The 54,876-nt window shown below is 64.7% G+C and carries 58 protein-coding genes and 1 other RNA gene (2 of these 59 running past the window's edge); 28 read left to right on the top strand and 31 right to left on the bottom strand.

Annotation, left to right across the window (positions count from 1 at the left end; genetic code table 11):
• The 6 genes from G3N59_RS03820 to G3N59_RS03795 all read left to right on the top strand — a co-directional run.
• On the top strand, window positions 1–325 hold the final stretch of the coding sequence (locus G3N59_RS03820; RefSeq protein WP_205981218.1) for a glycosyltransferase. Its footprint begins 1,151 nt before the window's first position; the window shows 325 of its 1,476 coding nt (coding positions 1,152–1,476); its start codon lies beyond the left edge, outside the window; its stop codon occupies window positions 323–325.
• A 79-nt stretch (window positions 326–404) separates the two neighbouring features.
• On the top strand, window positions 405–1,103 hold the full coding sequence (locus G3N59_RS03815) for a GNAT family N-acetyltransferase (protein ID WP_205981485.1): 699 nt from the start codon (window positions 405–407) through the stop codon (window positions 1,101–1,103).
• 106 nt (window positions 1,104–1,209) lie between these two features.
• On the top strand, window positions 1,210–1,578 hold the full coding sequence (locus G3N59_RS03810) for a CidA/LrgA family protein (protein WP_205981217.1): 369 nt from the start codon (window positions 1,210–1,212) through the stop codon (window positions 1,576–1,578).
• Entirely contained in the window at window positions 1,575–2,318 is a 744-nt protein-coding gene (locus G3N59_RS03805; protein WP_346777845.1) for an LrgB family protein, read from the top strand. The genes G3N59_RS03810 and G3N59_RS03805 overlap by 4 nt, the downstream gene beginning before the upstream one ends.
• Window positions 2,319–2,337: 19 nt before the next feature.
• Entirely contained in the window at window positions 2,338–2,655 is a 318-nt protein-coding gene (locus tag G3N59_RS03800; protein WP_205981216.1) for a hypothetical protein, read from the top strand.
• Window positions 2,645–3,382, top strand: coding sequence for a putative type VI secretion system effector (locus tag G3N59_RS03795; protein ID WP_205981215.1), 738 nt, complete (start codon window positions 2,645–2,647; stop codon window positions 3,380–3,382). The genes G3N59_RS03800 and G3N59_RS03795 overlap by 11 nt, the downstream gene beginning before the upstream one ends.
• 83 nt (window positions 3,383–3,465) lie before the next feature.
• On the opposite strand, the gene G3N59_RS03790 is transcribed toward G3N59_RS03795, so the two are convergent.
• Complete coding sequence (locus tag G3N59_RS03790; protein WP_205981483.1) at window positions 3,466–4,302, bottom strand: glycosyltransferase; 837 nt, start codon at window positions 4,300–4,302, stop codon at window positions 3,466–3,468.
• Window positions 4,302–5,564, bottom strand: coding sequence for an oligosaccharide flippase family protein (locus tag G3N59_RS03785; RefSeq protein WP_205981214.1), 1,263 nt, complete (start codon window positions 5,562–5,564; stop codon window positions 4,302–4,304). The genes G3N59_RS03790 and G3N59_RS03785 overlap by 1 nt, the downstream gene beginning before the upstream one ends.
• A 296-nt stretch (window positions 5,565–5,860) precedes the next feature.
• Here G3N59_RS03785 and G3N59_RS03780 point away from each other — a divergent pair, with 296 nt between their 5' ends.
• From G3N59_RS03780 to waaA, 4 genes are all read left to right on the top strand, one after another.
• Window positions 5,861–7,255 carry a phosphomannomutase/phosphoglucomutase gene (locus tag G3N59_RS03780; protein ID WP_205981213.1) on the top strand — a complete coding sequence of 465 codons (1,395 nt, stop codon included), beginning with the start codon at window positions 5,861–5,863 and terminating at the stop codon, window positions 7,253–7,255.
• 279 nt (window positions 7,256–7,534) lie between these two features.
• Window positions 7,535–8,530, top strand: a complete 996-nt coding sequence (gene waaC / locus G3N59_RS03775) for a lipopolysaccharide heptosyltransferase I (protein ID WP_205981212.1) — start codon at window positions 7,535–7,537, stop codon at window positions 8,528–8,530.
• Between the two features lie 292 nt (window positions 8,531–8,822).
• Window positions 8,823–9,707, top strand: a complete 885-nt coding sequence (locus G3N59_RS03770) for a Kdo hydroxylase family protein (protein ID WP_205981211.1) — start codon at window positions 8,823–8,825, stop codon at window positions 9,705–9,707.
• A gap of 46 nt (window positions 9,708–9,753) precedes the next feature.
• The gene (gene waaA / locus G3N59_RS03765) at window positions 9,754–11,076 is read left to right on the top strand and encodes a lipid IV(A) 3-deoxy-D-manno-octulosonic acid transferase (protein WP_205981210.1); all 1,323 of its coding nucleotides are present in this window, start codon (window positions 9,754–9,756) and stop codon (window positions 11,074–11,076) included.
• A gap of 43 nt (window positions 11,077–11,119) precedes the next feature.
• On the opposite strand, the gene ureG is transcribed toward waaA, so the two are convergent.
• The 12 genes from ureG to urtA form a co-directional block, all read right to left on the bottom strand.
• On the bottom strand, window positions 11,120–11,749 hold the full coding sequence (gene ureG / locus G3N59_RS03760) for an urease accessory protein UreG (RefSeq protein WP_205981209.1): 630 nt from the start codon (window positions 11,747–11,749) through the stop codon (window positions 11,120–11,122).
• A gap of 58 nt (window positions 11,750–11,807) precedes the next feature.
• Window positions 11,808–12,497: an urease accessory protein UreF gene (locus G3N59_RS03755; protein ID WP_205981482.1), complete on the bottom strand. Its 690-nt coding sequence runs from the start codon at window positions 12,495–12,497 to the stop codon at window positions 11,808–11,810.
• Window positions 12,484–13,119: an urease accessory protein UreE gene (gene ureE / locus G3N59_RS03750; RefSeq protein WP_205981208.1), complete on the bottom strand. Its 636-nt coding sequence runs from the start codon at window positions 13,117–13,119 to the stop codon at window positions 12,484–12,486. Before ureE ends, G3N59_RS03755 begins: the two co-directional genes overlap by 14 nt.
• 18 nt (window positions 13,120–13,137) lie before the next feature.
• On the bottom strand, window positions 13,138–14,844 hold the full coding sequence (ureC, locus tag G3N59_RS03745) for an urease subunit alpha (RefSeq protein ID WP_205981207.1): 1,707 nt from the start codon (window positions 14,842–14,844) through the stop codon (window positions 13,138–13,140).
• Between the two features lie 43 nt (window positions 14,845–14,887).
• On the bottom strand, window positions 14,888–15,193 hold the full coding sequence (locus G3N59_RS03740; RefSeq protein ID WP_205981206.1) for an urease subunit beta: 306 nt from the start codon (window positions 15,191–15,193) through the stop codon (window positions 14,888–14,890).
• A gap of 17 nt (window positions 15,194–15,210) precedes the next feature.
• Window positions 15,211–15,513, bottom strand: a complete 303-nt coding sequence (ureA, locus tag G3N59_RS03735) for an urease subunit gamma (protein WP_205981205.1) — start codon at window positions 15,511–15,513, stop codon at window positions 15,211–15,213.
• Between the two features lie 320 nt (window positions 15,514–15,833).
• A complete protein-coding gene (locus G3N59_RS03730; RefSeq protein WP_205981204.1) occupies window positions 15,834–16,751 on the bottom strand; it encodes an urease accessory protein UreD in 918 nt (305 codons plus the stop codon).
• A 126-nt stretch (window positions 16,752–16,877) separates the two neighbouring features.
• Window positions 16,878–17,573, bottom strand: coding sequence for an urea ABC transporter ATP-binding subunit UrtE (urtE, locus tag G3N59_RS03725; RefSeq protein WP_205981203.1), 696 nt, complete (start codon window positions 17,571–17,573; stop codon window positions 16,878–16,880).
• A 37-nt stretch (window positions 17,574–17,610) separates the two neighbouring features.
• The gene (urtD, locus tag G3N59_RS03720; protein WP_241023189.1) at window positions 17,611–18,396 is read right to left on the bottom strand and encodes an urea ABC transporter ATP-binding protein UrtD; all 786 of its coding nucleotides are present in this window, start codon (window positions 18,394–18,396) and stop codon (window positions 17,611–17,613) included.
• An 83-nt stretch (window positions 18,397–18,479) separates the two neighbouring features.
• Window positions 18,480–19,658: an urea ABC transporter permease subunit UrtC gene (gene urtC / locus G3N59_RS03715; RefSeq protein WP_205981201.1), complete on the bottom strand. Its 1,179-nt coding sequence runs from the start codon at window positions 19,656–19,658 to the stop codon at window positions 18,480–18,482.
• A 2-nt stretch (window positions 19,659–19,660) separates the two neighbouring features.
• A complete protein-coding gene (gene urtB / locus G3N59_RS03710; protein WP_205981200.1) occupies window positions 19,661–21,310 on the bottom strand; it encodes an urea ABC transporter permease subunit UrtB in 1,650 nt (549 codons plus the stop codon).
• Between the two features lie 161 nt (window positions 21,311–21,471).
• Entirely contained in the window at window positions 21,472–22,776 is a 1,305-nt protein-coding gene (gene urtA / locus G3N59_RS03705) for an urea ABC transporter substrate-binding protein (protein ID WP_205981199.1), read from the bottom strand.
• Between the two features lie 450 nt (window positions 22,777–23,226).
• Between urtA and G3N59_RS03700 the strand changes: the two genes are divergently transcribed.
• Window positions 23,227–24,546, top strand: coding sequence for an aspartate aminotransferase family protein (locus tag G3N59_RS03700; RefSeq protein ID WP_241023168.1), 1,320 nt, complete (start codon window positions 23,227–23,229; stop codon window positions 24,544–24,546).
• An 81-nt stretch (window positions 24,547–24,627) separates the two neighbouring features.
• On the opposite strand, the gene G3N59_RS03695 is transcribed toward G3N59_RS03700, so the two are convergent.
• Together G3N59_RS03695 and G3N59_RS03690 are read right to left on the bottom strand one after the other, a co-directional pair.
• The gene (locus G3N59_RS03695; protein ID WP_205981197.1) at window positions 24,628–24,951 is read right to left on the bottom strand and encodes a rhodanese-like domain-containing protein; all 324 of its coding nucleotides are present in this window, start codon (window positions 24,949–24,951) and stop codon (window positions 24,628–24,630) included.
• A gap of 50 nt (window positions 24,952–25,001) precedes the next feature.
• Entirely contained in the window at window positions 25,002–25,655 is a 654-nt protein-coding gene (locus G3N59_RS03690) for a protein-L-isoaspartate O-methyltransferase (protein WP_205981196.1), read from the bottom strand.
• Between the two features lie 257 nt (window positions 25,656–25,912).
• On the opposite strand from G3N59_RS03690, the gene G3N59_RS03685 reads away from it, so the two are divergent.
• Window positions 25,913–26,131: a hypothetical protein gene (locus G3N59_RS03685; RefSeq protein ID WP_205981195.1), complete on the top strand. Its 219-nt coding sequence runs from the start codon at window positions 25,913–25,915 to the stop codon at window positions 26,129–26,131.
• A 7-nt stretch (window positions 26,132–26,138) separates the two neighbouring features.
• On the opposite strand, the gene G3N59_RS03680 is transcribed toward G3N59_RS03685, so the two are convergent.
• Together G3N59_RS03680 and G3N59_RS03675 are read right to left on the bottom strand one after the other, a co-directional pair.
• A complete protein-coding gene (locus G3N59_RS03680; RefSeq protein WP_205981194.1) occupies window positions 26,139–27,317 on the bottom strand; it encodes an ABC transporter substrate-binding protein in 1,179 nt (392 codons plus the stop codon).
• 119 nt (window positions 27,318–27,436) lie between these two features.
• The gene (locus tag G3N59_RS03675; RefSeq protein WP_205981193.1) at window positions 27,437–28,378 is read right to left on the bottom strand and encodes a CysB family HTH-type transcriptional regulator; all 942 of its coding nucleotides are present in this window, start codon (window positions 28,376–28,378) and stop codon (window positions 27,437–27,439) included.
• 234 nt (window positions 28,379–28,612) lie between these two features.
• Between G3N59_RS03675 and G3N59_RS03670 the strand changes: the two genes are divergently transcribed.
• The 6 genes from G3N59_RS03670 (at window position 28,613) to cobA (ending at window position 34,860) form a co-directional block, all read left to right on the top strand.
• Window positions 28,613–30,292 carry a nitrite/sulfite reductase gene (locus tag G3N59_RS03670; protein ID WP_205981192.1) on the top strand — a complete coding sequence of 560 codons (1,680 nt, stop codon included), beginning with the start codon at window positions 28,613–28,615 and terminating at the stop codon, window positions 30,290–30,292.
• Window positions 30,293–30,323: 31 nt separating this feature from the next.
• Window positions 30,324–30,857, top strand: a complete 534-nt coding sequence (locus tag G3N59_RS03665) for a DUF934 domain-containing protein (RefSeq protein WP_205981191.1) — start codon at window positions 30,324–30,326, stop codon at window positions 30,855–30,857.
• Complete coding sequence (locus G3N59_RS03660; RefSeq protein ID WP_205981190.1) at window positions 30,854–31,621, top strand: phosphoadenylyl-sulfate reductase; 768 nt, start codon at window positions 30,854–30,856, stop codon at window positions 31,619–31,621. The genes G3N59_RS03665 and G3N59_RS03660 overlap by 4 nt, the downstream gene beginning before the upstream one ends.
• Window positions 31,622–31,743: 122 nt before the next feature.
• Window positions 31,744–32,706: a sulfate adenylyltransferase subunit CysD gene (gene cysD / locus G3N59_RS03655; RefSeq protein WP_205981189.1), complete on the top strand. Its 963-nt coding sequence runs from the start codon at window positions 31,744–31,746 to the stop codon at window positions 32,704–32,706.
• A 24-nt stretch (window positions 32,707–32,730) separates the two neighbouring features.
• The gene (locus G3N59_RS03650) at window positions 32,731–34,047 is read left to right on the top strand and encodes a GTP-binding protein (RefSeq protein ID WP_205981188.1); all 1,317 of its coding nucleotides are present in this window, start codon (window positions 32,731–32,733) and stop codon (window positions 34,045–34,047) included.
• Window positions 34,048–34,095: 48 nt separating this feature from the next.
• On the top strand, window positions 34,096–34,860 hold the full coding sequence (cobA, locus tag G3N59_RS03645; protein ID WP_205981187.1) for a uroporphyrinogen-III C-methyltransferase: 765 nt from the start codon (window positions 34,096–34,098) through the stop codon (window positions 34,858–34,860).
• A 104-nt stretch (window positions 34,861–34,964) separates the two neighbouring features.
• Here the strand turns inward: cobA and G3N59_RS03640 are convergent, their stop codons facing one another.
• Genes G3N59_RS03640 through lptF form a run of 3 tightly spaced genes read right to left on the bottom strand, consistent with a single transcriptional unit; the run spans window position 34,965 to window position 37,629 of the window.
• Complete coding sequence (locus G3N59_RS03640) at window positions 34,965–35,339, bottom strand: CbiX/SirB N-terminal domain-containing protein (RefSeq protein WP_205981186.1); 375 nt, start codon at window positions 35,337–35,339, stop codon at window positions 34,965–34,967.
• A gap of 37 nt (window positions 35,340–35,376) precedes the next feature.
• Entirely contained in the window at window positions 35,377–36,525 is a 1,149-nt protein-coding gene (gene lptG / locus G3N59_RS03635) for an LPS export ABC transporter permease LptG (RefSeq protein ID WP_205981185.1), read from the bottom strand.
• 3 nt (window positions 36,526–36,528) lie between these two features.
• Window positions 36,529–37,629, bottom strand: a complete 1,101-nt coding sequence (gene lptF, locus G3N59_RS03630) for an LPS export ABC transporter permease LptF (protein WP_205981184.1) — start codon at window positions 37,627–37,629, stop codon at window positions 36,529–36,531.
• A 134-nt stretch (window positions 37,630–37,763) separates the two neighbouring features.
• On the opposite strand from lptF, the gene G3N59_RS03625 reads away from it, so the two are divergent.
• From G3N59_RS03625 to G3N59_RS03615, 3 genes are all read left to right on the top strand, one after another.
• A complete protein-coding gene (locus G3N59_RS03625) occupies window positions 37,764–39,275 on the top strand; it encodes a leucyl aminopeptidase (RefSeq protein ID WP_205981183.1) in 1,512 nt (503 codons plus the stop codon).
• 31 nt (window positions 39,276–39,306) lie between these two features.
• The gene (locus G3N59_RS03620) at window positions 39,307–39,723 is read left to right on the top strand and encodes a DNA polymerase III subunit chi (RefSeq protein ID WP_205981182.1); all 417 of its coding nucleotides are present in this window, start codon (window positions 39,307–39,309) and stop codon (window positions 39,721–39,723) included.
• Window positions 39,724–39,793: 70 nt separating this feature from the next.
• Window positions 39,794–40,315, top strand: coding sequence for a DUF2486 family protein (locus tag G3N59_RS03615; RefSeq protein ID WP_205981181.1), 522 nt, complete (start codon window positions 39,794–39,796; stop codon window positions 40,313–40,315).
• 9 nt (window positions 40,316–40,324) lie between these two features.
• On the opposite strand, the gene G3N59_RS03610 is transcribed toward G3N59_RS03615, so the two are convergent.
• The gene (locus G3N59_RS03610; protein WP_205981481.1) at window positions 40,325–40,612 is read right to left on the bottom strand and encodes a c-type cytochrome; all 288 of its coding nucleotides are present in this window, start codon (window positions 40,610–40,612) and stop codon (window positions 40,325–40,327) included.
• Window positions 40,613–40,916: 304 nt separating this feature from the next.
• Window positions 40,917–42,590: a dihydroxy-acid dehydratase gene (gene ilvD, locus G3N59_RS03605; protein ID WP_205981180.1), complete on the bottom strand. Its 1,674-nt coding sequence runs from the start codon at window positions 42,588–42,590 to the stop codon at window positions 40,917–40,919.
• A gap of 168 nt (window positions 42,591–42,758) precedes the next feature.
• Between ilvD and G3N59_RS03600 the strand changes: the two genes are divergently transcribed.
• Window positions 42,759–43,706, top strand: a complete 948-nt coding sequence (locus tag G3N59_RS03600; RefSeq protein WP_205981179.1) for a LysR family transcriptional regulator — start codon at window positions 42,759–42,761, stop codon at window positions 43,704–43,706.
• A 139-nt stretch (window positions 43,707–43,845) separates the two neighbouring features.
• Complete coding sequence (gene lgt, locus G3N59_RS03595; RefSeq protein WP_205981178.1) at window positions 43,846–44,757, top strand: prolipoprotein diacylglyceryl transferase; 912 nt, start codon at window positions 43,846–43,848, stop codon at window positions 44,755–44,757.
• Window positions 44,758–44,843: 86 nt separating this feature from the next.
• Here the strand turns inward: lgt and G3N59_RS03590 are convergent, their stop codons facing one another.
• The 5 genes from G3N59_RS03590 to G3N59_RS03570 form a co-directional block, all read right to left on the bottom strand.
• On the bottom strand, window positions 44,844–45,572 hold the full coding sequence (locus tag G3N59_RS03590) for an SIMPL domain-containing protein (RefSeq protein ID WP_205981177.1): 729 nt from the start codon (window positions 45,570–45,572) through the stop codon (window positions 44,844–44,846).
• Between the two features lie 231 nt (window positions 45,573–45,803).
• Complete coding sequence (locus G3N59_RS03585) at window positions 45,804–46,262, bottom strand: EVE domain-containing protein (protein WP_205981176.1); 459 nt, start codon at window positions 46,260–46,262, stop codon at window positions 45,804–45,806.
• A gap of 83 nt (window positions 46,263–46,345) precedes the next feature.
• Window positions 46,346–46,526, bottom strand: a non-coding RNA gene (gene ssrS / locus G3N59_RS03580) — 6S RNA.
• A gap of 123 nt (window positions 46,527–46,649) precedes the next feature.
• The gene (locus G3N59_RS03575) at window positions 46,650–46,964 is read right to left on the bottom strand and encodes a cell division protein ZapA (RefSeq protein WP_205981175.1); all 315 of its coding nucleotides are present in this window, start codon (window positions 46,962–46,964) and stop codon (window positions 46,650–46,652) included.
• Complete coding sequence (locus G3N59_RS03570; RefSeq protein ID WP_205981174.1) at window positions 46,961–47,311, bottom strand: ATPase; 351 nt, start codon at window positions 47,309–47,311, stop codon at window positions 46,961–46,963. Before G3N59_RS03570 ends, G3N59_RS03575 begins: the two co-directional genes overlap by 4 nt.
• Before the next feature lie 566 nt (window positions 47,312–47,877).
• Between G3N59_RS03570 and G3N59_RS03565 the strand changes: the two genes are divergently transcribed.
• The 5 genes from G3N59_RS03565 to cobC all read left to right on the top strand — a co-directional run bounded on the left by G3N59_RS03565 (window position 47,878) and on the right by cobC (window position 52,234).
• Entirely contained in the window at window positions 47,878–48,879 is a 1,002-nt protein-coding gene (locus G3N59_RS03565; RefSeq protein WP_241023187.1) for an iron ABC transporter permease, read from the top strand.
• Window positions 48,876–49,688, top strand: coding sequence for an ABC transporter ATP-binding protein (locus G3N59_RS03560; protein ID WP_205981172.1), 813 nt, complete (start codon window positions 48,876–48,878; stop codon window positions 49,686–49,688). The genes G3N59_RS03565 and G3N59_RS03560 overlap by 4 nt, the downstream gene beginning before the upstream one ends.
• Before the next feature lie 85 nt (window positions 49,689–49,773).
• The gene (cobT, locus tag G3N59_RS03555) at window positions 49,774–50,844 is read left to right on the top strand and encodes a nicotinate-nucleotide--dimethylbenzimidazole phosphoribosyltransferase (RefSeq protein ID WP_205981171.1); all 1,071 of its coding nucleotides are present in this window, start codon (window positions 49,774–49,776) and stop codon (window positions 50,842–50,844) included.
• 26 nt (window positions 50,845–50,870) lie between these two features.
• A complete protein-coding gene (locus tag G3N59_RS03550; protein WP_205981480.1) occupies window positions 50,871–51,638 on the top strand; it encodes an adenosylcobinamide-GDP ribazoletransferase in 768 nt (255 codons plus the stop codon).
• The gene (gene cobC / locus G3N59_RS03545; protein WP_205981170.1) at window positions 51,623–52,234 is read left to right on the top strand and encodes an alpha-ribazole phosphatase family protein; all 612 of its coding nucleotides are present in this window, start codon (window positions 51,623–51,625) and stop codon (window positions 52,232–52,234) included. The genes G3N59_RS03550 and cobC overlap by 16 nt, the downstream gene beginning before the upstream one ends.
• 30 nt (window positions 52,235–52,264) lie before the next feature.
• Here cobC and G3N59_RS03540 read toward each other — a convergent pair whose 3' ends face one another.
• The 3 genes in view from G3N59_RS03540 to cbiB are tightly spaced (each overlapping or abutting the next) and all read right to left on the bottom strand, a layout consistent with a single transcriptional unit that may run on beyond the window.
• On the bottom strand, window positions 52,265–53,155 hold the full coding sequence (locus G3N59_RS03540; RefSeq protein WP_205981169.1) for a cobalamin-binding protein: 891 nt from the start codon (window positions 53,153–53,155) through the stop codon (window positions 52,265–52,267).
• On the bottom strand, window positions 53,152–54,177 hold the full coding sequence (cobD, locus tag G3N59_RS03535) for a threonine-phosphate decarboxylase CobD (RefSeq protein ID WP_205981168.1): 1,026 nt from the start codon (window positions 54,175–54,177) through the stop codon (window positions 53,152–53,154). The genes G3N59_RS03540 and cobD overlap by 4 nt, the downstream gene beginning before the upstream one ends.
• Window positions 54,170–54,876, bottom strand: partial view of an adenosylcobinamide-phosphate synthase CbiB gene (gene cbiB / locus G3N59_RS03530; RefSeq protein ID WP_205981167.1) — the 3' portion only. Its footprint extends 229 nt past the window's final position; the window shows 707 of its 936 coding nt (coding positions 230–936); the start codon falls outside the window, past its right edge; its stop codon occupies window positions 54,170–54,172. Before cbiB ends, cobD begins: the two co-directional genes overlap by 8 nt.

Here is a 54,876-nt window from a genome sequence, read left to right as displayed (position 1 = left end):
GTGGGACACCTATCGCTATATCGCCATGTTTTTGCCGATGGCCTGGTATTACTTTGTCGGTGGAGTGCGTGCGCTGTTCGGCGTATATGGCGATTTCAACCGGACGCCGAAAGGAAAAAGCGACGATCGGTCAATGATGCCGAGGATCAATGCCGTGTTGCTGGCAGGCGAGGTCTTCACCTTTCTCTATTCGGCGATTGCAGTTGTGATAGGCGTCCAACGCGGGAATTACTTTTTGATTCCGCTGAATGCGACCGTTTGTGTTGGATTTGGCATGGCACTGTATTGGTCGTGGCGGGAAAGGCGCATGTCCAGGCACGTATGAACGGGCAGAAATGCAAATTGCGCGTGACACGCCATGGCGACGAATCATGGCGGCAGATTGAAGGAGATCTGGCATGACGATGAGTATCAGTCCAATACACCCGGCAACTGAGCTGCTGGGTGAGTGCGAGGTAGCGCCGCGCGCACTCAGATTCCGTCCGGCCCGTCCAGGCGACGCACGGCTCTGCGCGCCGCTCATATTCGCGTCAGGCTCGCATGAGTTTGAGTTCTTTCTCGGTGTGTCGCCCGAGCGCTGCATTACCTTTCTCGCCTTTGCATTCGGGCTCGATGGCGGTCGTTTTTCATGGCGTCGCCATGAAGTCGCGGTCGATGCAAGCGGCGAGATCGTTGCGGTGCTGGCTGCGCATGACGGCCGTCGTATTCTCGCTGACGATCCGCACGTGGTCCTCACGCTGGTGCGTCACTTCGGCGTGTTGCGCACGGTGCCCATGCTGCTGCGCGGCCTTGTCCTCGAAACGGAATTGCCCAAGCCAAAGCGTGCCCAGACGCTCGTTGCACATTGCGCGACGCGTGAGGCATCGCGCGGCACTGGCGCCTTCAGCGCCTTGTTCACGCACGCGCTGGGGGAGGTCGCGCGTGGCCTGAATACGCCGGCGCGTGAAATCGTGCTCGATGTGCTGGTCAGCAACACACGCGCCGCTGCGCTCTACCGCCGCCTGGGTTTTGTCGACATACCACGCCGCAAGCCGCGCTCGAAGCGTTTGCCTGCCGAACTCGAATCGATCCGCATGCGTTTCGAGCCGCGTGCACACCGGTAGTTAGAAGGGAAGCATGGCTGCCGTGTATGCAACGTTCCTGTAAACTTGGCGGCGCATCGCACGCTTTCCTGCGTGCCCGCGCCCCAAGTCCAGCAACGTCCCGACCATGCTCCGATCCCTTGCCGCCCTGCTGATTTTCCAGTGTCTTGGCGAGAGCGTTTCATACGTTTTCTCGCTGCCCGTTCCCGGTCCCGTTATCGGCATGTTGCTGCTGTTCGCTTTCGCGATGATGCGGCCCGCCGCCGCCACCGCGATCGAACCCACTGCGCTCGAACTCCTGCGTCATCTCTCGCTGCTGTTCATTCCTGCGGGCGTGGGCATCATGGTGTCGGCGCAGGCAGTACGAGGCGAAGCGCTCGCGGTGATCGCGAGCCTGGTTTTGAGCACGACGCTCGGGATCGCCGTCACGGCGCTCGTCACGCGCGCATTGTTGCGCAGACAACGAAATCGCCATGCTGGGGAGGGCGCAGTGTGAACTCACATCTGCCGCTCGACAAACTCGACGCCATCTGGGTCTATCTCGCCGCGTCGCCGCTGCTTGGCCTCACGCTCACGCTGGTCGCGTATCTGATTGCGCTGAATGTGTACGCGCGCGCGAAGCATAATCCGCTGGCCAATCCCGTGTTGATTGCCGTGGCGATTGTGGTGATCGCGCTCAAGCTCACCGATACGCCGTATCGAACCTACTTTGAAGGCGCGCAGTTCGTGCACTTCCTGCTCGGCCCGGCGACGGTCGCGCTCGCGCTGCCACTTTATCGGCAGTGGGACAAACTGCGGCGCACCGCGCTGCCTTTGCTGGGCGGTCTGGTTGCGGGTTCGCTGACGGCGATTGTTTCGGCGGTGGGTATTGCGAAAGTACTGGGCGCGACGCCCCAAACGCTCGCGTCGATTGCGCCGAAGTCGGTGACGACGCCTATCGCCATGGCGGTCGCCGAAAAAGTCGGCGGTATTCCTTCGCTTACGGCGGTGCTCGTGATCTCGACGGGCGTGTTCGGTGCGGTAACGGCGCGCTTGATTTTGAACGTCGTCGGCGTGCGTGAAACCGAGGTGCGTGGTTTCGCGATCGGCGTGGCGTCGCACGGCATCGGCACCGCGCGCGCGTTTCAGGTGAGCGAGGAAATGGGCGCGTTTGCCGGGCTCGGCATGGGGTTGAATGGCGTGTTCACGGCGTTTGTCGTGCCGGTGTTACTGCCGATATTGCTGCGCTGGATATAGAGAGGATCGAGGCATCCGCGTGCCAGGGAATCGATGCCAGAGTCATGCGAATGAAGCACGTGGTTTTGCGAGTCTGCTCAGCTACACGTCAGCAAAGCTATCGGGTGCCTTGTTCATCATAGAAATGATGAACTACTACTTTCTGTGGACAAAGGCGAATAAGACCGCTGATGACAAGCTCGCGATGCTGTACAACTTTTTTACGCCAGATGACCTTGAGAATTGGCTGTCGAGTTGCCCTTTTGGAACTTCGCCGGACCCTGAACGTGAGTTAGAGAAACAGCGATCGGATTTTGAAGCTGCGCTAGTGGCTAAAGGATTTAAGGATGGCAACTGAGGCGAATGCGTCCCCCGTGCTCCTGAGAGGAATCATCACAGGTTTAACTAAACGGCAGGTTTCGTATGGGGCGGTATTTACGGAATCGGATAAGCGCAATATGGAGCGAACCGCGCTCGTCGCTGCGCTGGCCGGTCTCAACGATATCGCGCTCAATCTCAGCAACTCGTCCCAGTTCACGGATACCGTTGGGGATCTCGTTACGTTTAAGTTGGGAGATGAGGAAGTCCGGGCGTGGATCTGGCTGTCAGTATTCGAAAATGGCGACGAAGTTGAGGTTGTGGCGGAGCGGGTAGAGTCTGGGTGGATAGGTTACGCGATCAGGCGATGCAAGGATGGAATCTTGTCTGTTCACCCGCATTGTGAGCGTGGTAGTCGTGCGCTGCTCAAGTTCTTTCTGAAGTGGTCAGTCCTATTCTGGTCTGGATGCGCGTCCGTGTTCACGCTGATTCTGTTTCTTAGAACGATTGGTGATACCGAAGGCCTCGGCACGTTATACGAAGGTGTATTGCTTGCCTGGCTGGCCGTTGAAATTATGGCTGTATGTATCGGATATGGAATCTCACGAAGGTTCAAAAGACAGCTCCCCATGGCCAACAAGATATTCGCGACGTTTGGCTGGAAGAATCCTGCGAATATTGACCTCCCAAAGGCTTCAAGAAAACTCAAGGAAGCGGGTGACACGTGGAGAATGGGTAAGCTGATTTTTCGCTACCGTGAATCGTGAAGATTGGACAGGCGGGAGTAAGCCCGCTCTCCGAGATGGCAAAATTCATGGAGCGCGGGTTGAAGCTTCATAAAATTAAAGCCTCAGCTTTTCCCACCCGCAAACAACGCCCGCTTAACCTTCTGCAACGCCCCATAAGGCGTCACAAAATGCAGCAGGTTTTTCGCGATTCCGGCCCAGTCACGCCAGTTCAGCACATTCAGATAACGCGCCTGCAAACGCAGCGTCGAAGCGATCTGCTTGCGCCGCTTCGTCGCGCTGATACCGCCTTCGTTCAACTCGTAATACAGCCCAAGCTCCGGCAGATTCGCGCAGTCATAGCGCTCCATCAAACGCAGAAACAGATCGAGATCTTCAGCCGCCGGATACTGCAGCCGATAGTTGCCCACATCCAGCACCGCATCGATACGCAGCATCACAGAAGGATGCACGAGCGGCGAGCGCAACATGCGCGTCTTGCGCAGCGTGCGGGCATCGGCGGGCGGGCGCAGCATGAAGAGCGGGGCGCCCGCGCGCGTGACCACCTGCGTCCACGTCCCTAGCGCAGCAAGCTTCGGCTCCGCCTCCATCCGCACACGCTGCTTCTCAAGCCGCAGCGGCGCAGCAAGATCGCCCGCATCGATACGCGCTGCGTAGCGAAACCCACGCGCGGCCAGCGCATTCACACCCGCTTCGAGCGCCCGCTCGATACCGCCGTTCTTCGCCATGCGCAGCACTTCGATCTGCATGCCCGGCAGTTCAGGCGCGACGATAGGCGGCGTGCTGCCGTCATCGACCACGAGCGCATAGACAAGCGCGTCTTCGGCAAACGAAGCAAGCGTGCGATCGACATCGGCCTGACCGTTATAGGCGGGCATCAGCACGGCCACATCAGCAAGTGCGCCCGTGCGGGTCAGGTTCGAAGCAGCGGGAGAATTCATCATGAAGCCAGCTTGAAGCGGATGTAATAGAAGTTCACGCACGCCGCCGCGAGATAACCGATCGCGAGCCCAACCAGCGCGCCATACGCGCCCATGCGCGGAATCGCCACGAGGTTCACCGCGAACGCCACCGCGAGCGCGAGCAGCCATTTGGCGAGCAGGACGTATTTCGCCTGATATTTGAGCACCACCAGATTGCCGATCGCCTCGATGCCGGCGGGCAGCGAGAGCCACACGGCCCAGCGGAAGATGCCGATCGCTTGCGCGTAATCCGGCCCGAACACGCGATGGATGATGAAACCCGCGAGCGCGTCGAGCACCAGCGCACCCGCCACCATCAACGCAGCCGTCATCGCGAACAGACGCACCAGATTACGCTTGAGTTGCGCGGCTTCCTGCACGCGATAGACAAACGCGGGCGCGATGGTCTGCGAAAGCATCAGCGCAAGCGTGATCCAGTTTTCGTTGAGCTGTTGCGCGGCGGAATAACGCCCGAGATCGGCGAAAGAAATCGTGCGTTCGAGCATCAGCCGGTCGAGCTTCAGAAACAGATACATGCAGATCAGGCCGATCCAGAACACCGTGCCCGCCGTCGCGAAATGCCGGAAGAGCGTGCGGTCCACATGCCAGCCGAGCTTGCCGCCGTGACGGCTGCGGTAATACAGCACCAGCACCGCGCCGATGGCCGCCGATTCGATCGCCCACAGCCAGCCGAAGCTGCCCGGCATGAACGCCGCGCGCGCGAGCAGGAACACGAGCAGCGCCTTGACGATGGCGGTGCTCATGCTCGCCAGCAGCTGCGGCTTGCTGTACGTCATGCTCTGCAGCCACGCGTTGATGACGCCCACGAACGGTTCGCGAAACAACATCGTGACCGCGAGGCCTGCGAGCATCGCGCCGACCATCGGATCGGTCGCGCCCATCGCGATACCGCCCCACGTCACGAGCAACGCCACGGCCGACACACCGATGCGCAAGGCAAACGCGCTGCCGAGCACCGTGCCGGTTTCCTCGCGCGGTTTGTTGACAATGGTCGGCACGAGAATTTCGGCGCCGCAGACCCAGGTGATGGGCGCGAGCACCAGCAGCAGCGTGTTGGCGTACTGCCACTTGCCGAACGCATCCGGGCCGAAGTAGCGCGCCAGCACACCGCTGATGACGATGGCCACGGCTATCTGCGTGATGCGCTCGAGGCCCAGCCAGACGATGTTGGCGAAGGCGCGCGTGACGTCGGGGTTGGCGAAGCGTTTGAGGCTCAGCATGCGCGACGCTCGCCGTGAAGAGCGTGGGCACGGCGCGTGCGCACCTGCGGTCCCGTCATGCACGCCGGGTAGTACGCTGGGTCGCGCGTCGGCGCACACGCCAGCACGGGCGCGGATTTTGTCGTCTGGAAGAAACGGCGAGGCATTAAAATAGGTGCGTAACCTTCGGCGGATGCCGAAAACCCGCAATTATAGTTTGTAACGGATCCCTCTTTTCGTAACGGCCGGTCCCGTTCCGGTAGCAAAACATGTTACGAATAGACCCCCCGACTTTCCATCGCACGGTGAGCCTCATCATGATTTCTCAATCGATTTTCAAGGCCTATGACATTCGTGGCGTGATCGGCAAGACGCTCGACACGGATACGGCGTACGCCATCGGCCAGGCGTTTGGCAGCGAGGTGCGTGCGCAGGGCGGCGACGCGGTGGTGATCGCCCGCGACGGCCGTCTTTCGGGTCCGGATCTGTCGTCCGCGCTGGCTGACGGCCTGCGCGCCGCGGGCGTCGACGTCGTCAACGTGGGCATGGTGCCCACGCCGGTCGGCTATTTCGCGGCCAGCGTGCCGCTGAACCTGCCCACGGGCGAGCGCAGCGTCGATTCCTGCATCGTCGTGACCGGCAGCCACAATCCGCCCGACTACAACGGTTTCAAGATGGTCCTGCGCGGCAAGGCCATCTACGGCGAGCAGATTCAGGCGCTGTATCAGCGCATCGTCGACAAACGTTTCGAAACCGGCGCAGGCACCTATGCCGACTACGACATCGCCGATGAATACATCGCGCGCATCGTCGGCGACGTGAAGCTCGCGCGTCCGCTGAAGATCGTGGTCGACACCGGCAACGGCGTCGCGGGCGATCTCGCGCCGCGCCTGTTCAAGGCGATGGGTTGCGAGCTGGTCGAACTGTTCACGGACATCGACGGCAACTTCCCGAATCACCACCCGGACCCGGCGCACCCGGAAAACCTCCAGGACGTGATCCGCGCGCTCAAGGAAACGGACGCCGAAATCGGCTTCGCGTTCGACGGCGACGGCGACCGTCTGGGCGTGGTGACCAAGGACGGCCAGATCATTTACCCGGACCGTCAACTGATGCTGTTCGCGGAAGAAGTGCTTTCGCGCAACCCGGGCAAGCAGATCATTTACGACGTCAAGTGCACGCGTAACCTGGCGAAGTGGGTCAAGGCCAAGGGCGGCGAGCCGCTGATGTGGAAGACCGGCCACTCGCTTGTGAAGGCGAAGCTGCGTGAAACCGGCGCGCCGCTGGCAGGCGAAATGAGCGGCCACGTGTTCTTCAAGGACCGTTGGTACGGCTTCGACGACGGCCTGTACACGGGCGCGCGTCTGCTGGAAATCCTCGCGCGCGTGCAGGACCCGAGCAAGCTGCTCAACGACCTGCCGAACTCCACGGCCACGCCGGAACTGCAACTGAAGCTGGAAGAAGGCGAGAACTTCGCGCTGATCGCCAAGCTCCAGCAGAACGCGAAGTTCACGGGCGCGGACGAAGTCATCACCATCGACGGTCTGCGCGTGGAATACCCGGACGGCTTCGGTCTGGCGCGTTCGTCGAATACCACGCCGGTGGTCGTCATGCGTTTCGAAGCCGATAACGAAGCCGCGCTCGCGCGTATTCAGGCCGACTTCAAGCGCGTGATCCTGGCTGAGAAGGCCGACGCGAAGCTGCCGTTCTGAGCCTCGCCGGGCGCCTGAGCGCCTGAATTGCGCTTATCGCGGCGCCGTGCGGTTTTTCCGCCCGGCGCCGCGCCATTTGCGGCATCCGTTTTGCGATGGCCGTTTATGCTGGCGACTCCTGCGCGCGAGAGCGGGAAGGATTGGGAAGGGCCGGGAAGGCAGTTCTGGCGCTTATATCCGCACTTTTCCCCCGCTTTTTCGCTCAACTCCCCGCGGCGCGCTAAAATTGCGCACCTTTTTTAACCTGTCCGCCTGAATCAGTCCGAGTTTGCCTTGAGCGTGCAAAAGATCCTTATCGTGCGCGTGTCGTCGCTTGGCGACGTCGTCCACAACATGCCCGCCATCGCCGACATCCGGCGGCGGTATCCCGATGCCCAGATCGACTGGCTCGTCGAGGAAAGCTTCCAGTCGCTCGTCGAGCTGGTGCATGGCGTGCGCCGTGCCATTCCGTTTTCGCTGCGCCGCTGGCGCAAGCGCTTGCTGTCGGGCGCCAACTGGCGCGAGATCGGCGCGTTCCGCCGGGCGCTCGCTGCCGAAAAATACGATCTCGTGATCGACTGCCAGGGGCTGATCAAGACCGCCTGGGTCGCGAGCTGGGCGCGCGGGCCGCTGGTTGGCCTCGGCAATCGTACCGATGGCGCGGGCTACGAATGGCCCGTGCGTTTCTTCTACGACCGCTCGATCCGCATCGAGCCGCGCACCCACGTGGTCGAGCGCACGCGCCAGCTGGTGGCGGGCGCACTCGAACTGCCGCCGCCGTCGCCGAATGACGAAATCGACTTCGGTATCGACACGTTCCGCGCCGCCCAGGCGCTCGCGGGCCTCGGCCTGAACCTGCCGGTGCCTTATGTCGTGTTCGTGCACGCCACGTCGCGCGCCGACAAGCAATGGCCCGACGCTCACTGGATCGAGCTGGGCCAGGCGCTGGTGCGCCGTGGCGCGTCGCTCGTGCTGCCGTGGGGCAGCGAGTCCGAGCGCGCGACCAGCGAGCGCCTTGCGCGCGAGTTCGGCGAAGCGGCCATCGTGCCGCCGAAGCTGTCGCTGCCTGCCGTGGTCGGCCTGATCGACGGCGCGGCGGCCACCGTGGGCGTCGATACCGGCCTCGTGCACATCGCGGCGGCGCTGAAGCGCCCGACCGTCGAGTTGTACAATTTCGCGACCGCCTGGCGCACCGGCGGCTACTGGTCGCCGAATGTCGTCAATCTCGGCACGGCTGGCCAGCCGCCCACGCTCGCCCAGGTCAAGGGCGCGCTCGCGGGCTTCGGCCTGCTTTGAGTGGAACGCGCCATGAGCGCAAGCGCGCGGGGTGCGGCAACGTGCTCCAGCTTCTTTGTCGGAAAAGCCTGACAGGCTGCGGTGCATCAAGGCGCGCATTGCGGACCGTGGGGTATAAGGGGCGGCGCGCGCGGCGCCCGGTCCCGAAGCTACGAGCTCCGGCGCGCTGGCGCGCAACCCGGGTACCGGCGGTATCCGCCTCGCTGACAGCCTGCGCAACCGCGCGCGTCGGCGCCTCGATCCGCCGGACTTTCCCGCCAGGCATCCAGATCCATCGCTTCCAGAGGCGACCATGAACGAATCCCAGATCATCGAAATCACTTCCGCCGACTGGCAAGGGCAGTGTCTGCCGATGCCGCGCGAGCAACTGCTCGATGCGGTCGAGCAGGGCAAGGTGCTGTATTTTCCCAAGCTGGAATTCGCGATCGAAGGCGGCGAGCGCGCACTGCTCGATCCGGCCATCGCCGATCCCAAGCGCAAGAACATCAGCCTCGATCCGAACGGCGGCGCGCTGCACGGCGTGCTCGGCGATACGGTGACGCAGTCGGCCGTGCGCGCGCTGGTCGCGCGTTATCAGGCCTGTGCGCGCTCGCTCGTCGACGGTCTCTTTCCCGAGTACACCGGCAAGCTGCGCGTGGCGCCGACGAGCCTGCGTCTGCATCAGGTGGAAACGCGCGAAACCTCGTGGCGCAAGGACGATTCGCGCCTGCACGTGGACGCGTTTCCGTCGCGCCCGAACTACGGCGAGCGCATCCTGCGCGTGTTCACCAACGTCAATCCCAACGGCGCGCCGCGCGTGTGGCGCGTGGGCGAGCCGTTCGAGGACATGGCAAAGCGCTTTCTGCCGAACATCAAGGCGCAGATGCCGGGCTCGGCGTGGCTGCAGAACCTGTTGCACATCACCAAGTCGCCGCGCAGCGAGTACGACCATCTGATGCTCAATCTGCACGACGGCATGAAGGCCGATCTCGATTATCAGAAGGTGTGCCCGCAAGAGACCATCGGCTTTCCGCCGGGCAGCGTCTGGGTGTGTTTCTCCGATCACACCTCGCACGCGGTCATGTCCGGCCAGTTCATGATGGAACAGACTTTCTTCCTGCCGGCGAAGGACATGGTGCATCCCGAATGGGCGCCGCTGGGCATTCTGCAACGCCTCAAGGGCAAGGAACTGGTTTGATGCCGACGATGAGTACGAGCGCACCCGAAGCCCGCGCGGAGGCCCGATGCTAAGGGCGATTTATCGCGCGGCCTGGTGGCTGATCGCGCCGCTCGCGGTGCTGCGGCTGATGATCCGTTCGCGCCGCGAGCGTGGCTATCGCGAGCACGTCTGCGAGCGTTTCGGTCATAGCGCCGGGCGTCTGCCCGAGGACGACACGCCGCTGATCTGGGTGCATGCCGTCTCGGTCGGCGAGACGCGCGCGGCGCAGCCGCTCGTCGATGCGCTGCTGGCGGCGCGCCCCGATGCGCGCATCCTGCTCACGCACATGACGCCGGGCGGGCGCGCGACCGGCGAGCAACTGTTCGGCGATCGCGTGCTGCGCTGCTATCTGCCGTACGACATGCCGCATGCGGTGCGGCGCTTTCTGCGCACCTGGCGTCCCTCGCTCGGTCTCGTGATGGAGACCGAGGTGTGGCCCACGCTCATCGACGAATGCAAGCGCGCCGATGTCCCGCTCGTGCTGACCAACGCGCGCATGTCGGCGCGTTCGTTCAAGCGTGCGGCGAAGTTCGGCGCGGGCGCGCGCGAAGTGTTCGGCGGCTTTACGCGCGTGCTGGCGCAAAGTCCCGCCGATGCCGAGCGCCTGAGCACGCTGGGCGCGCGCAACGTGGCGGTGCTCGGCAATCTCAAGTTCGATATGGCGAGCCCGCCTGCGCTCGTCGCGCGCGGGCGCGACTGGCGCCGGGCGATCGGCACGCGGCCCGTGTGGGTGGCGGCGAGCACGCGCGAAGGCGAAGAGGAACTCGTGCTGGAGGCGTTCGCCGCACTCAAGGTGCCGGACGCGCTGCTGCTGCTCGTGCCGCGCCATCCGCAGCGTTTCGATGAAGTCGCGGGCCTCGTCACGCGCAAGAATTTCAAGCTCGAACGGCGCTCGCAGTGGGCGCCCGCGCCTTCGGTGGAAGGGCAGACGAACGTGCGCGCGTTGCCGCCGGACGTGAACGTGCTGCTCGGCGATTCGATGGGCGAAATGGGCGCGTATTACGCGGCCGCCGATCTGGCGTTTATCGGCGGAAGTCTGCTGCCGCTGGGCGGGCAGAATCTGATCGAAGCGTGCGCGGTGGGCACGCCGGTGCTGATCGGCCCGCACGTGTTCAACTTCACCCAGGCCACCGCCGATGCCGTGGCCGCAGGCGCGGCGCTGCAGGTGCAGGACCCGGCCGATCTGGCGCGCGCGCTGCGCGAACTGTTCGAAGACAAGTCGCGCCGCGTGACGATGGGCGCGGCGGCCTCCGCGTTTGCCGCGCGCCACCGTGGCGCGACGGCGCGCACGGTGGACGTGCTCACCACGCTGTTGCCCGAGCACGCTTCGGCGGCGCTCGATCTTTAAGCGCCGCCTTGACCGACTACGGTGCAAAGACTGCTGACGACGCTCAGGCCGTCAGCAGTCCCTTCTTCTCGATGAAGGCAATCACCTGATCGAGGCCGTCGAGCGCCTTGAGATTGCACATCACAAACGGACGCTCGCCGCGCATCTTCTGCGCATCCGAGGCCATCACATCCAGATTCGCACCCACCATCGGCGCGAGATCGGTCTTGTTGATCACCAGCAGATCCGATTTCGTGATGCCGGGGCCGCCCTTGCGCGGAATTTTCTCGCCGCCCGCCACGTCGATCACGTAAATCGTCAGGTCCGACAGCTCGGGGCTGAACGTGGCCGCGAGATTGTCGCCTCCCGATTCGATAAAGACGATATCGGCATCGGGAAAGCGCGTGAGCATCTGGTCGACGGCTTCGAGGTTGATCGACGCATCTTCGCGGATCGCCGTGTGCGGGCAGCCGCCGGTTTCCACGCCCATGATGCGCTCGGCGGGCAGGGCGCCCGCGACCGTCAGCAGACGCTGATCTTCCTTCGTGTAGATGTCGTTGGTGATGGCGACCAGGTCGTAGCGCTCGCGCATGGCCTTGCAGAGCATTTCGAGCAGCGTGGTCTTGCCGGAGCCCACCGGGCCGCCGACGCCGACGCGCAGCGGCGGCAGTTTCTTGGTGCGTGTGTTGTTCATGAGTCGTGCGATGCGGATGAGGTCGGTTGCGTCAGTGCGTCAGTTGCGGTCAGTTGCGTCAGGAGCGGAATAGCCGCGAATACTGCGATTCGTGCCGCGCGGACAGGATGCCGAGTTGCGGCGCAAAGGTATTGATCGACGCGGGCGGCGTGGCGAGCGCGCGGGCCACGGCGTCTTCGATGCGAGGCCGCAGCGCGACCACGATGCGCTGGCCCGCAAGCTGGCCGAGCGGCACGGCCTTCAGCGCCGCAGCCGTCTGGTTCTCGACCCAGCTGAAGGCGTAGGCCGCGAGCGTCGCCTCGGTGGAGGCCTCGTGCGCCCAGGCCGCGAATGCGAAAGCGGTGGGCTGCGCGATCGGCGTCATGCGTTCGAGCGTGGCGCGCCGCGTGGCATCGCCCCATTCCAGTTGCGCGCACAACTGACGCAGCGACCAGCCCATCTGCGCGGTCTCGCGACGCAATTCCGCCGATTCGCGGCTGGCGATGAATTCCGCGTTGGCGTCGATCAGCGCCTGGGTGGTTTCGGCATCGTGCGTGCGCCAGCGTTCGATCTGATGCGCGAGGTAGGGCAACTCGCCGGGCGCGAGCACGTTGGTCAGACCGTTGGCGATCCAGTGCGCGGCATCGTCGGCATTGGCGATCATGCCGATGTCGATGGCCGCTTCCAGACCCTGCGAGTAGCTGAACGCGCCAATCGGCAAGGCCGGCGAGGCCAGATGCAGCAGCGCGGTGAGTTCAGCGATGTTCATGGCTGTGATCGTGCGCGTGGCCGTCGCAGTGCGCGTGGTCGTGCCCGCAGTCGTGGTCATGCGCGTGGTCGTGCGAATGATCGTGCGAGTGTGCGTGATCGTGCGCGTGCCCGTGATGCTCGTCGAACACGCGCTGCGCGAGCGCGTAGTCTTCGGCAAAGGTTTCGTCGTGGCCATGCCGATGACCGCCGCCGTACGCGCCCGCTTCGGGCTGGAACGGCAACTCCGCGCGCTCGACCTGCGCGCCCAGGCGCTTGAGCATGTCTTCCAGCACGGGATCGGCTTCGAGCTTCAGTTCATCCGTGCCCACTTCCACGGGCGTGTGGCGGTTGCCCAGGTGATAGGCGGCGCGCGTGAGCGTGAGGCGCTCGTGCGCGCGCACGCGCAGCACGCTTTGCGCGGCCGCGATCACGCGCACGAGACCGCCATCGTCGGCGACCAGCATGTCCCCTTCGCGCAGGATCGTGCCGCGCGGCAGCACGATGCCGACTTCTTCGCCACTATCGAGCGTGGCCGCGAAGCGGCTCTTGCAGCGCATGTCGTACGGCAGCGTGAGCGTGGGCGCGCGCTTGACCAGCACGTTCGCGAGCTTTGCAGTGAGTCGTTTGTCGATCGTGCGCATATCAGAACTTCAAAATCGTCAGAACAGGAAATAGCGTTGCGCCATCGGCAGGACCGTGGCGGGTTCGCAGGTGAGCAATTGTCCATCGGCGACGACCTGATAGGTCTCGGGATCGACGCTGATCGACGGCTGCCACGCGTTGTGGATCATGTCGGCTTTCGTGACGTTGCGGCAGTTGCGTACCGCCACGATACGCTTTTGCAGACCGTAGCGCTCGGGCATGCCCAGATCGAGCGAAAGCTGCGAAACGAAGGTCAGCGAGGTCTGCGTGAGCGCACGTCCGCGCGTGCCGAACATCTCGCGATAATGCACCGGCTGCGGCGTGGGAATCGACGCGTTCGGGTCGCCCATCTGCGCGAGCGCGATCATGCCGCCCTTGAGAATGAGGGACGGTTTGATGCCGAAGAACGCCGGGTCCCAGAACACCAGATCGGCCCATTTGCCCGGCTCGATCGAACCCACTTCATGCGCGATGCCGTGCGTGAGCGCCGGATTGATCGTGTACTTGGCGACATAGCGTTTCGCGCGGAAGTTGTCGTTGCGCGAACTGTCCTGGGGCAGCGCGCCGCGTTGCACCTTCATCTTGTGCGCGGTCTGCCACGTGCGGATGATCACTTCGCCCACACGGCCCATTGCCTGGGAATCCGAAGAAAGCATCGATAGCGCGCCGAGATCGTGCAGGATGTCTTCGGCAGCGATGGTCTCGCGGCGGATGCGCGATTCGGCAAAGGCGATATCTTCGGCAATCGACGGATCGAGGTGATGGCAGACCATCAGCATGTCGAGGTGTTCGTCGAGCGTGTTGACGGTGTAAGGGCGCGTGGGATTGGTCGAGGAGGGCAGCACGTTCGCTTCGCCGCACACCTTGATGATGTCCGGTGCGTGGCCGCCGCCCGCGCCTTCGGTGTGATACGTGTGGATCGTGCGGCCCTTGAACGCGCCCACGGTGGCTTCGAGGAAGCCCGATTCGTTGAGCGTGTCGGTGTGGATCGCCACCTGCGTATCGGTTGCGTCCGCAACGCTCAGGCAGTTGTCGATGGCCGCGGGCGTCGAGCCCCAGTCCTCGTGCAGCTTGAGACCGATGGCGCCCGCCGCGATCTGTTCTTCCGCCGGTTCGGGCAGGCTCACATTGCCCTTGCCGAGAAAGCCCAGATTGATCGGCCAGCCGTCGGCGGCCTGCAGCATGCGCTCCATATGCCACGGACCCGGCGTGCAGGTGGTGGCATTGGTGCCCGTCGCCGGGCCCGTGCCGCCGCCGAGCATCGTGGTCACGCCGCTCGCCAGCGCCTCGTCGATCTGCTGCGGGCTGATGAAGTGAATATGCGTGTCGATGCCGCCCGCCGTGACGATCTGGCCTTCGCCCGCGATCACTTCCGTCGACGCGCCGATCGGAATCGTCACGCCCGGCTGCACGTCGGGATTGCCCGCCTTGCCGATGCGCCAGACGCGGCCGTCCTTGATGCCGATGTCGGCTTTCACGATGCCCCAGTGATCGAGGATCACGGCATTGGTGACGACGGTGTCGGCCACTTCGGCGTGCAGGCGCTGCGACTGGCCCATGCCGTCGCGAATCACCTTGCCGCCGCCGAATTTCACTTCATCGCCATAGACGGTGTAGTCGCGCTCGATTTCGATGAGCAGGTCGGTGTCGGCGAGACGCACGCGGTCGCCGGTCGTGGGGCCGAACATCTCCGCATAGGCGCGGCGGCCGATCTTCAAAGTCATATCGGATTCCTGATGAATTCGAAACGTGATGCAGGCGTGCCGCTCAGAGCGGGCCCATCACCTTGCCGCTAAAGCCATAGACGGCGCGATCGCCCGCGAGCGCAACCAGTTCGACGGTGCGTTCCTGGCCGGGCTCGAAGCGCACGGCGGTGCCTGCCGCGATGTTCAGGCGAAAGCCGCGCGTGGTCTCGCGATCGAACGCCAGCGCGTCGTTGACTTCGTAGAAGTGGAAATGCGAGCCGATCTGCACGGGACGATCGCCCGTGTTCGCAACCGTTACGGTCACGGTTTCGCGGCCCACATTGAGTTCGATTTCGCCATCGTCGATCAGCATTTCGCCGGGGATCATGGTGGGTTCCTCGCGGCTCAGGGAATCGGATGGTGAACGGTGACGAGCTTGGTGCCGTCGGGGAAGGTGGCTTCGACCTGGATGTCCGGGATCATCTCGGGCACGCCGTCTATCACGTCGTCGCGCGTGAGCAGCGTGGTGCCGTAGTGCATGACCTCGGCGACGGTCTTGCCGTCGCGGGCCGCTTCCATCAGCGCGGCGCTGATGAAGGCCACCGCCTCGGGGTAATTGAGCTTGAGGCCGCGGGCGCGGCGCCTTTCGGCGAGCAGCGCGGCGGTGAAGATCAGGAGCTTGTCTTTCTCGCGTGGCGTGAGCTTCATCGTTCTGGGTCTTGGGTGTTCGCTGTGTATCGCTGTGTGCTTTTCTCGCGCGCGGGCGGCAAGGCTGATGCAAAGCGAGTACGCGCGCGCTCTGGATTTGCGCCAGATCAGCTTACGGGAGCCAGGTTACGGCCAGCTTGCAGCCTCGCACGCAAAACGCGCGAATCAGTGCAAGCTGACAGCAAGGGTTGTGCCAATGAAGGGGACAGCGTGAATGCACCATTTACAGCGCTGGAGCGCACTGTAATGGCGTTTTTGTGAGGCGATGTTGTGCATCGGCGCGTGGGTGCGCGCCGTGATGGTGCGTGGGTGCGTGGGGCTTACGTCGTCCAGAGACGCAGCGGCGCACTCTTGACGCCGTGCACGAACGGGCGCAGTTGCGACCAGCATTGCGCCAGCGTGTTCTGCAGCGGTTCCATCGAGCGGGCGACCACGCGCACGAGCAGCACGCCCGGCGCGACACAACTTGCGCCCGAGCGCAGCGCATCGTCGAAGGGCAGCGTGGCGGCGAGGTCTTGCGCGAGCGCGTCGTTGCACGCGGGCCCTATCGCCCACAGCACGCCGAAAGCGGGGTAGCCCGCGAGACCTTGTGGCGCGTCGCGCAGGGGATCGGCGGCGTCGATCAAGGCGCGCTCGAACCAGAGCAGTTGTTCTTCGGCTTCGGGCGTCGCGTCAGGTGCCCCCGCGCGCACGACGCGCGTGAGCGAGCGCACCATGCCCGCCGACCAGCGCTCGCCCGCCGCCTGGCGGCCAAGCTGCATGGCATCCCAGCCGATGGCGGTGGCGCCTTCGCCGAGCGTCAGCGCGAAGTCCAGTTCGGCGTGGGCGTGATCGAAGACGAGATTGTTCTGCGGCAGCCAGTCGAGTTTCGCGCCGGCGCCCAGGCGCACGTCGATGCGCTGGCGCGCGACGCGGCCGTTCGATTTGTACCACTTGGTCGCGCCCGGTGTGGTGACGACCGCATGCGCGCCATCGCCGACGTTGACGTCGATATCGAGCCGGTCGCCGCCCGCGATGCCGGCTGGCGGATGCACGATGACCGCGTGGCAGATCGCATCGCCTTCAGGGTAGAGCGGTCGTTGCACGCGCAACGGCCCGACGTGCAGCCGGTGCGTGAGCGCAGTGCGCGCTTCCTTCTGCAGCTCGAAGCCGAGTTCGAGTTTCGCGACCCATTCCGGCGGGGCGATGTTGCGCAACGTGGTGTTGGCGAGCGCGGCGTGATCTTCGTGGAGCGACATGCGCGATGAAGTGCGAAAGCTAGGACAGGTGGCGAGGATAGCACGCGTGCCAATGGGCGCCGATCGGACGAAAATCAGGCGCCGGGAAGCCGGCGCGCGCGTAGCAGTCCTTTTTTCGCTGGCCCCTCAAACCGCAATCAACTCGCGCACGCCATCCGCATCCATCTGCGCGCCTTCACCGCCGGCCACAATCTCGCCGCGACTCATCACCCAGTAGCGGTCCGCAATCGCCTTCGCGAAGTCGTAATACTGCTCCACCAGCAGCACGGTGAGATTCATCTCTTCCACCAGCCTGCGCAGCGTGCGCCCGATATCCTGAATGATCGACGGTTGAATGCCTTCGGTCGGTTCGTCGAGAATCAGCAGTTGCGGATCGCTCATCAGCGCGCGGCCGATCGCGAGTTGCTGCTGCTGCCCGCCGGAAAGATCGCCGCCGCGTCGCGCCTTCATATCCTTGAGCACGGGAAAGAGCGTGTAGATATGCTCGGGCACGCCTTTAGGCATGCGCTTTTTGCTCGCCGCACCCACGAGCAGATTTTCTTCGACGCTCAGGCGCGGAAAAATATCGCGGCCTTGCGGCACATACGCAAGCCCCTGCGCGACACGCGCATGCGTCGGCAGTTTCGTCAGCGCATGCTCGCCCCAGGCGATCGTGCCGCTTTTGGTCGGCACCACGCCCATCAGGCAGCGCAGCAGCGTGGTCTTGCCCACGCCGTTGCGGCCGAGCAGCACGGTCAGTTCGCCTTGCGGCACCGTCATCGAGACATTGCGCAGGATGTGGCTGCCGCCGTAATACTGGTTCAGCGATTCGATATTCAGCATGGCTAAAGATATCCGTTGATATCCGGTGGTGACGCATTTAGCGTCCCAGATACGATTCGATCACGGTTTCGTCGCGTTTCACTTCGTCGAGCGTGCCGTGCGCGAGCACGCGGCCCTCGGCCATCACCGTGACGCGGCCAGTCTCGCCTGCCAGCGCGGCGACAAACTCCATGTCGTGCTCGACCACCATCATCGAGCAACTGCCGCGCAGACGGTTGAGCAGGGCGGCCAGTTCCATGGTTTCGTCGTCGGTCATGCCGGCGGCCGGTTCGTCGAGCAGCAGCAGTTGCGGCTTTTGCATCAGCAACATGCCGATTTCGAGCCGCTGTTTCTGCCCGTGCGAAAGCTCGCCCGCCAGACGCCGCGCGTCGCTCTCCAGCCGGATGATTTCCAGCGTCTGCTCGATCTTCGCCTGGGCGTCGCGGTCGAGCCGCGCGCGCAAGGTGGCGAACCAGCCTTTATCGGCCTTCATCGCCAGTTCGAGGTTTTCCCACACCGGATGCTGCTCGAACACGGTCGGCTTCTGGAACTTGCGGCCGATGCCCGCGCGCGCGATCGACGGTTCGTTCATGCGCGTGAGGTCGAGCGTCTGGCCGAGAAAGACCTTGCCGGAATCGGGCGAAGTCTTGCCGGTGATGACGTCCATCATCGTGGTCTTGCCCGCGCCGTTCGGGCCGATCACGCAGCGCAACTCGCCCGCGTCGATGGCGAGCGACAGCTGGTTGAGCGCGCGAAAGCCGTCGAAGCTCACGGTCACGTCTTCCAGATAGAGGATCGTGCCGTGCGAGATGTCGATGGCGCCGGGCTCCACCACATGGCCCATGCTGGCCACACCCGAAACGGTCAGCGTGTCCGCTTCGTCGAACGGGTTGTGATTGAGCGGGTCGTTGAGCAAAACGTGTCCGTTCATGCGCGTTTGCCTCCGAGACGTTTCATCGCCGCTTCGATCAGGCCCATGATGCCGTTGGGCAGCAACAGCGGCACCAGCACGAAGATGAGGCCGAGAAAGAACAGCCAGTATTCGGCGAAATAGGCCGTGAAAAAGCTCTTTGCGCCATTGACCGCGAAGGCGCCGATGATCGGGCCGATCAGCGTGCCGCGTCCGCCCACGGCCACCCAGATCGCCATTTCGATCGAGTTGCCCGGCGACATTTCACTCGGGTTGATGATGCCGACCTGCGGCACGTAAAGCGCACCGGCAATCCCGCACAGCACGGCCGAAAGCGTCCAGATAAAGAGCTTGTAGCCGAGCGGGCTGTAGCCCAGAAACATGAGGCGAGTCTCACCATCGCGCACGGCGGTCACCACGCGGCCGAGCTTTGAGGTGACGATCGCGCGCGCCCCGAGAAACGCGAGCACGAGCACCGCGAAGGTCATCAGGAACAGCACGGTACGCGTGCCCGGATGCGTGATCGGCATGCCCGCGATGCGTTTGAAATCGGTGAAGCCGTTATTGCCGCCGAAGCCCGTTTCGTTGCGATAGAACAGCAGCATCGCGGCGAAGGTCATGGCCTGCGTGATGATCGACAGATATACGCCTTTCACGCGCGAGCGGAACGTGAAGAAGCCGAACACCCACGCGACCACGGCGGGCACCAGCACGACCAGCAGCAGCGCGACGCCCAGGTGCTGCGTGCCCTGCCAGTACCACGGCAGCGAATGCCAGTCGAGAAACACCATGAAGTCGGGCAGATCGCTGCCGTATTTGCCGTCATGGCCGATCTCGCGCATCAGATACATGCCGATGGCGTAGCCGCCCAGCGCGAAGAAAAGACCATGGCCGAGGCTCAGAATGCCGCAATAACCCCAGACGAGATCGAGCGCGAGCGCAGCAATCGCGTAGCACATCAGCTTGCCCACGAGCGTCATCGTGTAGGCGGAAAGGTGCAGCGCGCTCGATTGCGGCAGCACCAGCGCGCACAGCGGCACGCCCACGCCCATCGCGACGATGAGCGCGATCAGCGCAAGCCACGCGCGGCGCGAGAGCAGGGCGGGCCGCGCGGGCAGGCCGAGCGCGAAGGTCTCGGCGGCGCTGTCGTGCGCGCCGAGCGTATGACGCGGCGAAGTGGAAGTGGCGACAGTCATGTTCAAGCCTCCGCGCTACGGCCCTTGAGGGCGAACAGCCCCTGCGGACGCTTCTGGATAAACAGCACGATCAGCACGAGCACGGCGATTTTCGCGAGCACCGCGCCCCAGAACGGCTCGATCGCTTTCGACACCAGCCCGAGGCCGAAACCGCCGATCACCGTGCCCGCGATCTGCCCCACGCCGCCCAGCACCACGGCCATGAACGAATCGATGATGTAGCTCTGGCCCAGGTCCGGCCCGACATTGCCGATCTGCGACAGCGCGCAGCCGCCCAGACCCGCGATGCCCGCGCCGAACGCGAACGCCCACGCATCGACGCGTGCAGTACGCACGCCCACGCAGGCGGCCATGCGGCGATTCTGCGTGACGGCGCGCACAAAGAGGCCCAGGCGCGTCTTCGTCAGCACGGTCCACGCAATGCCCACGACGATCAGCGAGAACGCCAGAATCGCGAGCCGGTTGTACGGCAGGATGAGGTTCTGCATCACGGTCACGCCGCCGCTCATCCAGGCGGGGTTTTCGACCTGCACGTTCTGCGCGCCGAACAGCATGCGCGTGGCCTGAATCAGGATCAGGCTGATGCCGAAAGTGGTCAGCAGCGTCTCCAGCGGACGGCCATAAAGATGGCGGATCACCAGCCGCTCGATCACCGCGCCGATCAGTGCCGCCGTGATGAACGAAGCCGGAATAGCCAGCAGCGGATACCAGTCGAATGCGCCGGGCGCGTAGCGCTGGAACAGCGTCTGCACCACATACGTTGCGTACGCACCGATCATCAGGAACTCGCCGTGCGCCATATTGATGACGCCGATCAGCCCATAGGTGATGGCAAGACCGAGCGCCGCGAGCAGCAGCACGCTGCCAAGCGACAGCCCCGCGAACAGCGTGCCGAAGATTTCGCTGCGGCGCTGGATCGAATCGAGCGCTTCGATGCCTTGCTGCGCGGTGGCGCGCACATCGGCATCGGGTTCGTTGAAGGCGCCGCTCGCGTTCTTCGCAACCAGCGGACGCAGCAGTTCGTACATGTCCAGATCGTGGCGCGCCGCGACCAGCTTCGCGGCTTCGAGACGCGTCGCCGTGTCGGGGTCGTGCAGCGCCGTCATGGCCCAGAGCGTGTCGAGACGGCGCTTGAGCGCGGGATCGGTTTCCTTCGCGCGGGCCGCGTCGATCATCGGCTTCATCGACGGATCGGGGTTCTTCAGCAATTCGGCGATGGCGGCGCGGCGCGTTTGCACATCGGGCGCCGCGAGTTGCAGGCCCGAAAGCGCGCCCGCGACCTTGGAGCGCAACTGGTTGTTGAGCGTGATCGGTTGCGCGCTGGCCGCCACATTCGCGGCGACGGCTTTGCCCGTTGCGGCGTCGTGCGCGCTTTGGCCATCCGTGCCGTCCTGAACCAGCACTTCGCCGGCGTCCGTCGCGGTGACGTTGTCTTCCGATAAGGCCTTCAGGAGTGCGAGCGAAGCAGCGTCGTGCGTGGCGATGAGTTTGTCGATGGCCGCGGATTTCGCGTCGAAGTCATCGGCGCCGAGCGGCGCGACATCGGCGGCTTCGAGCGCATGCGCGCTTGCGCCAAACATCGCAAAGAGCGCAGCGGCGGCGAGCGCATGGCGCAGCCCCGTGCGGGCAAACCTCGAGAATGAGAGAGCCATGATGTTTTCTTCTTGATGCGGGGCGCGCGGCAAGGTGCAGTCGAACAGCAGTCGAACTGCAGTCGAAGTACGCTGCCGCGCGTCCCGTCGGGCAGATCACGCGCTTCACGCAAGCCGCTATGCGTGAAGCGCCGGTGCTTCAATCGAACATCGCCGGCTTGTTATGCCGTGCGCGAACGGCGCAGGAATGCGGGCAGCACGTCTTGCGTCACGACATCGGGCTTGCCTTCGTTGCCGGCGATAAACGGGCTCCACGGCTGCGCGCGAATCGCCGTTTTGGTCTTCCACACCACGTTGAACTGACCGTCGCCGCGAATTTCGCCGATCATCACCGGCTTGTGCAGATGGTGATTGCCGTCCATTGTCAGCGTGAAGCCCGAAGGCGCGGCCACGCTCTGGCCGATCATCGCCGTGCGAACCTTGTCGACATCGGTGCTCTTGGCCTTCTCCACGGCCTGCTTCCACATATGGATGCCGACAAACGTCGCTTCCATCGGATCGTTGGTGACGCGCTTCGCGCCGCCCGGCAGGTTGTTGGTCTTCACCCAGGCTTCGAACTGATCCTTGAACTTCGTGTTCTGCGCGCCCTTCACCGACATGAAGTAATTCCACGCCGCCAGATGGCCGACGAGCGGCTTCGTGTCGATGCCGCGCAGTTCTTCTTCGCCCACCGAGAACGCCACCACCGGCACGTCCGTGGCCTTGATGCCCTGATTGCCGAGCTCCTTGTAGAAGGGCACATTCGAATCGCCGTTGATGGTCGAGATCACCGTGGTCTTGCCGCCTTGCGAGAAGGTCTTGATGTTCGCGACGATGGTCTGATAGTCGCTATGACCGAACGGCGTGTAGACTTCCTGAATATCGCTGTCCTTCACGCCCTTCGAGTGCAGGAAGGCGCGCAGGATCTTGTTGGTCGTGCGCGGATACACATAGTCGGTGCCCAGCAGGAAGAAGCGCTTGGCGCTGCCGCCTTCGGCGCTCATCAGATATTCCACCGCCGGAATGGCCTGTTGATTGGGCGCTGCGCCGGTGTAGAACACGTTGCGCGACATTTCCTCGCCTTCGTATTGCACCGGGTAATAGAGCAGGCCATTGAGTTCTTCGAACACCGGCAGCACCGATTTGCGCGACACCGACGTCCAGCAACCGAACACGCACGCCACCTTGTCCTGCGTGAGCAACTGGCGCGCTTTCTCGGCGAACAGCGGCCAGTTCGACGCCGGGTCCACCACCACGGGCTGAATCTGGCGGCCCATCACGCCGCCGTTTTTGTTGATGTCGGAGATCGTCATCAACGCGGTGTCTTTGAGCGAGGTCTCGGAGATCGCCATCGTGCCCGAGAGCGAATGCAGAATGCCGACCTTGATGGGGCCGCTGCCCGTGTCGGCGTGTGCGAAGGGCACGCGCCCTGCGACTGCGAGTGCGCCCGACATCGTCCCGAATTTCAACAGACTGCGACGTTTCATTGCATTGCCCCTATGGGTGAAGTCATGGTCGTGGCGCATCTGGTTATGCGCCGCCTGTTCGAGTCAGCGTATTGCCTTGTTGTGTTGCAGCGTTGCGGGGCTATTACTGCAAGGGTTGTGCCAGTCACTTGAATCAGCGCGACACCGGCAGCAGCAAGGCATGGACGCTGTGCATGACGTGCTGCGCGGCGCAAAAAGGCGGGCGAATCTGGTGCAGCGGGACGCATGTTCGGGCGCGTTGCATCGTTGCAGTGCGCCATCGCAAAGCGCCGCGGTGCATGACGATGCGTAGTGCTTATGCGGGTGTGCAGACGCGCTGCTTCGTTGTGCATGTGCATGTGCGCGGGTGTCTGCCTACACTGAAAGTCGATGCTGTCTGTCTGACGCAGCCGCGAAGCGCTGACGACGTTGCCGTGCAATGCCAGGCTCACCGAACCCAAGGAGATGCAGATGAATGCCAGCCTGCCCGATCTGTCCGCGTTCTGGATGCCCTTCACCGCGAACCGGCAGTTCAAGAGGGCGCCGCGCCTGCTGGTCGGCGCGAAGGGGATGTACTACACGTCGCACGACGCCCGGCAAGTGCTGGACGGCACGGCCGGGCTCTGGTGCGTGAACGCGGGGCACTGTCGCGAGGAAATCGTCGCGGCGGTGAAAGCGCAAGCCGAGGAAATGGATTTCGCGCCGACTTTCCAGATGGGCCACCCGATCGCCTTCGAAGCGGCGGAGAAGATCGCGAAGCACACGCCCGGCGATCTCAAGCACATCTTCTTCACGAACTCGGGATCGGAGGCGGTGGATACGGCGCTCAAGATCGCGCTGGCGTTTCATCGCGCGCGCGGCGAAGGGCAGCGCACGCGTTTCATTGGGCGCGAGCGCGGTTATCACGGCGTGGGCTTCGGCGGGATTTCGGTGGGCGGCATCGCGCCCAATCGCAAGATGTACTCGGGGCAGTTGCTGCCCTCGGTCGATCATCTGCCGCATACGCTCAATATTCGCGAGGCCGGATTCACGAAGGGCCAGCCCGTGTGGGGCGCACATCTCGCCGACGATCTCGAACGCCTGTGCGCGCTGCACGACGCCTCGACGATCGCCGCCGTGATCGTCGAACCGGTGGCGGGCTCGACCGGCGTGCTGATTCCGCCGCAAGGCTATCTGCAGCGTCTGCGCGAGATCTGCGACAAGCACGACATCCTGCTGATCTTCGACGAAGTCATCACCGGCTGGGGCCGCCTGGGCGCGCCGTTCGCGTCCAATTACTTCGGCGTCACGCCCGATCTGCTGACGATGGCCAAAGGCACCAACAACGCCGCCGTGCCGATGGGCGCCGTGGCCGCGAGCGCGCGCATTCACGACCAGATCGTGGGCGCGGCGCCTGGCGGCATCGAGCTATTTCACGGCTACACGTATTCGGGGCATCCGGTTGCGGCGGCGGCGGCCTGCGCGACCATCGACCTCTACGAGCGCGAAGGTCTGTTCGGCCGCGCCGCGCAGAGCGCGCCGATCTTCGAGCGCGAGATCCACAAGCTGCGCGGCGAACCGCATGTAATCGACGTGCGCAATCTGGGGTTGGTGGGCGGCGTGGAACTGGAGCCGCGCGAAGGCGCGCCCGGCGCGCGCGCCTACGAGACCTTTGTGCGCTGTTATCAGAAGGGCGTGCTGATCCGCTATACGGGCGATATCCTGGCGTTTTCGCCGCCGCTGATCGTCGACGAAAAGCAGATCGAGGAGATTTTTTCGACCGTCGCGCTGGTGCTGCGCGAAGTGGATTGAAGGCGCGCCCGCAATGAAAAAGGGCGCGGCCTGTGCAAGCCGCGCCCTTTGCGTGTTGTGATCCGGCGGATCGTGCCGCGATCAGTAAGTCGGCACCTTCGGGTCGACCTGACGCGACCAGGCGTCGATGCCGCCTTGCAGATTGAACACCTTCGTGAAGCCGCGCGATTCCAGGAACATCGCAACCTGGGCGCTGCGCGCGCCGTGATGGCAGATGCAGACGACTTCGGCTTCGTCGTCCAGTTCTTCGCTACGCGCGGGAATCTGCGCCATCGGGATCGAGACGATGCCGTCGATCTTCGCCGTTTCGATTTCCCACGGCTCGCGCACGTCGAGCAGGATGGGCGCGGGGCGCGACGAGTCGGCGAGCCATTCGGCGAGGGCGGGGGCGGTCAGGATCTGCATGAAAGACTCAATCTGATGAAGTGTTGACGCGGCGGGCGTGAAACCCGATTTTAGAACTTGAAGCGCGACGGCTGCACGGCGTTTTCGAGGGCTTCGACCCAGGTTTCGAAAACGCTGGCGATGCGGTACTGCTTGTCGTCCATGCGCGTGATGATCTGCGCTTCCATCACCGGCGCGCTGCCGACGAACGCCGCCAGGCGGCCGCCCACCTTCAGTTGTTCGAGCAGTTCCTGCGGCACGACCGGCAGGCCGCCCGAGACGCAGATCACGTCGAAGGGCGCATTCGCCGCCCAGCCGCGTGCGCCGTCGCCTTGCACGACTTCGGCGTTCAGCACGCCGTTCTTGACGAAGTTCGCGCGGGCGAATTCGGCGAGTTCGGTGTCGATCTCGACCGTCACGACCTTCTGTGCGCGATGCGCGAGCAAAGCCGCCATGTAGCCCGAACCGGCGCCGATTTCCAGCACGCTTTCGTGCTTCTTCACCGCGAGTTCCTGCAGCACGCGGGCCTCGACGCGCGGCGGCATCATGTGCTGGCCGTTGGGCAGCGGCACCTGAAGGTCGGCGAAGGCGAGATCGGCGTAGGCCGCGGGGACGAAGTGCTCACGCTTGACGACCGAAAGCAGATTCAGCACGTCCTGGTCGAGCACCTCCCAGGGGCGGATCTGCTGTTCGATCATGTTGAAACGCGCTTTTTCGATGTTCATGGTGACTTGGCGTTGGGTTCTTGCGGATTCGGGGCAGGGGCCCGGCGCGGCGCTGGCGACGCCATTCAGACGCGACGTCGCATAAAAACAGTGCTAGGCAACCGCGAGATTGTACCAAAGGGTTTTTGCGGCGCGCCTTGCGGCCGGCACGGGAAAACGCGCATCGGGCGGCGCACGACTGGCCATTCGGATGAGTACCGCGCCGCGCCCCGGACAGCGAAACTGGCAGCGTGTTTAACCCGCTGCAAGGAATCCGCATGTCCAATGTCATACAGATGAATTTCGCCGCCGCGTCCACCATCACGCGGCGAAGCTGGGGAATGGGCGCAAGCGCCGTGGTGCAGGTTCGCGTCGATACGGCCGCGCACGAGGTGTGGTTTGGCGCAAACGGGCGGGGGGCGCGTAGCGAAACGCGCCCCGTCATGATCGGCGGGGCGCGGTTTGCACGAGGCGCGCCGCGCAGTCAGCCGGGGTGAAGCCCGTTCACTGCCCCAGATAAACGAACTTGCCGCCGCGGATCGTGCCCATCACGCTCGCGCGCTGGTCGAGGCCCACGTGGTCTTTTTCGCTGGTGTTGACCATGCCGTTGGGCACGACCACTTCGTGCGCGTGCTCAAGCTCGCTGCGCAGCGCCACGCGAAACGCCTCCGTGCCCGGCTGCGCGGTCTTGAGCGCGCGCGTAACCGCATCCTGCAAACGCGGATATACGCCCGCCGCGTCGCCTGCGAACTGCGTGACCGTGCCGGGTCCGTACTTCGCCTCGTAGGCGTCCACGAAAGCCAGTGCGGCTTTCTGCGCGGGTTGATCGGCGGGCAGGGTGCGCGCGACCACAACGGGCTGGGTCGGGAACAGCGTGCCTTCGACGTCCTTGCCGCCCAGCTTGATGAACTCGGGCGTGGCGATGCCGTGCGTCTGGTAGATCGCGCCCTTATAGCCGCGCTCCACCAGCGTGCGCTGCGGCAGCACCGTCGGCGTGCCCGCGCCGGCAATCAGCACGGCGTCGGGCCTGGCGGCGATCAGCTTGAGGATCTGGCCGGTCACGCTTGCGTCGGTGCGGTTGAAGCGCTCGGTCGCCAGGATCTGGATATTGCGTTCCTTCGCGAACTTCGTGAATTCGTTGAGCCAGCTATCGCCGTAGCTGTCCGCGAAGCCGATAAAGCCCACGGTCTTGACGCCGTGCGCGGCCATGTAGCGCGTCATGACGTCGGCCATCGCGGCATCGGTCTGCGCCATCTTGAAGGCCCAGACGCGCGCGCCTTGTTGCGGTTCGACCACGGAAGCCGAACCCACGAGCGTGATCATCGGCGTTTTGCTTTCGGCGATGGGGTCGAGCGCGGCCAGCGCCGCAGGCGTGATATTCGGCCCGACGATCACATCCACATGGTCTTCGTTGATCAGCTTGTGGATGTTGCGCACGGCGGCGCCGGGATCGGAGCCGTCGTCGAGCACGATGTAATCGGCCTTTTGCCCGGCGATGGTCGGGGGCCACATCAGGATCGCATTCTTGCTGGTGATGCCGATCGCGGCGGCGGGGCCGGTGCTCGACAGGTCGATGCCCACCTTCAGGTCGGCGTGCGCGGCGGGGGCGACGGCGCCCAGCGCGAGGGCGGCGGCCAGCGCGAGCGGACGCAGGGACGAACTCAGACGCAGATACGACTTCATGCAGCGGTCTCCAGGAAGGAAAAAAGCGAGAAGTGTTCTAGTTATCTAGTGGTACATCGGCTGCATCGAACGGTGTGCGGCCGCCGCCGGGCCTGCGCCCGGCCGCGCTTTTACTGTTGTTAAAGCTCGTAACTCTCGTGCTCGCCCTTGAGCGCCTGCTCGATGAGCTTGCGGTTCAGGCTCGGCGAGAGCAGTTCGACCAGCGTGTAGACATAACTGCGCAGATACGCGCCCTGCTTGAGCGCCACGCGCGTCACGTTGCTGCCGAACAGGTGGCCCACGGGCACGGCGCGCAGATGGCGGTCGCGCTCGGCGTTGAAGGCGATGTCGGCCATGATGCCTACGCCCAGACCCAGTTCCACATAGGTCTTGATCACGTCGGCGTCGATCGCTTCGAGCACGATATCCGGGGACAGACCGCGCAGGCGGAACGCCTCGTTGATCTTGGTGCGGCCCGCGAACGCGTTGTCGTAGGTGATCAGTGGATATTGGGCCAGATCGTCGAGCGAAAGCGGCTTGCGCTCGAGCAGCGGGTGATCGGGCAGCATCACCGCGACGTGGTGCCAGGTGAAGCAGGGTAGCGAAACCAGTTCCTTATAGTTGGAGATGGCTTCGGTTGCGATCGCGAGATCGGCCTGATCGTGCAGCACCATTTCCGCGACCTGCGTGGGGCTGCCTTGCAGGATCGACAGATGCACCTTCGGGAAGCGCCGCTTGAATTCGGCGATGGCCGCCGGCAGCGAGTAGCGCGCCTGCGTATGGGTGGCGGCGATCACGAGGTTGCCTTGATCCTGGGCCGCGTAGTCCTTGCCAACCCGCTTGAGGCTCTCCACTTCCTGCAGAATACGCTCCACCGAGGCGAGGATGATCCGGCCCGGTTCCGTGAGCGAGCGCACACGCTTGCCGTGACGCGTGAAGATTTCGACCCCTAATTCGTCCTCCAGCTCGATGATCGCCTTCGAAACGCCTGGCTGGCTTGTATACAGTGCCTTGGCCGCTTCGGTGAGATTGAAGTTCTGGCGCACGGCCTCGCGCACGAAGCGGAACTGGTGGAGGTTCATATATAACCCCTTGGCATATCAACCTGATTTTTAGATCGTTTGAAATATAAGGCGAGTTTATTACCATTTCCCCAACTTTTCCAATATGGATATCTGTTTTGGTCATTAGCAAATGACCGGCGACTTGAAGGCGCCGGCCCGTTGCCAGGAAGCAGGACCAGAACTAGCTAAGTCGAAGTCGGAGAACGCGGCGTAACCGGAACGCTGCGATTGATACAACCCTGGGGTCCCCGAATGTACCAATACGATCAGTACGACCAGACCATCGTCGACGAGCGCGTCGCGCAATACAGCGACCAGGTTCGCCGCCGCCTGTCGGGCGAATTGAGCGAAGAAGAGTTCCGCCCGCTGCGTCTGCAAAACGGTCTCTACTACCAGCGTCACGCTTACATGCTTCGCGTCGCGATTCCTTACGGCAATCTGCGTAGCGATCAGCTGCGCATGCTCGGCCAGATCGCCCGCGAACACGACCGCGAATACGGCCACTTCTCGACGCGTTCGAACATCCAGTACAACTGGATCAAGCTCGAAGAAACGCCTGAAATCCTTGCCAAGCTCGCGTCCGTCCAGATGCACGGCATCCAGACGTCGGGCAACTGCATCCGCAACATCACCGCCGACCAGTTCGCAGGCGTGACGCCCGACGAAGTCGTCGATCCGCGCCCGTGGGCCGAGATCATGCGTCAATGGTCGACGTTCCACCCCGAATTCGCGTGGCTGCCGCGCAAGTTCAAGATCGCTGTGTCGGGTTCGAAGGAAGACCGCGCCGCCGTGCAGATCCACGATCTGGGCGTCTACCTCGAACGTAACGAGCAGGGCGAAGTGGTCGCCAGCATCCTCGCGGGTGGCGGTCTGGGCCGCACGCCGATCATCGGCGCGATCATCAAGCGCAACCTGCCGTGGCAGCATCTGCTGACCTACTGCGAAGCCGTGCTGCGCGTGTACAACCGCTACGGCCGCCGCGACAACCTCTACAAGGCGCGTATCAAGATTCTCGTGAAGGCGCTTTCGCCCGAGAAGTTCGCGCAGCAAGTGGAAGAAGAGTGGCAGCACCTGAAGGACGGTCCTTCGACGCTGACGCAAGCTGAAGTCGACCGCGTGGCGCAGTACTTCGTGCCGCCGGCCTACGAAAAGCTCGCCGATACCGATACGTCCTACGAAAAGCATCTGCTCGAAAACCGCGCCTTCGCGCGCTGGGTCGAGCGCAATGCGCGTCCGCATCGCGTGCCGGGTTATGCGTCGGTGACGATCTCGCTCAAGCCGCGCAACATCGCGCCGGGCGACGCCACGGACAAGCAGATGGAAGCCGTGGCCGATTGGGCCGACGAATACTCGTTCGGCCAGATCCGCGTCTCGCACGAGCAGAACCTGATCCTCGCCGATGTGAAGAAGCGCGACCTGTTTGCGCTGTGGGAAAAGGCCAAGGAGCAAGGTTTCGCGACGGCAAACGTCGGTCTGCTGACTGACATCATCGCGTGCCCGGGCGGCGACTTCTGCTCGCTCGCGAATGCGAAGTCGATCCCCATCGCGCTGGCGATCCAGGAGCGTTTCGACAACCTCGATTTCGTCTACGACCTGGGCGACCTGACGTTCAACATCTCGGGCTGCATCAATGCGTGCGGTCATCACCACGTCGGCAATATCGGCGTGCTGGGCGTGGATAAGGACGGTTCGGAGTGGTATCAGGTCACGCTCGGCGGCGAGCAGGGCACCGGCGCCAACGGCGCGCGCCTTGGCCGCGTGATCGGCCCGTCGTTCTCGGCGGAAGAGATGCCCGACGTGGTGCAGAAGGTGATCGACACGTTTGTCGAAAACCGCATCGACGGCGAGCGTTTCATCGACACGTACGACCGCATCGGCATGGCCCCGTTCAAGGAGCGCGTGTACGCCTCGCGCCAGCCGGCCCACGCCTGATCCGCCCGCAACGAGATACGAGAGTTAAGCAATGGCATTGATCATCAAAAACCGCGAGATCGTTGAAGACAGCTGGCAGGTCGTGCGTGCCGCCGAAGACGGCGTGCTGCCCGATGTGGCCGCGCTGCCGGCGGGCAAGGTGCTGGTTCCGTTCGCGTACTGGCAGGCCAACCGCGAAGCGCTCGCTGCGCGCGGCAAGGACGAACTGGGCGTGTGGCTCGCGCCGGACAGCGAACCGGCCGACGTGGTCGCCGAATTCGACAACATCGCGCTGATCGCGATCGACTTCCCGGTGTTCCGCGATGGCCGCGGCTATTCGATCGCGCGTCTGCTGCGCGAGCGCTATGGCTACAAGGGCGAGATCCGCGCGATCGGCGACGTGCTGCGCGACCAGCTGCGCTTTTACGAGCGCTGCGGCTTCGACGCCTACGCACTGCGCGCCGACAAGGATATCAACGACGCACTGAAGGCATTCACCGAATTCACGGTGCAATACCAGGGCGCGTTCGACGAGCCGTCGCCGCTGTTCCGCCGCCGTGCAGCACAAGCGGGCGCAGCAGCATGAGCACCGCCGCAAGCGTTGTCACCGCAGACCTGCAAGCGAAGATCGAGCGCCTCGACGCACTGCTCGATTCGATCGCCGCACGTCACGCCGACGTCAAGCTAGCCAGCAGCCTCGCCGCCGAAGACATGCTGCTCACCCACGCGATCCTGTCGCGCGGCGTGAAGATCGGCATCTTCTCGCTCAACACGGGCCGCCTGCACGCGGAAACCGTGGGCATGATCGACACGGTGCGCGAGCGTTACGGCTACGAGATCGAGCAGTTCCGTCCGCAGCAGGACGCCATCGACGAATACGTCACGCAGCACGGCCTGAATGCGTTCTACGAGAGCGTCGATCTGCGCAAGCGCTGCTGCGAGATCCGCAAGGTCGAGCCGCTCAATCGCGCGCTGTCGGGCGTGTCGGCGTGGGTCACGGGCCAGCGGCGCGAGCAGTCGGTCACGCGCGCGGAACTGCACGAGGAAGAGCGCGACGAAGCCCGCAACATCGACAAGTTCAATCCGCTCGCGGACTGGACCGAAGCCGATGTCTGGGATTACCTGCGCGCCTTCGCGGTGCCGGTGAACCCGCTGCATGCGCGCGGCTACCCGAGCATCGGCTGCGAACCCTGCACGCGTGCGATCCGTCCCGGCGAAGACAGCCGTGCGGGCCGCTGGTGGTGGGAGTCGCGCGATACGAAGGAATGCGGGCTGCACATCACGTCGGTTTCCGCGATTCCGGTGGTCGAAGCTGCCCCGGAAGTTTCGCCGATCGGACACGCGAGCTAAGATTGAAGTTTTCGCGCCGCTTTCGATGTTTTAACGGACATCGAACGGCCGCGAAGTCGAATACAGAGTAACGCGCCCTGATTCCCCGGAACGGGGGCGCGATCAGACGAAGGATTCCGAACATGAGCACGACGCTCGACTCCGCAGTGAACGCGCCGCTTCAGGTCACGGCGAACCGCATGGACCATCTCGACTGGCTCGAAGCCGAGTCGATCCACATCCTGCGCGAACTCGTTGCCGAGTGCAGCAAGCCCGCGCTGCTGTTCTCGGGCGGCAAGGACTCGGTGGTCGTGCTCGCGCTCGCCCTGAAGGCGTTCGGCCTGGGCGCGAACCGCAAGACCTCGCTGCCGTTCCCGCTCGTGCACATCGACACGGGCCACAACTACGAAGAAGTGATCGACTTCCGCGATCGCCGTGCGGCTGAAATCGGCGCGGAACTCGTGGTCGGTCACGTCGAAGATTCGATCAGGAAGGGCACGGTGCGCCTGCGCCGCGAAACCGACTCGCGCAATGCGGCGCAAGCGGTCACGCTGCTCGAAACCATCGAACAATACGGCTACACGGCGATGATCGGCGGTGCGCGCCGCGACGAAGAGAAGGCCCGCGCGAAAGAGCGCATCTTCTCGTTCCGCGACGAATTCGGCCAGTGGGACCCGAAGGCGCAGCGCCCGGAACTCTGGAGCCTGTACAACGCGCGTCTGCACAACGGCGAACACCTGCGCGTGTTCCCGATCTCGAACTGGACCGAACTCGACGTGTGGCAATACATCGAGCGCGAAAAGCTCGAACTGCCGTCGATCTACTACGCGCACCAGCGCGAGATCGTGCGCCGCAACGGCCTGCTCGTGCCGGTCACGCCGCTCACGCCGATGAAGGAAGGCGAAACCAGCGAAATGGCGCAGGTGCGTTTCCGCACCGTCGGCGACATCAGCTGCACCTGCCCGGTGGCGAGCGATGCCGACAACATCGAGAAGATCATCGCTGAAACGGCCGTGACCGAAATCACGGAACGTGGCGCCACGCGCATGGACGACCAGGCGTCGGAAGCCGCGATGGAACAGCGCAAGAAGCAAGGTTATTTCTAAGAGCACGCAGAGGAAAGATTAGACATGGTTACGACTCACCAACCTGAAGACCTCGGCGTGCTGCGCTTCATCACCGCAGGCAGCGTGGACGACGGCAAAAGCACGCTGATCGGCCGCCTGCTGTACGACAGCAAGGCCGTTTTGAGCGACCAGCTTTCGGCGCTCTCGCGTGCGAAGAACAAGCGCACCGTCGGCGACGAAATCGACCTCTCGCTGCTCACGGACGGCCTCGAAGCCGAGCGCGAGCAGGGCATCACGATCGACGTGGCTTACCGCTACTTCGCGACGGCCAAGCGCAAGTTCATCATCGCCGATACCCCCGGCCACGAGCAGTACACGCGCAACATGGTCACGGGCGCTTCCACGGCGCACGCGGCGATCATCCTGATCGACCCCACGCGCGTGACGGTCGAGAACGGCGTGACGCAACTGCTGCCGCAAACGAAGCGCCATAGCGCCATCGTCAAGCTGCTCGGCCTGCAACACGTGATCGTCGCGATCAACAAGATGGATCTGGTCGATTACAGCGAAGCGACCTTCAACCTGATCCGCGAAGCCTATGTCGAACTCGCGCGCCAGCTCGGTCTGGACAACGTGCGTTTCGTGCCGGTGTCGGCGCTCAAGGGCGACAACATCGTCGGCCTGAGCGAGCGTATGCCGTGGTACGCGGGCCAGCCGCTGCTCGACGTGCTCGAGCAACTGCCGGTTGCGCAGGCAAGCGGCGAAGCGCTGCGCTTCCCGGTGCAGTGGGTCGCGCGCCAGGACGGTTCGAGCGCCGATGACTTCCGCGGCTACATGGGCCGTGTCGAAGCGGGCGAAGTGAAGCTCGGCGACACCATCACGGTGCTGCCGGCTGGCCGCGCCGCAACGGTTGCGGAAATCATCGCACCGGTGCCGGGCGGCACGGCGCAGGTCGATCGCGCATTCGCAGGCCAGACCGTGACGATCCGCCTGGCGGAAGACGTCGACGTTTCGCGCGGCGACACCTTCGTGCCGGCCAACGACGAAACGCAACCGGCGAAGAAGCTCGAAGCGGACCTCTGCTGGTTCGACGAAGAGCCGCTCTCGACGCAGCGCAAGTACCTGCTCAAGCAGACCACCAGCACGGTGTTCGCGAAGATCGGCGCGATCAAGGAAGTGCTCGACGTGCATACGCTGTCGCACGCCGTCGATCGCCAGAACCTCGCGATGAACGACATCGGCCGCGTCTCGCTCACGCTGCAAAAGCCGCTGGTCGCGGACCTGTATGATGTGCACCCCGGCACCGGCGCGTTCGTCCTCATCGACGAGGCAACGCATCATACGGTGGCTGCGGGCATGATCCGCGCGCTGACGGCCTGACCGTCCGACGCCTCCACGCTCGCTCCGGTCGATACAGGGTTCTGAAATATGGGTAAGGTCTATCTGATCGGCGCCGGACCGGGCGCGGCGGATCTCATCACGGTGCGCGGCGCGCGCCTGCTCGGGCAGGCGCAGGTCGTCCTGCACGACGCGCTGGTCGAGGCGGCGATGCTGGACTACGCGCCGCAAGACGCGAAGTTCATCGCGGTTGGCAAGCGGTGCGGCCAGCGCTCGACGGCGCAGCAGTTCATCAACAAGCAACTGGTGGATGCGGCGCGCGAGCATGACATCGTCGTGCGTCTGAAGGGCGGCGATCCGATGCTGTTCGGTCGCGCCGACGAAGAAATGCGTGCGCTCGAAGCGGCCGGCATCGAGTATGACATCGTGCCGGGCATCACGGCGGCACTGGCGAGCGCGGCGACGCTGCAACGCTCGCTGACGTTGCGCGGCGTCTCGCGCAGCGTGGCGCTGGCCACGTATTCGCGGGCGGCGGGCAGCGAAGAGATTCGCGAGCACGTCAACGCCGATTCGCTGGTGTTCTACATGGGCCGCGACAGCGCGCCCGATATCGCACAGCAGTTGATCGACGCGGGTCGCCCGGGCGCCACGCCAGTGGCGATCGTCGAGGCCTGCAGCACGGCGCGCGAACGCACGCTCACAATGACGCTGGCGAAGCTGGCGGCCGGCGAGGCGCAGGACTGGCTCGATGCGGCGCAGCCGAGCCTGCTGATGATCGGCGAGGCGTTTGCCGAGCGGGCAGGGCAGCAGGCCGGCGAGGACGATCTGAGCGACGACCGTCTCGTTGCCGCCTGAGAGACGCAGGCTGCGTCAGGAAAGAATCAAGACGGGGGTTGTGCCATAAGAAAGCAGAAGGGCCGCTGAAAAGCGGCCCTTCTGCGTTTACGTCGGAGTTTTTTTCAGGCTTCGTGCGTGAGGCAGTACTGCACGATCGCGTCGAGCACGCCATCGTCTTCGCCCACCGCCGTCGCGCAATCGATCTGCACTTGCGGATGCGCGGCCTGGCATTGCGCGATCAGCGCGGGCAGGTCGCGGCGGATATGCCCGCCCTGGCCGAAGAACACCGGCACCACCGTGATGACCGTGCAGCCTTGCGCGGCTTGTGCGTCGATGGCTTCGGGCAGGCCCGGCGTCATCAGTTCGAGAAACGCGAGATCGACGGGACCGGCCGCGCCACGCGAAGCGGCCAGCTTGGCCGCGAGACGCGTGAACGGCTCTTTCCAGCGCGCGTCGCGCGCGCCGTGGCCGAAGAGAATCATGCCGTGCATCGCCATCTTTGCGATCCCAAAGAGCCTGTCTGCGCTAACCCGGCTAGTGCCGGTCCACCCACTTCAAGCCCAGCAGCCCGAGCGCCAGATAGATCAACCCGGGCGTGGCCGCCGTGAGCGGCGCGGGCCAGGTATTCAGATTGCCGATGTGCGAGAACAGCGTGTTGACGAGCTGGAAGCTCATCCCCAGCATGATCCCGCCGAACACCTTCACGCCCACCACGCCCGCACGCGTATGCAGATACGCGAACGGCAGCGACAGCACCAGCATCACGAACACCGCGAACGGGTAGAGCAGCTTGCGCCACAGCGCGATTTCATAGCGCTGCGTGTCCTGATGGTTTTCCGTCAAATGCTGGATGTAGCGGAACAGGTTGAACATCGACATGCGGTCCGGCGACACCAGCAGCACCGAAAGAATCTGCGGCGTGAGTTCCGAGCGCAGCGAATATTCGGGCGTGGAAGTCTGCGTTGCGCGATAGACCGGCGCGAGCGCATCGGTCGGCTGGTTCTGCGGCGGCGGCACGCCGATCAGTTCGGTATCGGTCACGTCCTTGAGCAGCCAGTGGCCCGGCGGCTGGAACTTGCCGCTCTTGGCCACGCGCACGTTCGAAAGGCGGAACTGCGAATCGAACTCGTAGATGCGCACGTTCGTGATGGTCGCGTCCGGCTGCAGCTCGCCCACGTTGACGAAGCGCGTGGCCTGCTGGCCATCCGCGCGCGTAGTGAGCGTGTCCTTGACCCAGACGCCCGACTTGAAGTCGGTCGACACCGCCGAACCGAGCGCTTCCAGACGCACCTTCTCGGAAAGCTGATCGGTGTAAGGACCGACCACTTCGCCGATCAGATACGTGAGCAGCACGAGCGGCACGCCGATCTTCAGCAGCGAGCGCAGCGCCTGGCCGGTCGCGAGGCCGGAGACGCGGAAGATGGTGAATTCCGAGCTGGCGGCCATCTGCGCGAACACGTAGATGGCGGCAATCAGCGCGGCGACCGGAATGATTTCATAGAGCCGCGAGGGCGCCTGCAGCGCCACGCGCAGCACCGCGTAGGTGAACTTGTAGTTGCCGTGGCCGACCGAGTTCAACTCGTTGATCAGGTCGAAGAAGAAGAACAGGCCGGAGAAGGCGAACAGAATGAAGATGAACGTCAGATAGACCTGACGCGCAAAGTATTTCTCGTAGATGCGCATCGGTCAGTTCCCCTGCGACGCGCGGCGGAACATCGCGCGGGTAAAGAGCGGCCGGTTGCGCACACGCAGCCAGAAAATAAAGGCGACAAGCGCGAGCACAATCAGGTGCAGCGACACAAGGCCGACGCCGAACGACAGCTTGCCTTGCTCGATCTGCGACTGCACGACGTTGAGCAGGTTCGAATAGGTCAGATAGATCAGCACGGCCATCACGAGGTTGATGGTGCGGCTGCGGCGCGGGTTCTGGTACGCGAGGGGGATCGCCAGCAGCATCAGATTGATCGCGATCAGCGGCAGACCCACGCGCCAGGCGAATTCGCCGAGGTTGTCGTTGGTCGGATTGCGCAGGAGATCCGGCGTGGACGTGGTGCTCGACGTGGGCGTATTGACCACGGGCTGGCTCTGGACCTTCACGCCGTAACGCTGGAATTCGGTGATGCGGAAGTCGGGGTGGCCCGGTTCGCCGTCGTAGCGGCGGCCGTTTTCCAGCACGACGAAACGATCGCCGTTCCTGGTGGTTTCCGTGTGACCGGTTTTCGAGACGATCACGTTGACCTTGCCGTTTTCCGTGCTCGTGACGAACACGTTCTCCACGCGGCCCTGGTCGGGGCTCATGCTTTCGATGAAGAAAACGCGGTGCGTGGTGGGCGATTCGCGGAACTGGCCCGGCGCGAGCAGCGAGACTTCGTCGCGCTGCTGGAAGCGTGCGCGGATCAGCTTGCTCTGCGCGTTCGACCACGGCCAGCCAACGAGCGCGAAGAACACGATCAACAGGATGATCGGCGTGGAGAACACGGCGATCGGCTTGATCAGGCGCGTGAGGCTCACCCCGGAGGCGAGCCAGACGACCATTTCAGAATCCTTGTACCAGCGCGTGAGCACAAACAGGATCGACACGAAAAGCGTGACGATGAGCATGACGGCGAGGTAGCCGATCACGGTCAGGCCGATCAGGACCAGCACGTCGCGCGGGTCGATCTGGCCAGACGCAGCAAAGCCGACGATGCGGATCATCATCGTCGTCAGCATGATCGTGAGCAGAACCATGAACACGGCGCCAGCCGTGTACGCGAGTTCGCGCTGCAGGGAACGTTCGAAGATCATTCTAGATGGGCTGGGCGGGCGGCCTGCGCCGGGCGCCGCGCTGCTCGCGCTACCGCCCAGGAGCCGCCGCGGTAAAAATAGCGGATAATTGCGGCTTTCATCCTAAGCCCTGATTTTATCCGAGGACAAGCGCGATGGACTTTAGCATAAAAGCCTGTGATTGGAGCAAAGGCGGGGAAGGCCCCTTCCTGACCGGCAAGTCGGATTGCGTCGTGGTCGGTGTCTTCGAAGCGCAAACCCTCTCCGGCCCGGCATTCGTGATCGACAGCGCACTCGGCGGCACGATCGCCCGCGTCGTCAAGGCCGGCGACATGGACGGCAAGCCCGGGTCGACCTTGTTCCTGCCGGAAGTGACCGGTATCGGCGCCTCGCGGGTGCTGCTGGTCGGCCTCGGCAAGCAGGATGCATTCGGCCAGAAGGCCTATGGCGAAGCGGTTCGGGCCGCATGGCGCGCGATTCTCGGCACGCGCATCGCCCAGGTGACGTTCTCGCTCGCGCAGTTGCCCATCAAGGAGCGCACCGGCGACTGGGGCGTGCGCGCCGCGATTCTCGCGCTGCGCAACGAGACCTACCGCTTCACGCAGATGAAGAGCAAGCCGGACGTCACGCAGCGCGCGCTCAAGCGCGTCGTCTTCAGCGTGGACGCCGCGGAAGAAAAGGTCGCCAAGGTCACCGCCAAGCAGGCCGTGGCGCTGGCCAACGGCATGGACCTCACGCGCGACCTCGGCAACCTGCCGGGCAACGTCTGCACGCCGACCTATCTGGCCGCCACGGCCAAGAAGCTCGCGCGCGACTGGAAGCTCAAGGTCGAAGTGCTGGGCCAGCGTCAGATCGAAGCGCTCAAGATGGGCTCGTTTCTTTCTGTAACAAAGGGCTCGGTCGAACCGCCGCAATTCATCGTCATGCACTATCAGGGCGCCAGCGCGAAAGCCGCGCCGGTCGTGCTGGTCGGCAAGGGCATCACGTTCGACACGGGCGGCATTTCGCTCAAGCCCGGCGAGGGCATGGACGAGATGAAGTACGACATGTGCGGCGCCGGTTCGGTGCTGGGCACGATGCGTGCGGTGGCCGAAATGGGCCTCAAGCTCAATGTGATCGGCGTCATTCCCACCTGCGAGAACATGCCGGCCGGTAACGCCACCAAGCCTGGCGACGTCGTCACGACGATGGCGGGTCTCACGGTCGAAGTGCTGAACACCGACGCCGAAGGCCGTCTGATCCTGTGCGACGCGCTCACGTATGTGGAACGCTTCAAGCCGGCAGCGGTGATCGACATCGCCACGCTGACGGGCGCCTGCGTCATTGCGCTCGGTCATCACAACAGCGGTCTGTTCTCGAAGGACGATGCGCTCGCGGGCGAACTGCTCGACGCGTCGCGCGAAGCCGGCGACCCGGCCTGGCGCCTGCCGCTCGACGACGAGTATCAGGACCAGCTGAAGTCGAACTTCGCGGATATCGCCAATATCGGCGGTCGTCCGGGCGGTGCGGTCACGGCGGCGTGCTTCCTGTCGCGCTTTACCGAAGCCTATCCGTGGGCCCACCTCGACATCGCGGGCACCGCGTGGAAGGGCGGCGCAGCGAAGGGCGCAACGGGCCGTCCGGTGCCTTTGCTCGCGCAGTTCCTGATCGATCGCGCGGCGCAATGACATCGAGTTTGAACCCGATGGTGGTGGAAGCATGACGCGCATCGACTTCCACACCAATGTGGGCGATGCGCTGATGTACGCATGCCGTCTCGTGCGCAAGGCGTATCTGGCCGACCAGCAGGTTGTCGTGCTGGCCGAGCCGGCGCGCCTGCGCACGTTCGACGAACTGCTGTGGACGTTCTCGCCGCTCGAGTTCGTGCCGCACTGCATGGCCGATAACGCGCTGGCCGCGCAGACGCCTATCGTGCTGGCGGCGGATCTCGAGCGTGCGCCGCATCATCGCGTGCTGCTCAATCTGGGCGCCGCGGTGCCGCCGCAGTTCGCGCGCTTCGAGCGTCTGCTCGAAGTGATCGGCGATGCGCCCGAGGAACTGGCGTCGGGCCGCGAGCGTTATCGCTTCTATCGCGATCGCGGTTATACGCTGAACAACTACAAGCAGGGCGGCTGAACGCAGCCGGTGAGGGTTTGCCGCCGCTGGCCTGAGATTTCTGTTTGATCGATATCCGAAGGAGGCGATCGTGACCGAGTTGCATGATCTTGATGAGGCGCCGATCCCGCTTTTGAGCGACATCATGGTTCCGGGCAATCTGTTGCGTGCCCGCTCGCCGTTCGAGCGGGTGCACGAGGCGCAGACGCTTCCGGTCGAGCAGCCTGTGCAGGATGCCGCGCCGGAGCCCGTTGCCACGCCGGCGACTGCCGAAACCATGGCGGCCGCGCATGCCGTGCCCGAGCCGACGCTCGCGCAGGAACCCGAGCCTCAATCCGCACCGCAGGACACCTACGCGCTCTATGCACAGGACGCGGATGCACTCGTCGAGCGTCTGCGCGGGCGCGCTCTCAGTTGGCTGACCGGCGAAGGCCGTGGCGTGATCGAGCAGCGCTGCAGTGCCGCGATGCAGGAGCATTCGCACTGGATCGTGGGGCAGGTCTCGCGCGAGATTGGCCTCGCGCTCGAAACCGAACTCAAGGGCTGGGTCAAGGCCGCCGTGCGCGAGGAACTGGACGCGCGCGCGACGCATGGCACGCCGCCATCGGCCTGAGTTGCTGCGTTATTTCAGCGTAAGAATCCAGCTCGCCAGCATGGCCGCCTGACCGGGGCTCAATTGCGTGTTGGCGGGCATGGGCACCATGCCCCACACGCCGCTGCTGCCTTCCATGATCTTGTGCGCGAGATAGGTTTGCGCTTCGGGCCGGGCCGAGTACTTCGACGCTACATCGCGTAGCGCCGGGCCCATGAAGGTGCGCGTCACCGAATGACAGCTCATGCAGTTCTGCTGCTGGGCGAGCGCGAGTCCGCTTGCCATGCTGGTTGCGGCTGGAGCGCTGGTGGCGACCATCGCGGCCGGGCCGTTCTGCGCATGGGCGGCGCTGCCTGCCAGCGCGCATAGCCATACTGCCGATCTCACTACCGTTGCAATCTGAGCCAGCGGGGCGGCCGGCGTCGCTGTCTTGTTCTTCGCTTGCGACTTCAGTTTCATGCTGGTCTCCGCCAGCGTGGTCGCCGGCTGTGTCGTCGCATTATAGAAGCAAAGGGCGCGCAGCCAGGCTACGCGCCCATTTGTCTCGCTTCTGGCGATCTAACCGACGATTTCAGCCGATGAAACAGCGCGTTAGCGCTCAAGGCCCGCTGCGGCCCGCCGCCTAACCCGTCACCGCGCCCAGATTCGCGGGGCGCGTCAGCGCCGCGAACTTCGCCAGCACACCGCGCGTATAACGCGGCGCGGGTTGTTTCCACGCGGCGCGGCGGCGCGCGAGTTCGGCGTCGTCGATATTCAGTTGCAGCAGCAACTTGTGCGCATCGATGGTGATCGAATCGCCTTCCTGCACCAGCGCGATCGTGCCGCCATCGAACGCTTCCGGCGCGACGTGGCCGACCACCATGCCCCACGTGCCGCCCGAGAAACGCCCGTCGGTGATCAGGCCGACCGTTTCGCCCAGCCCCTTGCCGATGATCGCCGAAGTCGGCGCCAGCATCTCCGGCATGCCCGGCCCACCCTTCGGCCCGAGATAGCGCAACACGACGACGTCGCCGGCCTTGATCTTGTCGGCGAGGATGGCGTCCATCGCGCTTTGCTCGTCGTCGAACACCCGCGCCGGACCGGTGATGACCGGATTCTTCAGCCCGGTGATCTTGGCGACGGCGCCTTCGGTGGCGAGATTGCCCTTGAGGATCGCCAGATGGCCTTCCTTGTAGAGCGCCTGGTCGATCGGATAAATCACCTTCTGGTCGGCGCGCGGCTTCGAGGGCACGTCCTTGAGTTCTTCCGCGATCGTGCGGCCCGTGATGGTCATGCAGTCGCCATGCAGCATGCCCGCGTCGAGCAGCAGCTTGAGCACCTGCGGAATGCCGCCCGCCTCATGCAGATCGGTCGCCACGTATTGACCGGAAGGCTTGAGGTCGCAGATCACCGGCACTCGCTTGCGCATGCGCTCGAAGTCGTCGATGTTCCATTCGATTTCCGCGGCGTGCGCGATCGCCAGATAGTGCAGCACGGCATTGGTCGAGCCGCCCGTCGCCATGATCAGCGCCACGGCGTTTTCGATCGACTTCTTCGTGATGATGTCGCGCGGCTTGAGGTCTTTTTTCACGGCCTCGACCAGCACGCGCGCCGATTCCGCCGCCGAATCGACCTTCTCCTGATCGGGATTCGCCATCGTCGACGAATAGAGCAGGGACATGCCCAGCGCCTCGAACGACGAACTCATCGTGTTGGCCGTGTACATGCCGCCGCACGAACCCGTGGACGGGCAGGCGTTTTTCTCGACGCCCTCGAAGTCCTCTTCGGTCATGCGCCCGGCCGTGAATTCGCCCACCGCCTCGAACGCCGACACGATGGTCAGATCCTTGCCCTTCCAGTGCCCCGGGCGGATCGTGCCGCCATACACGTAAATGCCCGGCACGTTGATGCGCGCGAGCGCGATCATGCCGCCCGGCATGTTCTTGTCGCAGCCGCCGATCACCACCACGCCGTCCATCCATTGGCCCTGCACGCAGGTCTCGATGCAATCGGCGATCACTTCGCGCGAGACCAGCGAGTACTTCATGCCCTCGGTGCCCATCGACATGCCGTCGGAGATCGTCGGCGTGCCGAAGGTCTGCGGATTGGCGTCGGCGCCCTTGATGGCGGCCACGGCGGCATCGGCCAGACGCTGCAGGCCGGCGTTGCAGGGCGTGATGGTCGAATGACCGTTGGCGACGCCGATCATCGGCTTGTCGAAGTCGGCCTTCTCGTAGCCGAGCGCGTAATACATCGAGCGGTTCGGCGAGCGCGCGACGCCTTGCGTGATGTGCTTCGAACGACGGTTGTAGGACATGGGGACGCTCCGTTGTGTGTTTTGTGAGCCGGGCGCAGACGTGTCGTTGGCGACCTGGGCGACCTGGCCGATGCGCACGACTCGTGCAAAACAGAATGGTGTGTCGCGAGCGCAATGTCCAATATATTATTCGTCGCTTATTGAGTCGTAAAAAGTATCAATAGCGCTATGAGTACATCGATTCCCGACCTGCGCCAGTTGCGCTACTTCGTCGCCGTGGCCGAGGAGCAGCACTTCGGCCGCGCCGCCGCGCGCCTGTCGATGACACAGCCGCCGCTCTCGCAGGCGATCCGCGCGCTGGAGGAGACGCTGGGCGTCGATCTGTTCGCCCGCACGCGCCGCTCGGTCGAACTGACCGCCGTGGGCGCCGATCTGCTGCCCGAGGTGCGCCGTCTGCTGGCCGCCGCCGAAGCGCTGCGCCCGCTCGCGCAGAGTCTCGCGCGCGGCGAGGCGGGCGTGCTCGCGCTGGCCTTCGTATCGACCGCCGATTACGGCTTGCTGCCCGCGCTGCTGCGCGAGTTCGGCGCGCGCTATCCGCGCGTGCGCCTGCAACTGACCGAGGCCACGAGCGACGTGCAGGTCGAGGAACTCGTGGCCGGCCGCATCGACGCGGGGCTCGTGATCGCGCCCGTGCCGCCGCGCCATGCCGCGCATCTGACGTATCTGAGCGTGGCGCGCGAGCCGCTGGTGATCGCCATGCCCACAGCGCTGGCGGCGCGCACCGGCAGTGCCACGGACGATGGCTGGTGCGACACGCCCGTGAGTCTGCGCGAGCTCGCCGAGGCGCCGCTCGTGGTGTTCCCGCGCCATCTCGCGCCGGGCTTCTACGACACCATCATGGATTGTTACGGCGCGGCCGGTCTCGCGCCGCGCGTCGGGCAGGAGGCGATCCAGATGCAGACGATCGTGAGCCTCGTTTCGGCGGGCATGGGCGTGGCGCTCGTGCCGCAATCGCTGCGCCATTTGCGGCGCACGGGCGTGGTCTACCGGCCGCTGGCCGAAACCGTACCGACGATCGAAACCGGCCTCGTGTGGCGCGCGGCGGAAGTGAGCCCGGTGCTGGCGGCCTTTATCGAGATCGTGCGCGCGCATGCGGGTTTCATATCCGGCCCTTAAACTTCGCGCTGCGCCCGAGATGTGCAAAATGGTTCGCGCCCCCTCGCGTCGGCGATAATGTCTGCCTTCGGCGTCGCGAACCGCGGCGCATCCTGCAATCCGCTTACACAGCTCACCGCCGACAAGAACGCTTTCCACGATGCTCATTCACCCGAATTTCGACCCTGTCGCCATCCATCTGGGGCCGCTCGCCGTGCGCTGGTACGGCCTGATGTATCTCGTCGGCTTCATTCTCGCGATCGTGATCGGCCGCCTGCGCCTGCGTCTGCCCTTCGTGGCCGCGCAAGGCTGGACCGCAAAAGACATCGACGACATGCTGTTCTACGGCGTGCTCGGCACCATCCTCGGCGGCCGTCTGGGCTATGTGCTGTTCTACAAGGCAAGCTGGTATTTCGCGCATCCGCTCGACATCTTCAAGGTCTGGGAAGGCGGCATGTCGTTCCACGGCGGCTTTCTCGGCGTGACTTTCGCGATGGTGCTGTTCGCGTGGCAACGCGGGCGCACGTGGCTGCAGGTCACCGATTTCGTCGCGCCGATGGTGCCGACGGGTCTGGCCGCCGGGCGTCTGGGCAACTTCATCAACGGCGAGTTGTGGGGCCGTGTGACTTCGCCCGATTCGCCGTGGGCGATGCTGTTCCCGGGCGCGGCCAACGACGACGCCGCGTGGCTGCAAACGCATCCGGCGCTGGCCGCGAAGTGGCATTTGAACGAAGTGTTCATGCAGTATCACCTGCTGCCGCGCCATCCGTCCGAACTCTATGAAATCGCGCTCGAAGGCATCGCGCTCTTCATCGTGCTGATCCTGTTCTCGCGCAAGCCGCGTCCGGTTGGCGCGATCTCGGCGCTGTTCCTGATCGGCTATGGTCTCGCGCGTTTCACGGTGGAATTCGCGCGTGAACCCGACGACTTCCTCGGTCTGCTCGCACTCGGTCTGTCGATGGGCCAATGGCTCTCGCTGCCGATGATCATCGTAGGCGTGCTGCTGATGATCTGGGCGTATCGCCGCGCGAAGCGCAACCCGGCTTCGCAAGCGGTGGGTGCGAAGAGTTAATGCGCGTTCGTTAATTCGCTTGCGCCGCACGCGGCCAATAAAAAAGCCACGGTTTTTGCCGTGGCTTTTTCTATGGTGCGTACGCTTTACTTCATCTGCACCGAACCCGACACGTTCACCGTCACGGTCGATGTGCCGCCTTCGAGCGGCATGGGCGCCATCTTCGCGTCGGCGCTGGCGGCGCGTGCGCTCATCATCATCATCGGACGCGGCGCGACGCCGTTGTGGCCCACGTTCACGTCGCGAATCGAATAGCTGCTGTAGCCGAATGCGCGCGCCGCCGCCGATGCCTGGTCGCGGAACGATGCGATCGCCTGGGTCGAGAGTTTCTGTTCGGCGGCACGTTGCGCTTCCGGCGAGAGCGAGAACTGCACGTTGCCCACCTGCATCACCGACGAGATATCGCCCGCGAGTTTCGACGCCGCCGCGAAATCATGCGATTCGAGCACGACTTCCGTGCGTCCGCGCCAGGCGGAAATGCGGCCGTCGCGATCGGTCGACGGATAGATCGAGAACTGGCCCGAACGCGCGGTCACGCCCGCGACGCCCTTGGCCTTTTGCAAGGCCGTATCGGCACGTTGATTGAGCGTGCTGGTGAGCGTGGCCGGATCATTCGCTTCCTGTTCGTAGAACAGCGTGATGGTGACGACGTCCTGCGGCACCTCGGCGCTCGCCTGCGAGGACAGCGAGAGCACGCCCGAAGGTTGATAGCGCGCATCGCTTTGCGCATACGCGGCGCGCGGTGCGAGCGTCATGGCCAGCGGGACAGCAGCGGCGAAAGCGGCAGCGAGCGTGACGGCGGTTGTTCTCTTCATTTTGGCTCCTTGCAGAACGGATATCGCGAGCGGCCGGCACTTCGGCATCGACACGAATGTGCGCCGCGCGAGCGCATGATTGTGCGCAAGTTCGCGGCGGTGTGTCGGCTGCGTGTCTGTGCTGTGCGCGGCCGTGCGTGTTCTTGGAGCGTTGGGTAGCGGGCGCGGTTCCCGCTGCGGGCAGGGCGTTTTGCAATCTTTGCAGATTGCCGCGCCTGTGCGCCTGAAGCTTTACATCAGGCGCTTCGTGATGAAGTCCCACTCGCTTTTGGTGACCGGCGTAATCGAAAGCCGATTGCCTTTGGCGAGCACGCGCATGTCGGCGAGTTCGTCATGCTCGCGCAGCGTGGCGAGCGCAATCAATGCCGACTTCTTCTTGAACACCACATCGACGAGCATCCAGCGCGGGTTTTCCTGCGTCGATTTCGCGTCGTAGTAAGGGCTTTTCGGATCGAACTGCGTGGGGTCCGGGTAAGGCGTGGACGACACTTGCGCGAGACCCGCGATGCCAGGCTCCGGGCAACTCGAATGATAAAAGAGCACGCCGTCGCCGATCTGCATGGTGTCGCGCATGAAGTTGCGCGCCTGATAGTTGCGCACGCCCGTCCACGGCAGCGTGTGCTGCGGGGCCTTGGCGAGATCGTCGATGCTTGCTTCGTCGGGTTCGGACTTCATCAGCCAGTAGCGCATGAGTCGAAGAAGAACGTCGGAAGAGAGAGGAGAGTGGGGACCAATGAAAAACGGCACCGGACACATGTCCGATGCCGTTCGAATAGGTCCCCGCCTTAGCCGCTAGGCCGGCATCCTGAACCGAGGGTTCAGAATTGGTCGCAGTTAGCAGCACTTCGGGTACATCAGACGAGTGACGCGCACGCCCGTGCTACAAATTTCCGCAACCGTGCACATGGCATTGGTTCAAGGAATATATGACCTTGGCGAACCAGGCAGGGAAGCTGATAAACCTGTTTCGAAACGTATTGTGTACGCTCCGATGAACTGCATTCTAACGCACTCTTCAGCAGCTTTTAAGCACTGTGTATCGAATTCTGCATTTCGACCACCGTGCGTGTTTCGTGCTTACTGTACGCCGTATTGCTGGATCACTGCACCAAGCTGATCGTTCATTTGGCGCATTGTACGACGGATTTCTTCGGCTGGGAATGCTTCCCCATGACGCACGCTGGTCTGCAGACGCAGCAGTTCCGAGGCGAGCGAAAGCGCCGCCATGACGGCGATACGGTCCTGACCGCGCACCGTGCTGTGATTGCGGATCTTCGACATTTCCGCATCCACGCGCGCGACCGCTTCGAGCAGCGCCGCCTCGGTTTCCGCCGAGCAGGCGAGGCGATAGCTCTGGCCGAGAATCGTCGCTTCGATCTGTTTGGTCGTCATGCATTTTCTCCGTGGCGAGCGGCGTTGTCGTCGGCGGCGTCCTGCTGCGGTTCGAGCAGATCGAGCTGGTTCTCGCGGTCTGCACCGCCGCGAGCGCGCGGCAGCTTTTCGAGGATCGCGTTGAGGCGAACCTGCGCGTCGTCGATCTTGGCGGAGAGACCATCGCGCTCGGCCTGCAGCGCGTTGCGTTCTTCACGCACCTGTTCGAGTTCGGCGCGCGTCGCTTCGCATTGCGCGTGCAATTGTGCGAGTTGCTCTTCGAGCGCCACGCGTGCTTCATGATGGCGCTGATTGATCTCGATCAGCCGCCCGATGTTTTGTGAGAGTGTTTCGAGTTCGTTGAGCATGTGCTGCGTCCTCTAAAGACAGGCATTCTAGCGCGGATTGCCGCGTATTCCGACATCCGCGACGTTTCCAGACGTAACAACCCTACTTCTTGCCAGTATCTTGCAGTTTCGGCCCGGTAATGCTGACTCGCCCGACGTGCTTCGAGGCGTTTTAAAGAGACGTTTTTACGCGCTGGCCAGCGCGTGCAGCGCAATAATGACGCGGTGTTGACGCTCGCGATCGCGCGCTCCTGCAGGCGCGCGCGTCCACCGGGCCGGGTCACGCAGGCGACACGAAAACAGGGGCAAAGATGGTGCCGCGCAACGAGACAGAGAACGACGCAGCGAAACGACGCAAGCGCGTTTGTCCCCATGTTTTGCGGTCTTTTCGTCTCTCCATCGAAAAAAAAGGACAATAGCGGCACCTGTTTTGCAGCCCCTGTTTTGCGACCTGCCGGATTTCACTTTCAACGATGCGAACCGTAAGCCCCGACGAACCGCGCCACGCGCAAGCGCCGCCGACGCCACGCCCGACGCCCGGCGTAGCGACGCCCGGCGTGTCGACGCGCGCTTCGGTGCGCCCGGCGATGCACGCGCGCAGCGCCGTGTCGATCTGGTTTGCGCTGGCGCTCGCAGCGTGTGCGGTGTTTTTCGCGTCGCTCGTGATCGGCAGCGTGCCGGTCACATTCGGGCAGGCGCTGCATGCGCTCTGGCCCAACGCGGGAATCCACGACATGGCGAGCGACATCGTGCGCACACTGCGCCTGCCGCGTGCGCTCGGCGGCTTCGCATGCGGAGCTTTGCTCGCGCTCGCCGGCGCGCTATTACAGGTGCTCTTGCGCAATCCGCTCGCCGAACCGTATGTGCTGGGCGTATCGGGCGGCGCGGCCGCATTCGCGCTGATGGCGATGATCGGCGGCCTCGCCTGGTGGGCCGTGCAGGCGAGCGCCTGTGCGGGCGCGTTTGTCTCGATCCTGCTCGTGCTGGGTCTCGCGCGCCGCGAACTCTGGCGCGGCGAACCGCAGGACAGCTCGCCGCGTCTGCTGCTCACGGGCGCGGTGACGGCGGCGGGGTGGGGCGCGCTGATCACGCTGTTGCTGACGCTCGCGCCCGATGCGCGTTTGCGCGGCATGCTGTTCTGGCTCACGGGAGACCTCGACGGCATAGGCGCGGCGTGGCCCGCGTGGCTCGCGCTCGCCGTCGTGCTGGTGTTCGGCGTGAGCGTTGCGCCGCGTTTGAACGTGCTGCTGCGCGGCGACGCCGCGGCGCAGGCGCTGGGCGTGCCGGTGCTGCGTCTGCGCGTGGGTGTGTATCTCGCGGCTTCGCTTGCCGCCGCCACAGCGGTGACGACGGGCGGCACCATCGGCTTCGTCGGGCTGGTCGTGCCGCATATGGTGCGGCTCGCGTTCGGTAACGATCAGCGCATGCTTGTGCCCGCAGCCGCGCTCGCGGGCGGCCTCGCGGTGATGGCCGCCGATCTCGCCGCGCGCACCGTGGCCGCGCCGACGCAATTGCCCGTCGGCGTCGTGACCGCGCTCGCGGGCGTGCCGGTGTTTTTGTGGATGCTGCTGCGCAGGCGCGGGTCATGAGCACGCACGCGAATCCCTTGCTCGCCACGCGCGCGCTGACGTTGCGCGTCGGCGCCCGCACGCTCGTCGATCAACTCACGCAGCCCTTCAACGCAGGCGAAATCTGGTGCATCGCGGGCGCGAACGGCGCGGGCAAAACCACCTTGATCGCCACGCTCGCCGGTTTGCGCGCGCCTGCTGCGGGCCATGTCGAAGTCGATGGCATCGCGCTGCGCGACTGGAAGCCCACGCATCTCGCGCAACGCCGCGCGCTGATGCCGCAAGACGTGCGCGATGCCTTCAGCGCAAGCGTGCTCGATATCGTGCTGCTCAACCGCTATCCGCATCTCGCGGGCTGGGGCTGGGAAAGCGAAGACGATCGCATCGCCGCGCACACGGCGCTTGCGCAACTGGATCTCGAAGACTTCGCCGCGCGCGATGTGCTCTCGCTGTCGGGCGGCGAGCGTCAGCGCGTGGCGCTGGCGGCGGCGCTGTGTCAGCAGGCGCCGCTGCTGCTGCTCGACGAACCGCTCGCGCACCTCGATCTGCATCACCAGATCGCTTGCCTCGAAGCTTTACGCCGATGGGTGCGCGACGCAGCGCGTACCGTGCTGCTGTCGTGTCACGATCTCAATCTCGCGCGCCGCTACGCCACGCACGCCTTGCTGCTCGATGGCCGCGGCGGCTGTCACGCGGGCCCGGTGCGCGACGTGCTCACGGCAGCGCGCGCGAGCGAAGCGTTCGGTCATCCGCTCGCGCTGATTCGCGACGGCCCGCACGAAGCGCTCGTGCCGGCGCTCGCACAAACGGATGACACGCACGACAGCTAGAACGCCTTCGCGCAAGCAACACACATAGAACACACATAGAACACACACAGAAAACGCATCGAAAACACAGTAAGCAAAGAACGCCATGACCACCACGCTTTCCGATCTGATCGCCGTCGAACCGCTCGACACCTCGCTGCGCGACACGCTGCAACATCTCATCGATACCAAGACCAAACCGCCCGGCAGTCTCGGCCGTCTCGAAGCGCTCGCGCGCCAGCTCGGCATGATCCAGCGCACGACCAGCCCGCGCATCACGCGTCCGGCGATGATCGTGTTCGCGGGCGATCACGGTATCGCGCACGAAGGCGTGAGCCCGTATCCGCAGGCCGTCACCGCGCAGATGGTCGCGAACTTCCTTGCGGGCGGCGCGGCGATCAACGCGTTCAGCGGCGTAGGCGGCATCGAACTCGAAATCGTCGATGCCGGCGTGGCCACGCCGCTGCCGCCCGTCGATACCGCGAAGCTGATTGCCGTGCCAATCGCGCAAGGCACACGCAACTTCGCCACCGAAGCGGCGATGACGCGCGAGCAGGCCATCGCCGCGCTCGCAGCGGGCGCGGCGCGCGTGCGCCATCACGCGTCGCTCGGCACGAACGTGATCGGCTTCGGCGAGATGGGCATCGCGAATACCTCGTCGGCGGCCTGTTTGATGAGCCGTCTGTGCAACGTGCCGATCGACGAATGCGTCGGGCGCGGCACGGGTCTCGACAACGCGGGCCTCGCGAAAAAGCGCAACGTGCTGGCGGCGGCGCTCGCGCATCACGCGAACGTGCGCGAACCGCTCGACGTGCTGGCCACCTTCGGCGGCTTCGAAATCGCGATGATGGCGGGCGCGTACCTCGAAGCGGCGCGTCAGCGCATGGCGATTCTCGTCGATGGCTTTATCGCGTCGTCGGCGCTCGTGGTCGCCGATGCGCTTTCGCCGCACGTGCGCGATTACTGCGTGTTCGCGCATGCGTCGAACGAAGCGGGGCATCGGCGCATGCTCGATCATTTCGGCGCGCGCGAACTGCTCTCGCTCGATCTGCGTCTGGGCGAAGGCACGGGCGCGGCGCTGGCGGTGCCGCTGTTGCGCGCGGCCGTGGCGTTCCTCAACGAGATGGCGAGCTTCGAGTCGGCAGGCGTCGACGATCGCAGCGAGCGTGGGCATTGAGCGACATCGATAAACCGGCCCGCGCCATGAATCCGCTCATGGAGGTGCGCTATTTCTTCACGGCGCTTGGCTATTTCACGCGTGTGCCGGTGCCGCGCTGGGTCGGTTTCGAGCCGGCCTGGCTGAACGCGGCGGCGCGGTATTTTCCGCTGGTGGGTTTGTTGATCGGCGCGCTGGCGGCGCTGGTTTATCTGGGCGCGCTGCGTGTTTTTCCGGCGGGCGTGGCGGTGCTGCTGTCGATGGCCGCGACCTTGCTGGTGACGGGCGCGTTTCACGAAGACGGTCTCGCCGATTGCCTCGATGCCTTTGGCGGCGCGTACAGGAAGGAAGACGTGCTGCGCATCATGCACGATTCGCGCATCGGCGCGTTTGGCGCGATCGGGCTGGTGGTGGCGCTGGCGCTGAAGTGGCAAACGCTCGCGTCGCTGCCGCCGCTGCGTGCGGCGACCTTGATGATCGCCGGTCACGCCGCGAGCCGCGTGTTCGCGATCAGCTATCTGGCGTCGCTCGACTACGTCCGGCCCGAAGGCAAAGCCAAGCCGGTTGCGCAGCGCTTGGGCGTGCTCGCGCTTGCGTTCGCGGCGGTGATTGGCTTGCCCTGGCTTGTCTGGCCCGCCTGGCCGGACTGGCGCGCGGGCGTGGCGACGCTCGCCGTGCTCGGCGCGCTGCGCTTCGCGTTGGCGCGTTACTTCGTGCGGCGCATCGGCGGTTATACGGGCGATTGCCTCGGCTTCGCGCAGCAGATTTTCGAAATCGCCATCTATCTGACGGGGCTCGCATGGATCTCGTTCTGATTCGCCATCCGGCCGTGGCGGTCGAGCCGGGCATCTGCTACGGAAGTTCCGATGTGCCGCTCGCCGCCGATGCCGCCAGCGGCGCGGCCTCGATCCTGGCGCGCCTGAATGCGCTGGGCGTGCGTGCGCCCGCGGGTATCGAAACGAGTCCGCTCACGCGCTGCGCGAGCGTGGCGCGCGAGCTTGCCCATCAACTCGCCGACGAGCACGGCGCGCTCGTGCCGCACGACGACGCGCGTCTCGCCGAGATGGATTTCGGCGCGTGGGAACGGCAGCGCTGGGACGGCATCGAGCGCTCGCAGATCGACGCGTGGGCCGCCAATTTTCTGCATGCGCGCGATCATGGCGGCGAGAGCGTGGCGCAATTCGATGCGCGTGTATCGGCGTGGTTCGCATCGCTCGACGCGGATCAACACGATGCGCGCGCAACGATTTGGGCGGTCGCGCATGCGGGTGTGATCCGCACGATTGCGGCACGCGCGCTGGGTGCGCCGCTGGAGCGTTGCGTGCGCTGGCCGCTGGAGATGGCGGCGATCGTGGTGTTGAAGCGGGAATCCGCGAGCGGCGAATGGATGCTGGCGCGCTGGAACGCCTGAATCAAATCGGCAATTAATCGGGATTGCAGATTATTTCGGACGGGCGCGTTGCAGGTCTTCGCAGAGTTGCTGCGCGCCTTGCGCGATGCGCGGACCGGGACGCGTGAGCAGATCGCCGTCGATGGCGTAGAGGTTGCCGCGCGCGACCGCCTTCAACTGCGGCCACGCACGCCAGCTTTGCAGCGCGGGCAGCGGCTGGTCCGGCGCGGTGGCGCCTTGCGACGCGGTGACGATCGCGTCGGGGTTCGCGGCGAGCACGGCTTCGGTCGACAGCGTCGGCACGAGCGGGCGCAGCGCGGCGAATACATTGCGCCCGCCGCATAAGGCGATCACATCCGAGATCATCGATTCGCCGTTCATCGTCATCAACGGACGATCCCAGACTTCGTAAAACACGCTCACGGGTGCGCGCTGCGCGTAGCTCGCGCGCAATTGCGCGATCTTGCCGCGATACGCGCTGGCGGCGTCCTGCGCGGTTTTTTCGGTGCCGAACAGTGTGCCCAGGCGCGTGAGCGATGTCGCGACATCGTCGAGATGATGCGGCTCGCTGAAGAACAGCGGTATGTGCAGTTCGCGCAGACGGTCGAGCTGCTGCTGCGCGTTGCCGTGACGCCAGACGACGATCAGATCGGGTTTGAGCGCCGCGATGCGTTCGAGGTCGAGCGCGCGATTGTCGCCCACGCGTGGCACGCTTTGCGCCTGCGGCGGGTAATCGCTGTAGCTCACGGCGCCCACCAGTTTCGCGCCGCCGCCCGCCGCGTAGACCAGTTCGGTGACATGCGGCGCGAGGCTGACGACGCGCTGGGCGGGCGCGGCGAGCGTGACGGTCGTGCCTTCATCGTCGATGGCGCTCACGGGCGCTGCATGCGCGAGGTTGAGCGAGAACGCAGCGGCGCAAACGGCAAGCTGGCGGCGCATCATCGGCCGAGTTCCTTTGCGGCCTGCGCAAGCGCGATTTCGAAGCGCTGCCATTCGTCTTCCGATGCCGGCAAGCCGAAGCGCAGGCTCGCGGGTGTGTCGAAGCGGCGCGTCCAGACCGCGCGTGCGGCGAGCGCTTCCTGCCACTGCGCGGCGCGCGCGTCGGCAATCCAGCTGTAGAGCGGCGTGGCGTGCGGCGTGAAGCCGTGTGCTTTCAGCAACGCGGCGAGACGCGCGCCTTCGGCGGCCAGTTGCGCGCGCATCGCGGTTTGCCAGCCGGTGTCTTCAAACGCGTGCGTGACGGCGTGGCGCGCAGGCCCGCTCACGGTCCACGCGCCCAGCCGTGCGCGCAAGCCCGCCAGCAGCGCAGGCTGCGCGAGCGCGAAGCCGCAGCGCGCGCCCGCGAGGCCGAAAAACTTGCCCGGCGAGCGCAACACGACAAGCCCCGCGCGATCGACGTCATTCGCCAGCGATGCGGCGCGCGCGGGCGCGAAGGCATCGGCGAACGCTTCGTCGACGATCAGCGTGCCGCCGCGCGCCGCCAATTGCGCGTGCCAGCGCAGCAGCGTGTCGCGGCCGACGAGCGTGGCGGTCGGGTTGTTCGGATTGACGACGACGGCGTGCGTCACGTCAGCGGGCAAAAGCGCCGCGTCGATGTCGAACGGCACGGCCGTATGACCGGCCTGCGCGAAGGCGGGCGCGTACTCGCCGTAGGTGAGCGGCGCGATGGCCACGCGCGCGGGCGGCAGGAGCGCGGGCAGGGCGCGGATCGCCGCCTGGCTGCCAGCCACGGGCAGGACGTGCTGCGCATCCGGCGCGCCGTAATAGCGTGCGGCGCAGGCCGCGAAGCCGTCGCCGTCCTCGGGCAGACGCCGCCATGCCGAAGCCGGGACGGGCGGCACCGGATAGCCGTGCGGATTGATGCCGGTCGACAGATCGATCCACGTCTCCCAGGGAATGCCGAAACGTTGCGCGGCTTCGTGCAGATTGCCGCCGTGCGCGACCATGCGGGGAGCGTCAGACATGCGTGGCTACGCTCACAAAAGCCATCGCGATGAGCGCGGCGAGCCACAGGATCGTCGTGCGTTCGACCAGACGCAGCGCGGCTTCCACGTCTTGCGCGCGCGGCGGCGAACCCGCGCCGAGCGGCGGACGTTCCTCCACCGCGCCGTGATAAACCGCCGCGCCGCCCAGCAGCACGTTCAGGCTGCCCGCGCCCGCGGCCATCACCGGCCCGGCGTTCGGGCTTTCCCAGCGGCGCGCCTGCTCGCGCCAGCAGCGCAGCGCCACGCGCGTATCGCCGAGCAGCGCGTAACTCGTGGCCGTGAGGCGCGCGGGAATCCAGTTGAGCACATCGTCGATGCGCGCGGCCGCCCAGCCGAAGCGCAGGAAACGCGGCGTGCGGTAGCCCCACATCGCGTCGAGCGTATTGGCGAGGCGAAACGCCAGCGCGCCTGGCCCGCCCGCAATCGCGAACCAGAACAGCGCGCCGAAGATCGCATCGTTGCCGTTTTCGAGCGCCGATTCGCAGGCCGCGCGCGAGAGCGCGGTGGCGTCGGCGTTGGCGGTGTCGCGCGAGACGATGCGCGCGGTCAGCGAACGCGCCGCGGCGAGATCGCGTTCGGCGAGCGCCTGGGCAATCGGCGCGATATGTTCTTCGAGACTGCGCGCGCCCAGCGCGAACCACAGCAGCGCGACGTGCAGCGCCCAGGCGAGCGGCCCGG

The organism is Paraburkholderia sp. Ac-20340, assembly GCF_017104965.1.
Taxonomy (GTDB): Bacteria; Pseudomonadota; Gammaproteobacteria; order Burkholderiales; family Burkholderiaceae; genus Paraburkholderia.
Note: the sequence above shows the minus strand (reverse complement) of the source record. Positions and strands in the feature narration are given on the sequence as shown.

Excerpts from the sequence above, each read along its gene's own strand:
- G3N59_RS03815 (WP_205981485.1), top strand. The coding sequence starts at position 405 with ATGAGTATCAGTCCAATACACCCGGCAACTGAGCTGCTGGGTGAGTGC.
- G3N59_RS03810 (WP_205981217.1), top strand. The coding sequence starts at position 1,210 with ATGCTCCGATCCCTTGCCGCCCTGCTGATTTTCCAGTGTCTTGGCGAG.
- G3N59_RS03795 (WP_205981215.1), top strand. The coding sequence starts at position 2,645 with ATGGCAACTGAGGCGAATGCGTCCCCCGTGCTCCTGAGAGGAATCATC.
- G3N59_RS03790 (WP_205981483.1), bottom strand. The coding sequence starts at position 4,302 with ATGAATTCTCCCGCTGCTTCGAACCTGACCCGCACGGGCGCACTTGCT.
- G3N59_RS03785 (WP_205981214.1), bottom strand. The coding sequence starts at position 5,564 with ATGCTGAGCCTCAAACGCTTCGCCAACCCCGACGTCACGCGCGCCTTC.
- G3N59_RS03780 (WP_205981213.1), top strand. The coding sequence starts at position 5,861 with ATGATTTCTCAATCGATTTTCAAGGCCTATGACATTCGTGGCGTGATC.
- G3N59_RS03770 (WP_205981211.1), top strand. The coding sequence starts at position 8,823 with ATGAACGAATCCCAGATCATCGAAATCACTTCCGCCGACTGGCAAGGG.
- waaA (WP_205981210.1), top strand. The coding sequence starts at position 9,754 with ATGCTAAGGGCGATTTATCGCGCGGCCTGGTGGCTGATCGCGCCGCTC.
- ureG (WP_205981209.1), bottom strand. The coding sequence starts at position 11,749 with ATGAACAACACACGCACCAAGAAACTGCCGCCGCTGCGCGTCGGCGTC.
- G3N59_RS03755 (WP_205981482.1), bottom strand. The coding sequence starts at position 12,497 with ATGAACATCGCTGAACTCACCGCGCTGCTGCATCTGGCCTCGCCGGCC.
- ureE (WP_205981208.1), bottom strand. The coding sequence starts at position 13,119 with ATGCGCACGATCGACAAACGACTCACTGCAAAGCTCGCGAACGTGCTG.
- ureC (WP_205981207.1), bottom strand. The coding sequence starts at position 14,844 with ATGACTTTGAAGATCGGCCGCCGCGCCTATGCGGAGATGTTCGGCCCC.
- G3N59_RS03740 (WP_205981206.1), bottom strand. The coding sequence starts at position 15,193 with ATGATCCCCGGCGAAATGCTGATCGACGATGGCGAAATCGAACTCAAT.
- ureA (WP_205981205.1), bottom strand. The coding sequence starts at position 15,513 with ATGAAGCTCACGCCACGCGAGAAAGACAAGCTCCTGATCTTCACCGCC.
- G3N59_RS03730 (WP_205981204.1), bottom strand. The coding sequence starts at position 16,751 with ATGTCGCTCCACGAAGATCACGCCGCGCTCGCCAACACCACGTTGCGC.
- urtE (WP_205981203.1), bottom strand. The coding sequence starts at position 17,573 with ATGCTGAATATCGAATCGCTGAACCAGTATTACGGCGGCAGCCACATC.
- urtD (WP_241023189.1), bottom strand. The coding sequence starts at position 18,396 with ATGGGCCATGTGGTGGAGCCCGGCGCCATCGACATCTCGCACGGCACG.
- urtC (WP_205981201.1), bottom strand. The coding sequence starts at position 19,658 with ATGACTGTCGCCACTTCCACTTCGCCGCGTCATACGCTCGGCGCGCAC.
- urtB (WP_205981200.1), bottom strand. The coding sequence starts at position 21,310 with ATGGCTCTCTCATTCTCGAGGTTTGCCCGCACGGGGCTGCGCCATGCG.
- urtA (WP_205981199.1), bottom strand. The coding sequence starts at position 22,776 with ATGAAACGTCGCAGTCTGTTGAAATTCGGGACGATGTCGGGCGCACTC.
- G3N59_RS03700 (WP_241023168.1), top strand. The coding sequence starts at position 23,227 with ATGAATGCCAGCCTGCCCGATCTGTCCGCGTTCTGGATGCCCTTCACC.
- G3N59_RS03695 (WP_205981197.1), bottom strand. The coding sequence starts at position 24,951 with ATGCAGATCCTGACCGCCCCCGCCCTCGCCGAATGGCTCGCCGACTCG.
- G3N59_RS03690 (WP_205981196.1), bottom strand. The coding sequence starts at position 25,655 with ATGAACATCGAAAAAGCGCGTTTCAACATGATCGAACAGCAGATCCGC.
- G3N59_RS03685 (WP_205981195.1), top strand. The coding sequence starts at position 25,913 with ATGTCCAATGTCATACAGATGAATTTCGCCGCCGCGTCCACCATCACG.
- G3N59_RS03680 (WP_205981194.1), bottom strand. The coding sequence starts at position 27,317 with ATGAAGTCGTATCTGCGTCTGAGTTCGTCCCTGCGTCCGCTCGCGCTG.
- G3N59_RS03675 (WP_205981193.1), bottom strand. The coding sequence starts at position 28,378 with ATGAACCTCCACCAGTTCCGCTTCGTGCGCGAGGCCGTGCGCCAGAAC.
- G3N59_RS03670 (WP_205981192.1), top strand. The coding sequence starts at position 28,613 with ATGTACCAATACGATCAGTACGACCAGACCATCGTCGACGAGCGCGTC.
- G3N59_RS03665 (WP_205981191.1), top strand. The coding sequence starts at position 30,324 with ATGGCATTGATCATCAAAAACCGCGAGATCGTTGAAGACAGCTGGCAG.
- G3N59_RS03660 (WP_205981190.1), top strand. The coding sequence starts at position 30,854 with ATGAGCACCGCCGCAAGCGTTGTCACCGCAGACCTGCAAGCGAAGATC.
- cysD (WP_205981189.1), top strand. The coding sequence starts at position 31,744 with ATGAGCACGACGCTCGACTCCGCAGTGAACGCGCCGCTTCAGGTCACG.
- G3N59_RS03650 (WP_205981188.1), top strand. The coding sequence starts at position 32,731 with ATGGTTACGACTCACCAACCTGAAGACCTCGGCGTGCTGCGCTTCATC.
- cobA (WP_205981187.1), top strand. The coding sequence starts at position 34,096 with ATGGGTAAGGTCTATCTGATCGGCGCCGGACCGGGCGCGGCGGATCTC.
- G3N59_RS03640 (WP_205981186.1), bottom strand. The coding sequence starts at position 35,339 with ATGGCGATGCACGGCATGATTCTCTTCGGCCACGGCGCGCGCGACGCG.
- lptG (WP_205981185.1), bottom strand. The coding sequence starts at position 36,525 with ATGCGCATCTACGAGAAATACTTTGCGCGTCAGGTCTATCTGACGTTC.
- lptF (WP_205981184.1), bottom strand. The coding sequence starts at position 37,629 with ATGATCTTCGAACGTTCCCTGCAGCGCGAACTCGCGTACACGGCTGGC.
- G3N59_RS03625 (WP_205981183.1), top strand. The coding sequence starts at position 37,764 with ATGGACTTTAGCATAAAAGCCTGTGATTGGAGCAAAGGCGGGGAAGGC.
- G3N59_RS03620 (WP_205981182.1), top strand. The coding sequence starts at position 39,307 with ATGACGCGCATCGACTTCCACACCAATGTGGGCGATGCGCTGATGTAC.
- G3N59_RS03610 (WP_205981481.1), bottom strand. The coding sequence starts at position 40,612 with ATGGTCGCCACCAGCGCTCCAGCCGCAACCAGCATGGCAAGCGGACTC.
- ilvD (WP_205981180.1), bottom strand. The coding sequence starts at position 42,590 with ATGTCCTACAACCGTCGTTCGAAGCACATCACGCAAGGCGTCGCGCGC.
- G3N59_RS03600 (WP_205981179.1), top strand. The coding sequence starts at position 42,759 with ATGAGTACATCGATTCCCGACCTGCGCCAGTTGCGCTACTTCGTCGCC.
- lgt (WP_205981178.1), top strand. The coding sequence starts at position 43,846 with ATGCTCATTCACCCGAATTTCGACCCTGTCGCCATCCATCTGGGGCCG.
- G3N59_RS03590 (WP_205981177.1), bottom strand. The coding sequence starts at position 45,572 with ATGAAGAGAACAACCGCCGTCACGCTCGCTGCCGCTTTCGCCGCTGCT.
- G3N59_RS03585 (WP_205981176.1), bottom strand. The coding sequence starts at position 46,262 with ATGCGCTACTGGCTGATGAAGTCCGAACCCGACGAAGCAAGCATCGAC.
- G3N59_RS03575 (WP_205981175.1), bottom strand. The coding sequence starts at position 46,964 with ATGACGACCAAACAGATCGAAGCGACGATTCTCGGCCAGAGCTATCGC.
- G3N59_RS03570 (WP_205981174.1), bottom strand. The coding sequence starts at position 47,311 with ATGCTCAACGAACTCGAAACACTCTCACAAAACATCGGGCGGCTGATC.
- G3N59_RS03565 (WP_241023187.1), top strand. The coding sequence starts at position 47,878 with ATGCACGCGCGCAGCGCCGTGTCGATCTGGTTTGCGCTGGCGCTCGCA.
- G3N59_RS03560 (WP_205981172.1), top strand. The coding sequence starts at position 48,876 with ATGAGCACGCACGCGAATCCCTTGCTCGCCACGCGCGCGCTGACGTTG.
- cobT (WP_205981171.1), top strand. The coding sequence starts at position 49,774 with ATGACCACCACGCTTTCCGATCTGATCGCCGTCGAACCGCTCGACACC.
- G3N59_RS03550 (WP_205981480.1), top strand. The coding sequence starts at position 50,871 with ATGAATCCGCTCATGGAGGTGCGCTATTTCTTCACGGCGCTTGGCTAT.
- cobC (WP_205981170.1), top strand. The coding sequence starts at position 51,623 with ATGGATCTCGTTCTGATTCGCCATCCGGCCGTGGCGGTCGAGCCGGGC.
- G3N59_RS03540 (WP_205981169.1), bottom strand. The coding sequence starts at position 53,155 with ATGATGCGCCGCCAGCTTGCCGTTTGCGCCGCTGCGTTCTCGCTCAAC.
- cobD (WP_205981168.1), bottom strand. The coding sequence starts at position 54,177 with ATGTCTGACGCTCCCCGCATGGTCGCGCACGGCGGCAATCTGCACGAA.